Genomic DNA, 55695 nt, shown 5'->3' with positions numbered 1-55695 from the left:
TTCTCGAGCAGCGCGTCGCGCAGCATCGCCTCGTCGGCGGTCTGGCGGACGATCGCCGGGATCGCCTCCAGCTCCGCCAGCTGCGACGCGCGTAGCCGCCGCTCGCCCATGACGAGTTCGTACTCGTCGGTCCCGAGCTCCCGGACCACGATGGGCTGCATGAGCCCGAACGCGCGGATCGAGTGCTCCAGCTCGGTGAGCGCCTCTTCGTCGAAGACCTGCCGCGGCTGCTTCGGGTTCGGCTTGATCTGGCTGAGCGGCACCTCGCGGTAGACCGCGCCGGACACCGCGCCGGTGTGCGAACCGGCCGCGCCGTTGGCCGCGAACCAGCCCTTGTCGTCCGGCCCGGTGGGCCCGGCCGCGGGCGCGGGAGCCGCGGCCGAACCGTTCTCGGCCGGGGCCGCAGAGCCCGGTGGCGGACCGGTGGGGATCAGGGCGGCGAGCCCGCGCCCGAGCCCCCCTCTGCGCTCGCTCATGCCGTACCGGTCCTTTCCTTCATCTCCGCACCACGCTGGGCGATCTCCTTCGCCGCGTCCACGTAGCTCATCGCACCTCGGGAACCCGGGTCGTACGCGAGGACCGTCTGCCCGTAGCCGGGCGCCTCGGACACCTTCACACTGCGCGGGATCACCGTCTTGAGAACAGTGTCCCCGAAGTGGTTCCGTACCTCGTTCGTCACCTGGTCGGCCAGCTTCGTCCGGCCGTCGTACATGGTGAGCAGGATCGTGGAGACGCTGAGTTCGCGGTTGAGGTGCTTCTGCACGAGCTCGATGTTGCTCAGCAGCTGCCCCAGACCTTCGAGCGCGTAGTACTCGCACTGGATCGGGATCAGCACCTCCTGCGCGGCGACCATCGCGTTGACGGTCAGCAGGCCGAGCGACGGCGGGCAGTCGATGAAGACGTAGTCGACGCCGATCTCGTCGAGGACCTCGGCCGAGAGCGCCTCCTTGAGCCGCATCTCGCGGGACGCCATGGACACGAGTTCGATCTCGGCGCCGGCGAGATCGATCGTCGCGGGCACGCAGTAGAGGTTCGGCGACTGCTCGCTCTGCGCGGCCGCCTCGGCGAGCGTGACCTCACCGATCAGCACCTCGTAGATCGACGGCGTGCCTGAGCGGTGTTCGATGTCGAGCGCGGTGCTCGCGTTGCCCTGCGGGTCGAGGTCGATCACGAGCGTCTTGAGCCCGTGGACGGCCAGGGCGGCGGCGAGGTTCACCGTGCTCGTGGTCTTGCCGACGCCGCCTTTCTGATTGGCGACCGTCAGTACTCGCCGATGAGCCGGGCGAGGGAGCGCGCCTTTTTTGGGGTGCAGCACGCTGGCGGCCCGTACGGCCTCTTCAGCGATCGGCGTCCAGCCGATTTCGTTGCCAGTGCCCGCAGGGTCGGACGGTGGGGGAGTCACCGGTCTCGAGCCTCCTCTGTATTAGACGTTGGAGTCGGTCTGCGATGTTTCACGTGGAACTGGTCTAGCTTCGCCTGCTCCGCGGCCGGGACGGTTTCGATGGCAGACGATGGATCACAACGACCGTGCTGGGGACCTCGAGCACCTTCGTTCCGCACTCGAAGATCTCCGGCTCGCCGCCACCCGCCTTCCGGACGGCGACACGATCACGTTCGATTTCCTCTGCCGCGCTCGCTCCTTTGAGAGCGACCAGGGCGCCTTCGGAACGTACGAGCGGGAGGCACCAGCTAGCGAGCCGGGCCAAGGGGGCGACCGCCCGGGCGGTGACGACATCCGCGTCACCGAGCTCCTCGCGCACCTGCCGCTCCTCCGCGCGCCCGCGGACAACGGTGATGGAGAGTTTCAGCTTCTCGGCAACCTCGGCCAGCCAGTCGACTCGGCGGGCCATCGGTTCGAGCAGAACGATATCGAGGTCCGGTCGGCTGATCGCGAGCGGTACACCCGGAAGCCCCGCGCCTGAGCCGACGTCGACCACGCGGGCACCCTGGGGGATCTGCTCGCCGATCACGGCGGAGTTCAGGACGTGCCGTTCCCAGAGCCGGTTGACCTCACGGGGTCCGATGAGTCCACGCTCGACTCCGTGGACCTCCAGGAGTTCGACATAGCCGGCGGCCAGCTCGACGCGGTCTCCGAACACCTCCGACGCCGCGGTCCGTACCGATGCGGCGACCCCGTCCAAGCCCACTCTTGCTCCTCAACCCTCGACGCAGTTTCACGTGAAACGCGCTCAACCGATTGTCCATGACGCCGACCACAAAACGGGGAGACAGACCGCAAGTGTGGACAACTCCACTCGTCTCATGGACGGCGCGCGCGTTTCACGTGAAACGCCACGCTTGTAATTCACCCCGGACATAAAGAAGCGGCCCGCCGGAGGACCAGCGGGCCGCTTCTGTGAAGAGAACTGTCAGGCGGGGAAGATGACGACCCGACGCTTCGGGTCCTCTCCTTCACTCTCGCTCTGGACCCCGTCCACAGCGGCGACCGCGTCGTGCACGACCTTCCGCTCGAAGGGGCTCATCGGTTGCAGCCGGACGCGCTCGCCGGACGACACCACCGTCTCGGCGGTGGAGCGGCCGAGTTCACGAAGCTCCTCGCGACGGTCCGCACGCCAGCCCGCGACGTCCAGCATCAGCCGGCTACGCGAACCGGTCTCCTGCTGCACCGCCAGCCGGGTCAGCTCCTGCAGCGCCTCGAGCACGGTGCCACGCGGGCCGACGAGCTTCTCCAGGTCCTCGCCACCATCGATGCTGATGATCGCGCGGCCCGCTTCGACATCGAGGTCGATGTCGCCGTCGTAGTCCAGAAGGTCGAGCAACCGCTCGAGGTAGTCGCCCGCGATGTCGCCCTCCTTCACGAGGACGTCGTCGTCGACACCACCCTTACGGCCGGCCTCTGCGGGCGCGTCTTCGACATCGTCGGCCGCAACCTCGGCCGCGCTGTTCTCGTCGGCGTCGATCGTGTCGATCGTCTCCGCCATTGTTGGTCTCCTCTCCAGCCCGGATCGGCGTCAGCGACGCTTCCGGCCTGATTTCTTAGTCGAGTCAGAGATGAGACCGGGCACGTCGGCGCCGTTCTCCTTCGAGCCGTTCGTGGACGGCTCGGCTGCTGCGTTCGTGGTGTCCTTCTTCTCCGCGGCGGCAGACGCGTCGGCCTGAGCGAAACCGTGGGGCGAGCCGGCCTTCTTCACGCCACCGCCCGACTGCTTGTTCCGCTTCTGCTGGACCGGCTTCTGGCCGGGGCGCGGTCCGGCCGGCTTCTGGCCCGGCTTCGGGCCGAGGCTGGCGCGCTTCTCCTTCTCGGCTTCCTTGCGGGCCTCTTCTTCCTTGTCGATCTTCGTGTAGACGAGGCGCTGCTGCATCAGGGTCCAGCCGTTGTTGGCCAGCCAGTAGAAGAGAAGGCCGAGCGGGAACAGCGCACCGAAGACGAGGACACCGATCGGGAAGACGTACATCGTCAGCTTGTTCATCATCGCGGTCTGCGGAGTGGCCGACTCGGGGTTCTGACGCTGGACCGAGTGGCGCGCGGTGAGGTGCGTGGCGATACTCGCGACGATCATCAGCGGGATCGCGACCGGGGCGACGCCCCAGTGGAACCCGGCGGCCGTGTTGCCGCCGCTGACCATGTCGACGCCGGTGTAGATGGCCTCACCGAGGTTCGTCCCGAACAGCTTCGCGCTGACGTACGACTTGACGCCGGCTTCGTCGAAGAAGTAGTTCTCGGTCTTGGGGCCGCCGTACGGGTTGATGGTGAACATCCGCAGGACGTGGTTCAGGCCGATGAAGACCGGGATCTGGAGCAGCATCGGCAGGCAGCTGCCCAGCGGGTTGACGCCGTGCTCCTTCTGGAGCTTCTGCATCTCCATCGCCTGGCGCTGCCGGTCGTTCGAGTACTTCTTTTGGACTTTCTTCATTTCCGGCGCGAAGTCCTGCATCTTCTTCATCGACCGGACCTGGTTCACGAACGGCTTGAACATGATGCCGCGGACGGTGAACGTCAGGAAGATGATCGCGAGGATCCAGGAGACCGCGTTCGCCTCACCGAACACAAGCCCGAAGACCTTGTGCCAACACCACAAGATGAAGGACACGGGGTAGTAGATGAAGTCGAGCACTGAGCTACTCCTCGATCGGTGTTTCAGGTCGGCGGCGGCGCCACGAGAACGTCTCGGGTACCGGATCGCGGCCGGGCGGGGTCCATGGGCCGCAGCGCAGCAGCCGCCGGACCGCGAGATAAGTACCGCGGCCGGCGCCATGCCGTGTCAGTGCCTCTACGGCGTACGCGCTACAGCTCGGGTAGAACCGGCACGCCGGAGGGAAGAAGGGTGAGATCGCCTTGCGGTACAGCTTGATGGGCAGCAGCAGGACCCATGCCACCGGACCCGGCCGGGCTTCTTCGGTGGTCTCGTTCTCGGTGGCTCGCATGCCGTTACACCGCTGATCCGTTGTCGGGGGGTCGCGCCTGGCGGGACTTCCCGGTGACGGCGGCCTGCTCGGAGAGCCCGAGACGCCGTAAGGACGCGTCGAGGTCCGAGCCGAGTTCCGCGCTGGACGCGTCCGCGGCCGGTGGTAGTGCCCGTATCACCAACGAGCATCCCGGCGGCAGTGTTCCTAGCCTGGCGGAAATGAGATGCCGCAACCGGCGGGAGACGCGGTGGCGGACCACCGAGTTCCCGACGGCCTTGCTCACCACAAAACCCGCCCGCGCCGCGTCGGCGGCATCGGGCGGGTCCGTGGTCAACGCATGGACGACGAGGCGGCGCCTGCCTGCCTTGGCCCCACGCCGCATCACGGCACGGAAATCCTCACTGCGCCGCAAACGCGCGGCGGCCGGCAGCACGACGTCCCTCGACGGCGGCCGGATCAGGCGGACAGTGCGCCGCGGCCCTTGCGACGGCGAGCCGCCAGGATGGCCCGGCCGGCGCGGGTCCGCATCCGCAGCCTGAACCCGTGGACCCGGGCGCGTCGGCGGTTGTTCGGCTGGAAGGTGCGCTTACCCTTGCTCACGACTTACTTCTCCTGTTTCATCGGCCGCCGGGAACGGTTCGACCCGTTTCTGGCGTGTCGTGCTGACGCACGGCAGTCTCTGGTGTCTCCTACCAACGTGTGGCCTCGTCACGTCGAGCGACGACAACGTGGGCACGCAAAACGCCCCCGGTGTATACGGGAGACCTTACGAGGGTACGCACTCACCGGCGGGGTCCGGCAGGCACCCCCTCGACCACGCACCGCGACGGTGAGTGGACAGTGATCACCGACGACACGACGGCATCGAATGGCAACACGCCGTACACCGTGAAATGCTTGCGCACAAGGATGCCTTGTGGCAGCGAGCGGGGCTTGTTAGCGTGCCTCTCCCGGACTTTCGCCGAGGTGGAACGGCGCGAGCTGCCGGGCATCTTGGGGATGTGGAGGCATCCCGTCGGCCTACGTTGAGCCCGCAGGTGACGTCGCCGTGGGCCGCCGTACATTAGTGCACAGCTGTGGACAACTATGTGGATATTTGCTGTGCGCATGCGTTGATCGGGCCATGATGACGCTCGACCCGGTGTCGCGGATCGCGGTGTTTCCGGGTGTTCGCACGCACCGATGAGGGGAGGGGAGTCAGGCAGGTGTCCGATCACCAGCACAACCTTGGCGTCATCTGGGAACAGGTCGTGCGCGAACTGTCCGATGGCACCCTCTCTCCGCAGCAGCGCGCCTGGATGCGGGTGACGCGCCCGATCGGACTGCTCGACGGCACCGCCTTGCTCGCCGCCCCCAGCGACTTCGCCAAAGAAGCAATCGAACGCGCCCTTCGCGGCGCGATCACCGAAGCTCTTTCGCGACGGCTCGGCCGCGCGGTCTCCCTCGCGGTGAAGGTCGACAGCACCGAGACGCACACCGCGATGTCTCCCGCCCCCGCGGCGACCGCCCCCCGCTATGCGGCGTCGTCACCCAGCCGGGTGGAAAACGGCAGGATGGAAAACGGCACTGGCCCGGCGACCGACACTCCTCCGATGCCGGACGGCGACGGAATGCTTTCCCCGACGCGGCCGCGTCCCGAGCCGCCGAAGCCGATGCCTCCGCGGTCGCCCGTGGACAACAGCCTCAACGACGGCGATGACAGCGACGAAGAAGTGGACGAAGAAGGCGAGGCGCTCGCCGCGGTGACCGAGATCTGGCCGACGTTCTCCGGCCAGCCGATCGCGGGCCAGCCCTATACCGCGCCGGCGCAGCCGCAGACGTCGAAGACGAAGCTGAACGAGAAGTACACCTTCGACACCTTCGTCATCGGTGCCTCGAACCGGTTCGCGCACGCCGCCGCCGTCGCGGTCGCCGAAGCGCCGGCCCGCGCGTACAACCCGTTGTTCATCTGGGGAGAGTCCGGACTCGGGAAGACCCACCTGCTGCACGCCGTCGGGCACTACGCCCAGCGGCTGTTCCCCGGCATGCGCGTGCGGTACGTGTCGACCGAAGAGTTCACCAACGACTTCATCAACTCGCTGCGAGACGACCGCAAGGTCGCGTTCCAGCGCCGCTACCGCGACATAGACATCCTGCTCGTCGACGACATCCAGTTCCTGGAGGGTAAGGAAGGTACGCAGGAAGAGTTCTTCCATACCTTCAACACCCTCCACAACGCGAACAAGCAGATCGTCGTCTCCTCGGACCGCCCGCCGAAGCGCCTCGAAACGCTGGAAGACCGGCTGCGCACGCGGTTCGAGTGGGGTCTCATCACCGACATCCAGCCGCCCGAACTCGAAACCCGGATCGCGATCCTTCGCAAGAAGGCCGCGCAGGACAGGCTCGCGGTACCCAATGAGGTGCTGGAGTTCATCGCTTCGCGCGTCGAGGCGAACATCCGGGAACTCGAAGGCGCGCTCATCCGCGTCACCGCCTTCGCGTCGCTGAACCAGCAACCGGTCGACGTCGGCCTCGCCGAGATCGTGCTCCGCGACCTCATCCCGGATTCGCACGCACCCGAGATCACCGCGCCGACCATCATGGGCGTCATCGCGGAGTTCTTCGACGTCACTCTCGACGAGCTTTGCGGCCCGGGTAAGACGAAGGCGCTCGCGACAGCGCGGCAGATCGCCATGTACCTCTGCCGCGAGCTGACGGACATGTCGCTCCCGAAGATCGGGCAGACCTTCGGCGGCCGCGACCACACGACCGTCATGCACGCGGACAAGAAGATCCGCAAGGAGATGGCCGAACGCCGGCGCATCTACGACCAGGTCCAGGAACTGACGTCGCGGATCAAACAGCGAGCACGGCAGTAATTCCTTAGCACACAAGGACTTCAGGGCTCTCACCGTCCAGGTGGGAGCCCTTCTTCATGCCCGGCTCACCGTCCACATCGGCCTGGACGACGTGTAGAGCCGCGAGGGCTGGGTACCTCAGCGACATGACGTACGCACGCGAAGGACGCGAAGCGCGCGTACGCAGGCGAAGAGATTTCCCTTGTGTACAAAGGAAATCCACATGCTGTGGGTAGTTTGCCCACAGCTCCAACAGGTCCGGGACCTGCGGCGATCGAGATTTCATCCACAACCCGCTCACAGGCAGTCCACAGCATTTCCACACCATGATCCACACGCTGTCCCCAGGTTGCCCACATTCTGTGCACAAGGGTGAGTCAGGGAGCTCCGATCACTCGGTAGGGCGATTCAGGTCACGGACCCGGCCCACAGACCCTGGGTACAAATCGCCTCACATCTGGGGATAACCATGGGGACAACTGTGGATGACTGTGGATGGATCGGGGCCCGCTCGAAACCATCCACCGACCGCCCGAGCTGTCCACCGTTCGTACACAGGCACCGTCCACAGCCCTGCGCCATGCCGGACCTGCGCCGACGAGGCTTGTCCACACAATCCACAACCCCTATTACTGCTACTGCTTTTAAAGCTCTTTAAGAGAAAAACAAAACAAAAACAGGCGGAGGGCGAATCTGGGGACAACCTGCGAGCTGTGTCGTCTTGTCGACAAAAGCAAGGGGAGGCCGAGGTGACGCGGACCCCGGGGACGGCCTAACGTGGGTCCCTGCACCTGGTCCACGCTTCGACGTGCGGTTCGCGTCTTCGCTGGGACCGGATACCTGCGAGGCACCCGGCCATCGCGCTCTCCGGCCGCGGTGACCCGTTGAGCTTTCGAGCCGTCAGGGGCTCGGCTGTCGAAAGGAAGCGCGCATGAAGATCCGCGTCGAGCGTGACGGGCTGGCCGATGCCGTCGCGTGGGTGGCTCGAAGCCTCCCGTCGCGGCCTCCGGTCCCGGTTCTGGGCGGCGTCCTCCTCGACGCCGGTTCCGACGGGACGAGCGACGCCCTCACTGTCTCCGGATTCGACTACGAGGTCTCGGCCACGGTCGGCGTCCCGGCCACGATCGCCGACGGCGGGCGTCTCCTGGTCTCCGGCCGTCTCCTCGCCGACATCACCAAGTCGTTGCCCGCACAGCCGGTCGAGATCTCGGTCGACGGTGCCCGCGCGACCATCACCTGCGGCTCCGCGCGCTTTTCCCTACCGACCATGCCGGTCGAGGACTACCCGCAGCTCCCGTCTCAGCCCGCCTTCGCCGGTGAACTCACCGGCGACGCCTTCGGCCAGGCCGTCACCCAGGTCGTCGTCGCGGCGGGCAAGGACGACACCCTCCCGATGCTGACCGGCATGCGGCTGGAGATCTCCGGCTCCTCGCTGACCCTGGTCGCCACCGACCGGTTCCGGCTCGCGATGCGCGAGTTCACCTGGGAGCCGGCCGAGGGCCTGTCCGACGCCGCCGTGCTCGTCCCGGCGCGCACGCTCGCCGAAGCCGCGAAGACGCTCGGTGCCAGCGGCGCCAAGATCCGCCTCGCGCTCGCCAGCGGTGAGGGCCTCCTCGGCCTTTCCGGTTCCGGCCGCTACACCACGACCCGCCTGCTCGACGCGGAGTTCCCGCCGTACCGCCAGCTGCTGCCCGCGCAGCACACGTCGCGTGCGGTCATCGAGGTCTCCGCGCTCGCCGAGTCGATCAAGCGTGTTTCGCTGGTCGCCGAGCGTGGTACGCAGGTGCGGCTCGAGTTCAGCGACGGTTCGCTGCGGCTGTCCGCCGGCGGAGACGACGAGGGCTCGGCCGAAGAGGAGCTTCAGGTCGACTACGAGGGTGAGCCGGTGACCATCGCGTTCAACCCGGGTTACCTCGTGGACGGTCTCGGCGCGCTCAACGCCAACCGCGCGGAGCTGACGTTCACCACGCCGAACCGGCCGGCGCTGATCAAGCCCGCCGACGAAGAGGGCAACGTCGTCCCCGGCTACCTGTACCTCCTGATGCCGGTTCGCCTCCCGGGCTGACCGGCCGTCAATTTCTCTTCGTACCAAAGGGGATCTTCATGGCTCAGCTGGGACTCATCGGCCTCGGCAAGATGGGGTTCAACATGCGTGAGCGGCTGCGTGCGGCCGGTCACGAGGTGGTCGGCTACGACCGCAACCCCGAGGTCACCGACTCGACGTCGCTCGAGGACATGGTGTCCAAACTGGACGGTCCGCGGATCGTCTGGATCATGGTGCCCGCCGGCGAACCGACCCGGCAGACCGTCGCGGAGCTCGGAAACCTGCTGTCCGCGGGCGATCTCGTCATCGACGGCGGCAACTCGAAGTACACCGACGACAAGATCAACGGTGACCTGCTCGCGACGAAGACGATCGGCTACCTCGACTGCGGGGTGTCCGGTGGCGTGTGGGGCAAGGACAACGGCTACGGCCTGATGGTCGGCGGCGCCGCTTCGGACGTCGAGAAGGCCATGCCGATCTTCGACGCGCTTCGCCCCGAAGGCCCGCGCGAAGAAGGCTTCTCGCACGCTGGAGCCGTCGGCTCCGGGCACTACGCGAAGATGATTCACAACGGCATCGAGTACGGCATGATGCAGGCCTTCGCCGAAGGCTTCGAGCTGCTCGAAGCCGCGAAGGTCGTCGAGAACGTGCCCGCGGTGATCAAGGGCTGGCAGCGGGGGACCGTCGTCCGCTCGTGGCTGCTCGACCTGCTCGTGCGCGCGCTCGACGAAGACCCGGAGCTGGACGACCTCGAGGGCTACGTCGAGGATTCCGGCGAAGGCCGGTGGACCCTCGAAGAGGCGATCAACAACGCGGTCCCGGCGCCGGTCATCTCGGCCGCGCTGTTCGCGCGCTTCGCTTCCCGCCAGGAGGACTCGGCCGCCATGCGAGCCGTCGCCGCGCTGCGCAACCAGTTCGGTGGTCACTCCGTGAAGAAGGTCGGCGGCTAGGCAAGGCCTGCCTTCGAGCAGCACGGTGTACTTAAGACATCTCCAGGTCACCGACTTCCGGTCCTGGCCTCAAGCCGATCTCGCGCTCGAACCCGGCCCGACCGTCCTCGTCGGACAGAACGGCCGCGGCAAGACGAACCTCCTGGAGGCGATCGGCTACATCGCGACCCTCGGCTCACACCGCGTCGCGACCGACCTGCCGTTGGTGCGGCACGGGTGCGAACGCGCGCTGATCCGGGTCGCGGTGGTCAACGACGACCGGGAACTGACGGTCGAGTTCGAGATCACCCCGGGTCGCGCGAACCGCGCGCGGGTCAACCGCGGCGCGGTCGGCAAGCCGCGGGACGTGCTCGGGATCCTGCGCACGGTGCTGTTCTCCCCGGAGGACCTGGCGCTCGTGCGCGGGGATCCCGGAGAGCGTCGCCGGTTCATGGACGAGCTCCTCGTGTTGCGCGCGCCCCGGTACGCCGGGGTCCGTTCCGACTACGAGAAGGTGCTGAAGCAGCGGAACGCCCTGCTCAAGACGGCGGGCAAACGACGTACGGGGCGCGAAGACCCGTACGCGCTCTCGACGCTCGACGTCTGGGACGACCACCTCGCGGTGGCCGGGGCGGCGTTGCTGGCCGCTCGGCTCAACCTCATCGCCGACCTCGCGCCGTACACGGCCGCCGCGTACATGGGGGTCGCGCCCGACTCGCGCCCGGCGAAGATCGAGTACAAGTCGAGCCTGGGCGAAGCGATGCCGGAGGGCTACGGCGTTCCGGACGGGCCGCGCGCCGACGAGGCCGTGCTCAAGGAAGTGCTGGTAGCGGCCCTGGGCCGGTCTCGGAACCTGGAGCTGGAGCGTGGGGTGAGCATGGTCGGCCCGCACCGCGACGAGCTCGATCTCATCCTCGGCGAAGCGCCGGCCAAGGGCTACGCGAGCCATGGGGAGTCCTGGTCGTTCGCCCTCGCACTGCGTCTGGGAAGCTACGAGCTCCTGCGTGGCGAGGCCGGCGAACCGGTGCTCCTGCTGGATGATGTGTTCGCCGAGCTGGACCGGCGTCGCCGGGCCCGGCTGGCGGAGGTGGCGGCCGGTGCCGAGCAGGTGCTGGTGACCGCCGCCGTGGATGAGGACGTACCCGCCGAACTGGCCGGGCAAAGGTTTCTCGTGGCCGATGGTGAGATCAGTCGTGGGTGATGGGGCAGCTTTCAGGCAACCAGCAGACACCCGGGGTGATCGGCGCCACAGCAGTTGCCCACCGATCTGGGGACAAACCTGTGGACAGTGTGGATAACACCGGGAACGCGTTATCGCCCCGCGTGACCAAAGGGCCCGAAAAGCGGCTTGACACCCCCCGTGTGAGCGGTAACCCGAGTGAGGGAGGGTTGTTCGACACGCAGAGTGAACAGCCTCCGGCACCGAACGGCGCAACCGATACCGAAGGCAAGGGAGCGACTACTGGTCGTGATCTTGCGCACGCCGCGTTGGAATCCGCGAAGGCCAAAGCGAAGGCCCGCGGAGTTGAACCGGGCATGCGTCGCGGCCGTATCACCGGAGGAGGAGCCGGTGCGAACACCCAAAGCCCGCGACGTCGTCGCTGGTCAGGACCGGGTGCCGACACTCGCGACCCGCAGCCGCTCGGCAGGCTCGCCTCACGGATCGCGGTCGATCGCGGCTGGAACACGCGGCTCGCCAACGGTCAGGTCTTCGGGCACTGGGCACGACTTGTGGGTGAAGAGGTCGCCGAGCACGCGCAGCCGGTGGCGCTGAAGGACGGCGAACTGACCGTCCGCGCCAGCTCGACGGCGTGGGCGACGCAGCTCCGGCTGCTCCAGGGACAGTTGCTGGCGAAGATCGCGGCCGGCGTCGGGCACGGCGTGGTGAAGCGGATGCGGATCCAGGGACCGACGGCGCCGAGCTGGAAGAAGGGGCCGAGGGTCGTCCCAGGACGTGGTCCGCGTGACACGTACGGATGACCCGAGTTGCGCTTCGCTGCGGCTATGCCGCCAGCGCCCCGAGAAGACGCCCAGGGTGCTTCGCGAACGTCAAGACTCTTCTTCGAACGAATTAGCGCGTCTGTGAGCAAATCAGGGGTGTCCTTGCCGCATGTCAGCGGACGCGGCCAAGTACACTGGCGACGAGCGAGCTTCCGCTCGGGGTAGACGAGGAGAATCAACGCCTGTGACCGAGAACAAGAGCGAGTACAACGCGTCATCGATCACGGTGCTCGAAGGCCTCGAAGCAGTCCGCAAGCGTCCCGGTATGTACATCGGTTCCACCGGAGAACGCGGCCTCCACCACCTCGTTCAAGAGGTGGTCGACAACTCCGTCGACGAGGCGATGGCAGGCCACGCCACCAAGGTCGAGGTTACCTTGCTGGCCGACGGCGGGGTGCGGGTCGTCGACGACGGCCGAGGCATCCCGGTCGACATGCACCCCAAGGAGAAGAAGCCGACCCTCGAGGTCGTGCTCACCGTGCTCCACGCGGGTGGCAAGTTCGACAGCGACTCCTACGCGGTGTCCGGTGGCCTGCACGGCGTCGGCGTCTCCGTGGTGAACGCGCTCTCGAAGACGCTGCTCGCCGAGGTCAAGTACGGCGGCCGCAGCTGGCGCCAGGAGTACACGGACCAGCTTCCCGGTGAACTGCAGGACCTCGGCCCGGCCTCGGAGACCGGAACCACGATCACCTTCTGGGCCGACGACGACATCTTCGAGACCACGACGTACAACTTCGAGACGATCTCCCGGCGTCTTCAGGAGATGGCCTTCCTCAACAAGGGCCTGACCCTTTCGCTGCGCGACGAGCGCGTCGCCGACGAAGAGACCGAGGTGGACGCCTCCGGCCAAGCGGCGCGGGTCAAGGAAAAGACCTACTGCTACCCGGGCGGGCTCGAGGACTTCGTCAAGCACATCAACGGCAGCAAGGACCCGATCCACTCCAGCGTGATCTCCTTCGAGGCCAAGGGCCCCGGCCTCGAGGTCGAGGTCGCCATGCAGTGGAACAACGGCTTCACGCCGTCGGTGTACACCTTCGCCAACACGATCAACACGCACGAGGGCGGCACGCACGAAGAGGGCTTCCGCGCCGCGCTCACCCGCGTCGTCAACGCGTACGCGCGCGAGAAGAAGCTCCTCAAGGAGAAGGACGCCAACCTGACCGGTGACGACGTGCGCGAGGGTCTCGCCGCGATCGTCTCGATCAAGCTGGCCGAGCCGCAGTTCGAGGGCCAGACCAAGACCAAGCTGGGCAACAGCGAGGCGAAGACGTTCGTTCAGCAGACGTCGAACGAGTGGCTGGCCGACTGGTTCGAGCGCAACCCCACCGAGTCGAAGACGATCATCAACAAGTCGATCTCGTCGTCGCAGGCGCGGATGGCCGCCCGCAAGGCGCGCGACCTGGTCCGCCGCAAGGGCGCGCTGGAGATCGGCGGGCTGCCCGGCAAGCTCAAGGACTGCCGGTCGACCAACCCTTCGGAATGCGAGCTCTACATCGTCGAGGGTGACTCGGCGGGCGGTTCGGCCAAGGAAGGCCGCGACTCGATGTACCAGGCGATCCTGCCGATCCGAGGCAAGATCATCAACGTCGAGAAGGCCCGTATCGACCGCGTCCTCAAGAACACCGAGGTCCAGTCGCTGATCACCGCGCTCGGCACCGGTATCCACGAAGAGTTCGACCTCGAGAAGCTGCGCTATCACAAGGTCGTGCTGATGGCCGACGCCGACGTCGACGGCCAGCACATCACCACGCTGCTGCTCACCTTCCTGTTCCGCTTCATGACCCCGCTGATCGAGCACGGACACGTGTTCCTCTCCCGGCCGCCGCTGTACAAGATCAAGTGGCCGCGGGCCGAGCCGGAGTACGCCTACTCCGACCGGGAACGCGACGCCGTCATCCAGGCCGGTGTCGAGAGGGGCAAGCGCCTTCCCAAGGACGACGCGATCCAGCGCTACAAGGGTCTCGGCGAGATGAACGCCGAAGAGCTGTGGGAGACCACGATGGACCCGGCGAACCGGCTGCTCGGCCAGGTCACCCTGGACGACGCCGCGCAGGCCGACGACCTGTTCTCCGTCCTGATGGGCGAGGACGTCGAGGCGCGCCGCTCCTTCATCACGCGTAACGCCAAGGATGTTCGCTTCCTCGACGTGTAGTCACGTCCCATTTCTCTGTCCCACCAGGACTGCTCTCACGAGAAGGACCTCATGACGGAAACCTTGCCGCCGGCTCCGGACCACGACCGGATCGAACCGGTCGACATCCAGCAGGAGATGCAGCGCTCCTACATCGACTACGCGATGAGCGTCATCGTGTCGCGGGCGCTGCCGGACGTGCGAGACGGCCTCAAGCCGGTGCACCGCCGCGTGCTGTACTCGATGTTCGACTCCGGCTTCCGCCCCGAACGCGGGTACAACAAGTGCTCCCGCGTCGTCGGCGACGTGATGGGCAACTACCACCCGCACGGTGACTCCGCGATCTACGACGCGCTGGTGCGGCTCGCCCAGCCGTGGGCGTTGCGGTACCCGCTGATCGACGGTCAGGGCAACTTCGGCTCGCCGGGCAACGACCCCGCGGCCGCCATGCGGTACACGGAATCCCGGCTCGCGCATCTCGCGATGCACATGCTGCAGGACATCGAAGAAGACACCGTCGACTTCTCCGACAACTACGACGGCCGCACCCAGGAGCCCGACGTCCTGCCGTCGCGGTTCCCGAACCTGCTGGTCAACGGCGGTTCCGGGATCGCGGTCGGGATGGCGACGAACATCCCGCCGCACAACCTGCGCGAGGTGGCCGACGGCGTCAAATGGGCGCTGGAGAACTTCGAGGCGACCGACGACGAACTGCTCGCCGCGCTGCTGGTCCGGATCAAGGGCCCGGACTTCCCGACGAAGGCGATGATCCTCGGCAACTCCGGGATCGAAGACGCGTACCGCACCGGCCGCGGCTCCGTGCGCATGCGCGCGGTCGTCGAGGTCGAAGAGGACGCCAAGGGCCGCACGATCCTGGTCGTGTCCGAGCTGCCGTACCAGGTCAACCCGGACAACCTGGTCGAGAACATCGCGAACCTCGTCCGCGACGGCAAGCTCACCGGTATCGCCGACATCGCCGACGAGTCCAACAGCCGCAGCGGTATGCGGATCGTCGTCACGATCAAGCGCGACGCGGTCGCGAAGGTCGTGCTGAACAACCTGTACAAGCACACCCAGCTGCAGCAGAACTTCGGTGTCAACATGCTGGCCCTGGTCGACGGCGTGCCCCGCACGCTGCGCCTGGACCAGATGATCCGGCACTACGTGAAGCACCAGATCGAGGTCATCGTCCGCCGGACCCGCTACCGGCTGCGGAAGGCCGAAGAGCGCGCCCACATCCTGCGCGGTCTGGTCAAGGCGCTGGACATGCTCGACGAGGTCATCGCCCTGATCCGGCGCTCGCCCTCGGCCGAAGAGGCCCGTCCCGCGCTGATGAGCCTGCTCGACGTCGACGAGATCCAGGCGACCGCGATCCTCGACATGCAGCTTCGGCGCCTCGCGGCGTTGGAGCGGCAGCGGATCATCGACACGCTGGCCGAGATCGAACTCGAGATCGCCGACCTCAAGGACATCCTCGAGAAGCCGGTGCGGCAGCGCACGATCATCGCCGAGGAACTGCAGGAGATCGTCGACAAGTACGGCGACGACCGGCGCACCAAGATCATCCCGTTCGACGGCGAGGTTTCGGTCGAAGACCTCATCGCCGTCGAAGACGTCGTCGTCACGATCACCCGCACGGGTTACGCCAAGCGAACGAAAACCGATCTGTACCGATCGCAGAAACGCGGCGGCAAGGGCGTCCAGGGCGCGACCCTGAAGCAGGACGACATCGTCCAGCACTTCTTCGTCTGCTCGACGCACGACTGGATCCTGTTCTTCACGAACAAGGGCCGCGTCTACCGCGCCAAGGCCTACGACCTGCCCGAGGCCAACCGCAACGCGCGCGGCCAGCACGTCGCGAACCTCCTCGCCTTCCAGCCGGACGAGAAGATCGCCCAGATCATCGAGATCCCGAACTACGAGATCTCGCCGTACCTGGTGCTCGCGACCCGGCGTGGCCTGGTGAAGAAGACCAAGCTCACCGACTTCGACTCCAACCGCGCCGGCGGCCTCATCGCCGTCAACCTCCGCGAAGGAGACGAACTGGTCGGGGCCGTGCTCGCCGCCGCCGAAGACGACCTGCTGCTGGTGTCCGCGGAAGGCCAGTCCATCCGCTTCCACGCCACCGACGAAGCCCTCCGCCCGATGGGACGCGCCACCTCCGGCGTCCTCGGCATGCGGTTCAACGACGGCGACGAACTGCTCGGCCTCAACGTCGTCCAGCCGGACAAGTTCCTCCTGGTCGCCACCGGCGGCGGCTACGCCAAGCGCACCCCCACCGACGACTATCCGGTCCAGGGCCGCGGCGGCAAGGGTGTGCTCACCATTCAGTACGACCGGAAACGTGGCAGGCTGGTGGGAGCGGTCATCGTCGACGCCGAAGACGAGCTTTACGCGATCACCTCCACCGGTGGGGTGATCCGGACTTCGGCCGGACAGGTGCGCAAGGCCGGCAGGCAGACGAAGGGAGTGCGACTGATGAATCTCGACGAAGGAACAACTCTTCTCGCGGTCGCACGCAACGCGGACGAGCCCTCAGACGTCGCCACTGCAGGTGCTGAAGGAGAAGAAGACACACCGGCGTCGGAGCAGTGAGCGACGTCCCACGTACTGGGTAAGGACTGACACCTCGTGACACCATCCGAGAAGCCCGAAGCAGGCGGCGCGCAGGCGGGTTCGTCGAGCCCACCCTGGCAACGCGACAGCGCCGGGGACGCCGACGGCGCCAGCGAGCAGACCGTCTCGGTGTCTTCGGTCGCCACCGAAGACGCGGCCTACTCGGACACAAAGCAGGATGCGACGGCCGCGACCGACTATCACGGCGTCAGCGGCACCGCCGCGAAGAGGCTGTTCGGCGATGGCGGAGAGGGCGACAAGCCCGCCTCCGCCATCCCGTCCGCCTCCCGCACCCGCGCCGCACCGACCGCGCTCCGCCGCCCCGGCCGCGGACCCCGTCGCGCCAGCCTGCAGATCAAACGCTTCGACCCCTGGTCGGTGCTGAAACTGTCCCTCGTCCTCGGCGTCGCACTCTTCTTCGTGTGGCTCGTCGCCGTCGGCGTCCTCTACACCGTCCTCGACGGCATGGGCGTCTGGGACAAACTCAACGGCACCTATTCATCGCTCGTCGGCGGCGAAGGCGCCGACGCACCGGCCGACCCGTTGATCAGCGCAGGCCGGGTCTTCGGGATCGCCGCCATCCTCGGCGCGATCAACATCGTGCTCATCTCGGCCCTCGCCACCGTCAGCGCGTTCATCTACAACGTGTCCGCTGACCTGGCCGGAGGCCTCGAAGTAACCCTTTCCGAACGAGAGTGAACCCGGTTGCAGGACGCCGCCAGGCGTCCTGTAATCTTTTCCTCGTTCGGGCCCATAGCTCAGGCGGTTAGAGCGCTTCGCTGATAACGAAGAGGTCCCAGGTTCAAGTCCTGGTGGGCCCACCCGATTGCCCGATCTGTGTTCGCGGAAAGCGCGAACCTGGATCGGGTGTTTTCGTTTTGGGGGTCGAACCCCCAAGCCCCCGCCAGGGAGGGCTCCGCCCCCTGGCCCCCCGGCGTTGGGTTGCGTGGACGTTGATGCGTCGTCGTTGGATGCGTCGTCGTTGGGTGCGTTGTTGTTGGGCGCGTAGGTGTTGTTGGGTGGTTCCACGTGGAACGTGGGCGCTCGTCCTTCGTTGCGGAGGGTGCAGTAGCATCGGTGGGTAAGCGGAGCAACTCGGCGGAGAAGAGGGGGCTTCTGATGAAGAAGCTGTTGGCACTCGCGGTCATCGCGGGCGGCGTGCTTTTCGTGATCAAGCGCAACAAGGCAGCCAAGGCTGAGGCCGACCTCTGGCGTGAGGCCACGGCCCCCACCGAGCGTCCGCTCGGATCCGTTTCCACGAACGGCAGCGCGCCGGCCAAGGCCGCGGACGCGTCCCGCAACAACTGAGCTTTCCGCAGGCGGTTATCCTGATCGCCTGCGACTCGGGGCTGTAGCTCAATTGGTAGAGCACCGCCTTTGCAAGGCGGGGGTCAGGGGTTCGATTCCCCTCAGCTCCACTCGATTCCCAAAGACGGTTCAGCTAAGAAAGCCCTGTTCGGCGATAACGCGAACAGGGCTTTCTTCGTAGTCTGCGGCCACCTTCTCTTCTACGTGACCCGCGTCACGAAGACGATGTACGCGAACACCGCTCCCAACCAAGTCAACGCTGCTTACATGGAAGTGGAATTCCGGACAGCGAGGTGGAATCATGGTCGATTTCGAAACCGACCTCGACGATCTCAGGGCGTCGAGCAAGGAACTGGCGAAGGCCGCGGACCTGGTCAGCGCCACCCAAAGCGGCGTGAGAGGGCAGGACGTGCCCGCTCCCGACCCGGTCACGGGCGGCCTCATGCCCGGCATTTTCGCGCCGGACACCGCGTTCGGGAAATCCTTGGGCATGCGTGGCGTTTCCGCGGCCTACGAGGAACACCGCGCGGCCGTCGAGAAGATGCTCGCGAAACTGCACGGCAGTACGCAGGACGCGAGCCGAGCGTTGGCGAGCGTCGCCGAACTGTACGAATCCGCCGACGAGGACAACAAACAGCGGATGAACCGCGCGGCGTACGGGGAACAGGGGTAGCGGCGAAGATGGACGGGTACTTCAACGCGCTGGACGCGGAAACCGCCGACGAAGGTGGGAACGGCGAACTCCTCGAGGGAATCACCGACGACCTCACCAGAGGGGCCGAAAAGGCGTTCGCGGCGATCGACCTCATGTTCCAGCCGATGTTCGGCATCGACGTGGACCTCAGCGGCGGGCGAAAGGAGCAGGTCCGCGACTTCTTCCTCGAATTTTCCGAGGCGGAGCTCAACGGATCCGAGAACAGCCTGCAACCCATGATCGAGGCCTACGAAAGTCTCTGGAACGCTTTCCAGGACACGAAGGCACCGCTCGACCGGTCTCTGGTCCTGCTGCTCAAGTGGCGCGGTGAAGGGGCCGAAGCCGCGAAGAGTTACATCCAGGGCCTGGTGAGCACCTATGCCAGGGTGGGCACCAAACTCACCGTGCTGGAAGCCGACATCGTTGCCGCGCGGGACGCCATCGCGACCGCACGGGGCGACCTGAGCGAACTTTCCGCGTCCTTCCTGACCGCCGCGGAAAAGTACCGGGACGACAAGGAACGGCAGGACGAATCCGCCTTGATGAAGGCGGTCGCGGCGACTTTCGCCGCCGCTGTCACGGCCTTGCTCATCGCGGCCGTGCCACCGGCCGGTGGTCTCACCGCGGCGGCGTTCTTCACCACCGCGAACGGAGTCCAGGTCGCCGGCGCCGCGGCCGGTGCCGGGCTCGCCACCGCCGCCACCGTGCAGGCCGACATCGTCGGGGACAGCCCCGAAAGCATCTACAACAGCTATCACGATGGCGTCGTCAGCATCAGGGAAGGGATGTTCCGCGCGACGGAGGCACTGATTTCGAAGATCAACGTCGAAATCAACAACCTGCCGATCATCCCCGAGCCGCCGGACGTCAGCCCGGGTGAAACCTTCGATCCGGGCAACTTCGAAACGGAGCAGACGGACAAGGGGACGGAAAAGCGGGTCCGGGACAAGAACGTCGACATCTCGAACGACGGCAAGATCGAGGAACCGCCGATGGAGCTGGCGCCACTCCCACTGGACTAAAGGAGTAAGCGTGGCTGACAAACCGGCGCCCAAGAAGCCGGCCCACGACCGGCAAGCGATGCTCGAGGCGCTGGCCACCCTGTCGGTGGACGCGTCCTCACCGGACGGCGCCGTCTCCGTTTCGGTCAACACCGACGGCGTGATGACCCGGCTCAGGATGGGTGAAGCCGCGTCGCGGATGTCGCCCGCCGAGATCGCGGACGCCGTCATGCGGACCTATCAGGAAGCGCAGCACGGATCCGCGAAGCGCAGCGCGGAGCTGATGGCGCCGATCGGCAACGCCGGCTACCTCACGGACAGGCTTCGCTGGCGGCTCGGGTTCACTCCTTCGTTCCAGCAGACCGGGGAAACCGTTTCGCCGGCTTCCCCGGTCTCGCGCCGGCCGCCGGTGGGCTCCGGGAACGCGGTGCTCAAGGACCGTTCGGGAGAACCGGCCGGGCCCGCCCAGGACGAGCGGTCCGGACCGGCGGAATCCGACGACGAGTACTACGACCAAGGCCTGCGGTACAGACCTTCCTGGTAGCGGGCCGCCTTCACCGAAAGTTACGCAGCCCTGAGTTTCGAGGCCAGCCAGGTGAAGGTCCATCGGTAGAAACTCTGCGCGGCGAGGCTGGTGTTGATCGAGTGGCCGCTGCCGCGCACGATCTTGTCGGCTCCGCAGTCACCGTTTCCGCAGACCAGCGTGTCGTGCTCGCCGAGTACGTACGCCGTCGGGACCTTCGGCGCCGATCGTTTCGCGGCATCGGGGCCCACGGAGCGGAGTTCGGCTGACGCCAAGGTGTCCTTCAGGGCTTCTTCGACGGGCATGATCGCCGGGTCGTACGTGCCCGGGTAGTGGAAGGCCTGCGCGCGAGCGCCCGGACGTGTCGTGAGGTAGCCGCGGGCCCACGGTTTCCCGGCGAACTTCGGGTCCAGCTCGGCGGGGTAGAACGGCGACGCCGCCTTGCCCTGCCCGCCGGGCCGGTCGCGGGGGATACCGCTGACGATCACGGCGTCGACGCCGCCTCGCTCGGCGGCCCGTTCCGCGACGAGCCCGCCCATGGAGTGTCCATTGAGGACGATCGTGCGGAACCGCGGCCGCAGCTGCCGGACGACCTGGTGGACGGCCTCTCCGCCGGCGGCGAAGTCGAGCTTTTCCGGATCCGGGCGGCTGCTGCGGCCGTAGCCGAGCCTGTCGAGGTTCAGGGTCGCGTAGCCCGCCCGCGTCGCACTGTCCACATAGGAGTATCGGCGTGCCTGGAACGGCCAGTCCCAGTACGCGCGGTCGTAGGTGCCGCCGTGCAGCAGTACCTGCAGCGGGGTGCGGGCGGTGAGCCTGCCGCGGACGCAGAGTTCGCCCGCGATCGCCTGCCGTTCACCGTTCACCTGGACCGAAAACCGCTGCTCGGCGCAGCGAGCCGGCCTCTCCGTGGCGATCGCCGTCGTCGTGCCCAGCAGGGAAAGGACCACGGCCAGCAAGGCCGCTTTCATAGTGATTTTCATGGGGAAAGCGTCGATCGCGGGCCGGGGTCGCGTCGTCGTGCCGCTGTGGAGATCGACGGCTACGTCAGGCGCGCACCATCCCGCTCTGATAGGCGAACACCACCAGTTGCGCGCGATCGCGGGCGTACACCTTGGCCATCGCGCGGCTGACGTGCGTTCGGACCGTCGCCGCGCTGATCACGAACTCGCGCGCGATCTCCTCGTTCGACATTCCCCGCGCGACCCGCTGGACGACCTCGTGCTCCCGTTCGGTGAACGCCGAATCGCCGGCCCGGGGCATCGGATGCGACGGGCGCGCGGTGAATTCCGCGATCAGCCGCCGCGTGACACTCGGCGAGAGGAGCGCGTCCCCGGCGGCGACCACCCGCACGGCTTCGAGGAGATCCGCGGGCCTGGTGTGTTTGAGCAGGAACCCGCTGGCGCCCGCGCGCAAGGCGTCGAAGACGTATTCGTCCAGGTCGAAGGTGGTCAGTATCAGGACGCGGACGCCGGACAGCCGTTCGTCGGCCACGATCCGGCGGGTCGCCTCGATCCCGTCGAGACCCGGCATGCGGATGTCCATCAGCACCACGTCCGGCACGGTCTCCGCGACCACGGCGACCGCCGCGTCGCCGTCGTCGGCCTCACCCACCACGGTGATTCCCGCTTCCATCCGCAGCAGCGCCGCGAACCCGGACCGGACGAGCACCTGGTCGTCGGCGAGCACCACCCTGATCACGGCCATCGCGCGCTCACCCGGAACCTTCCGTCCTCGCGGCGCGCGGTCAGCGTTCCGCCGGTCGCCTGGGCACGTTCACCCATCCCCATGATCCCGGCACCGGGGAGGTCCGGTCCAGGAGCGTTGACCTCGTTGACCACATCAAGCCGCAGGCCGTCTTCGCTCGCCTTCACCGTCACACCGGCGCTGGAAGCCCCGTGTTTCGCGGCGTTCGTGAGCGACTCCTGGACGATCCGGTACACCGCGCCGCCGACCGGCTGCCCGATACCGGGAGCGTCGAGTTCCAGCGTGACGTCCAGGCCCGCCTGGTTCGTCGAAGCGACCAGGTCGGGAAGATCCGCCAGCCCCGGTGCCGGCCGGAGCGGGGCGGAATCCCGCAGCAGCCGCACCATCGCGTTCAGCTCGTCCAAAATCGTGCCGCTCACCGTGCGGACGACCTCGAGCGCTTCCTTCGCGACCTCGGGATGTTCGTCGATCACGTGCCGGGCCATGCCCGACTGGACGTTGATGACGGCCATCGCATGGCCGACGCTGTCGTGCAGGTCCCGTGCGATCCGCAGCCGCTCGCCGAGGACGCGATCGCGGTCGGCCTGCTCCGCGGCCACTGCCCGCTCACGACGTCCTCGAACCGCGTCGGCCGCGAAGACAGCTACGCCCGCCCACCCGACGAAGACGAGATCGATGACGCCTGCCCCGCCGGTCACGAGGTTCGCGCCCACGACCATCGTCGCCATGCCGCCCGCGACGGCGTACGCGAGCCTTCGCGGGCGAAGGATCCCGAGAGCGGACAACGGCACAAGCCCGGCGAACAGCACCGGACCGTCGGGATAGCCGAACCCCAGGTAGAGCAGGAGCGCAAACGCTTCCGCCCCCGCCACCGTCGTCGGCCATCGCCGGACACCGGCGAGCGCGAGACCGGCGAGCGCGACGACGGCGAACCCGAACGCGTCGACCGGACGTTCCCCTTGATCAGGCTCGAGATTTGCCGTGCCGACGAGGAGCAACGCGCTCACCGCGAGGCAAGCGACGACGGCTCCGACTCTGATCAGCCACTTCACCGGCCCAGTCTGCCGAAGCGAGCCCATGGGCACGTCCACGTTTTGCGGATCCCGCGTACGTCAGATGTGCAGTAGCCGTTCGTCGAGCTTCGCCAGGTAGTCGCGGCCGAACTCGCCGTTCTCCAGGTCGCGCCACAGTACCGGCGGCAGATCCTGCGCCACCTCGGGTGAGCGCGACGCGGCGGCGAGCGCGATGGTCGCGGCGGTGTCGACGTCGCCGGTGAACGCGACGCAGGTGTGCAGCATCCGGGCGAGACCGCCGCCCTCGGCCAGCACCGTCAACGCCGCCCGCACGCTCATCCAGCCCTGCGGCCCGATCTTGCCCGGCCACGGCTGTGCCCAGCCGCCGTGCCCGACGTCTTCCGGCAGCACCGTGTCGATCCACCGGGCGACCTCGGCGAGCGGGCCGATCCGATGGTGGCAGTAGTGCACGGCGAGCGCCGCCGCCTGCGCCGCGGCGATCCCGGCTGGGGTGTCGTGCGTGACCTTGGCCTGCAGCTTCGCGTGGTAGAGGACGTCGTCGACGGTCGGCAGGACACCGATCGGCCCGGCGCGCATGGCCGCCCCGCTCTTGTCGCTCTGCGGCTGAAGCCGTCGCAGTAGTTCCTCGCCGTCGCGGACCTCGCTGAGCAGCTGATGGAACCGCGGCGCGTAGCCGTCGTGCGGATCGCGGTGATAGGCGCGGACGAACTGTTCGGCGATCAGCGGCGGCGTCCACCGGCGGCCGGAGATCAGCAGTTCGGCGATCGCGATCGTCATCTGGGTGTCGTCGGTGTAGCGGCCGGCGGGGACGCCGAGGGAGCCCGGATGCGGCACGTACCCCGACAGCGTGTTGTGTTCGGCGACGTAGCTCGGGTACGCGTGCTCGAAGGAGCCTCCGTACGCGTCACCGATGGCCAGTTCGACCAGCATCGGACTCCTTCAGGCGCTTAGACGGGCCGTCTCCGAAGGGAGTTTGCCGTAGGTCTCGCGGTAGAGACCGGAAAACCGGCCGAGATGCGTGAAGCCCCACCGCAGCGCGACGTCGGTGACGGTGCCTTCGGCGCGGCCCTGCGCGATCGCGACCAGGTCCTGGTGCACGTGATCGAGCCGGACGCGGCGGAGATACTCCAGCGGCGTCAGTCCCAGTTCGGTGCGGAACGCCAGTTGCAGCGCGCGCACGCTGATCCGCGCGGCCACCGCCAGGTCGCCGATCGACACCGCCTCGGCCGCGTGTTCCTGGCAGTAGGTCATCGCGCGCCGGAGCGCGGTCGACGCCGGCCGGGGCCGGTCCTGGGCGAGTTCGCCGGACAGCGAATGCGGCTGTGTGTCCAGCAGCCCGTGCAGCAGCAGCTTCTCGAAATGCGTGGCGGCCAGCGGCGATCGGTCGAACAGTCCGGAGGCCGCCGTTTCGCTGAACGTGTGGAGCAGCCTGATCCACTGGTCCATGCCCGACGTCTCGACGATCGCCGGGTCGAACTGCAGGGTCGACCTCGAAGCCTCGCCGAGCCGCTCGCTCATCGCGTCCGCCACCAGTTGCCTCCCGACGCGGAGCAGCAGGATGTCGGCGTGCTCGAAGCAGGCCCGGAACCGCGCGTCCGGACCGGTCAGGACATGCCTCGCCGGCACGGGATCGCGGCCGATCGCCATCCGGTTCCGGCCGGCGATGGTCACGACGACCGTGTACGCGTCGGGGGTCTCCTCGCCGTCGAGGACCACGTCCGAGTCCAGTGTCATCTCGTAGACCGAGAGCCCGTTCGGGTCGATTCCGGGAATGCGGAGGCCGCTGAGCTGGGAGATGTCGAAGAATCCGGTGGGCGCCGGGGTGTGCAGCTTGACCGTGTCCGGCGCGAGGAACGCCTGGAACGTGTTCTCGAGTTCGTCGAAATCGTCGCCGGTCGCCACCGTCGACGCGATCGTGGAGCCTTCTGAGAACCGCTTGCGCACCTGTCGATTATCCAGAATTCGGCCATTCAGGGCACCGAATAACAAAGTCGATCATGCTATCGGTCTCTGACGCCGGGCTGCGGAATGATGCCGGATGCCCATACCGTGGAGGCATGGCGACCGACAAGCTGCGCGCGTGGTGGGCATCTCGGCAAGGTCTGGACGGATCGCTGCGGGAGGCATCGGCAGCGGACGTCCTCGAGCGGACCGGCTGGATGCGCTCCGTCGGCGGATCGGCGCCGTACCTCGGGTTGTTCGCCAGAGCGCGCCTCGATCGCGAAACGGTCGACGCGGACGTCGCCCGGCTCGCCGTCCACGAACTGCCCGCGGCCCGCGGCTGCACCTACGTCCTGCCCGCGGCGGATTTCGAACTCGGCCTGACCGTCGGCGCCGGGGCACCGGCGGGTGAACTCGCGGCCGCGGAGAAATATCTCGGCGTCACGCAGGCCGAGATCGAGCAGTTGTGCGTCATCGTCGCCGATTTGCTCGAAGCGTCGGCCGAACCGCTCAGCCCGGCCGCGATCAAGGACGCCGCCGGTCCCGCCGTGCGCAATCTCGGTGAGGCAGGCCGAAAACGGGGCACCACCACGACTTTGCCGCTCGCGCTCGGCCTGCTCCAGGTCCGCGGCGACATCCGCCGTGTCCCGGTCAACGGACGGCTCGACCAGCAGCGCTACGGCTATGTCCGCTGGACGCCGTCCCCGCGCGGCGAACTGTCCGATATGGACACCGCGCAGACCGAACTGGCCCGGCGGTATTTCTCGTGGGCGGCACCGGCGTCGCTCAAGCATTTCCGCTGGTTCTCCGGGTTCACCGCGGCGGCGGCCAAGAAAGCGGTGGCACCACTGGAACTCGTGCCGCTCGACGGCTCGGATCTGCTGATGCCCAAGGACCTCGCGGACGAATTCGCCGCGTTCACCCCGCCGTCCGAACCGTCGTACGCGCTGCTCGCCGGGATCGACGGCATCCATCTGCTGCATCGCGAGATGACCCGGCTGCTCGACGACGCCGATGCCGGGCGTCCGGTGCCGGGCGGCCGGGCGGGCGAAACGCTGGGCGGGCAACCGGATCCGCCGAGCCACCTCATCGTCGATCGCGGCCGGTTCGCCGGACTGTGGGAGTTCGACACCGAAACGAACAAGATCGTCTACCGGGTCTTCGGCGAAACCGATGCCGCGCTTCGGAAAGAGGTCGCGGAGACCGAGGAGTTCGTCCGCGACCGGCTGGGCGACGCCCGGAGCTTCAGCCTGGATTCGCCGAAGAGCCGGGCGTCGCGGCTGGCCGATCTCAGGGCTTGAGCACACCGGCCTGGCAGGACAGCTTCGCGCGGTTCGGACCGGTGGGCCTGACTTCACCGCCGGTGTTCGGGAAGTTGTCCCGCCTGCCGCCGTCGGAATGCGCGAGGCAGAGCCGGCCATCGGGCAGCACGACCGGGCTGGTCGGGAACTCCAGCGGCCCGCCGTTCCGCAGTTTCGTCACCGGGTCGGCCGGGTTGCGGAGGAATTCGCGAACCCGCTCGCCGCGGGTGACCACGACTACGGCGTTCCGTTCGTTGACCGCCGTCCAGACGTTGCCCGCGCGGTCGAGGGCGATCCCGTCGGCCCCTTCGAGGTAGGGGTGCTGGACGAGGATGTTGTCCAGGCACAACGTGTTCAGCGCGAACGCGCTGTCGCAGCCGGCTCGGCCGGCCGGTTTGCCGTCGCGATCGAACGGCACCCGCCACAGCGCGCCACGAGCGGTGTCGGCGATCAGCAGCGAGCCGTCGGGAGTGAACGCGAGACCGTTCGCGACCAGATGCTGCGACCCTTCGAGGTTCGCCGCGGACCGGCCGTTCGGGCTGATGTTCACCGTCGCGGGCGGCGCGGAGCGGACGTCGCGGCCGAGCCCGCCGACGCCGTCGACCGCGTTGACGTCGCTGACCAGCGGCTGCACCCGGAACTGTTCGACCGGGACACCGTCGGTGCCCGCGCGCCAGACGCGGCCCTGGCCGGTGGTGCCGTCGGAGATCCAAAGCCCGCCGCGCCGGTCGAACGCCAGGCCGTTGGCGCCCGGGACCCCGCGCACGGAGACCGTGGCGGCAGGCGGGTTCGCCGCGTCCGGGACGAAGGAGACGACGGTGTCGGCGTTGGCGACGAACAGTCTGCCGGTGCGGTCGAACGCGAGGCCCGCGGGATTGCAGGGCGCCGGGATCGTGCCGACGACCTCGCCGGCCCCGCCCGCCGCGGGAACGCGGTAGACCGGGCAGGGCGTGCCACCTCGGGCGGGCGTATAGAGATTTCCCTTGTTGTCGCTGGTCAGGCCTTCGAGGCCGAGTTGAGCGGTGAAGACCGTCTTGAACTGCGCTGATGAGTTCTCGGCGGAAGAGAGTGCCTCGAACGAGGCGGAGCGATCGAGCGGGGTTCGGGCCTGTTCGCCGGCGGACGCGGCGCTGAGCAGGCCGACCGAAAAGGCGGCGGTGGTGAGCAGGACGAGGGTTCGGCGCATCGGGTGCCTCCGATTTGTCGGGCTTCCCTCGTACTGCTCACCACCGCGCAGCGTCAAGCTCCTGCTTCGTTTATCAGGATGTCGACAGCTTTGTCATTGCGAGCCGTCTGCTCCGGGATCACCGAAGCGGGCGGGTAGAAGCCGTCGATCCCGCCGTCCTTCGGGAACATCTCGAAGGTGTAGCTGAGGATCTTGTGCTTGCCCCACGCCCAGTCGTTGACGTCGCCGTCGGTGACGTACAGATCGCTGGACTGCTCCGGCGTGTAGCCGTTGGTGGCGGCCATCTTCTTGCCGACGTCGGCGAAGCGCTTCGCTTCCTCTTCGGTCAGGCCCTCGTCGGTGTCGTCCTTCGTGTAGCCGTACGGCCAGAGCACCAGTTCCGAGAAGGTGTGGAAGTCGATGTGCGTCTTGATCTGCTGCGCACCGCCGACCACGCGGGAGTTCATGAACTCCGCGACGGCCTTGGTCTCGGGCTCGGAGAACGCCGACGGACCGTGGTAGTCCTCGGCGGACGGGCTGTTGCTCGACCCGCCGCAGCAGTTCCACTTGTAGTCCCAGTTGCGGTTCGGGTCGGTGCCGATCGCGCTGCTGCCCGGCACGGGCTTCCGCGTCTTGCGCCAGCCCTGGTAGTCCCCGCCGGAGATGTCGTACTCGGAACCGTCCGGGTTGACGTTCGGGATCACGTAGATCTCGTTCTCGTCCACCAGCTTCTTGACCGCCGGGTCACTGGCGTAGCCGCTGGTGAACCGCTGCACGATCCGCAGGCACATCTCGGTGGTGAGGTGTTCGCGCGCGTGCTGGTTGCAGGTGAACAGGACCTCGGGCTCGTTCTCGTCCGAGCCCGCGTTGTCGCTGATCTTCAGCAGGTTCAGCTCGCGGCCCTCATAGGACTTGCCGACGCTGGAAAGGGTCGCGATGTCACCGTGGTCCTTCGCGGCTTTCTGCAGCTCAGCGCTCGTTTCGGCGTAGGTGTGGTACGCCTCGTCGCCCGGCGGGAAGTCACCGGCGACGGCCGCGGTACCGACCCGGTCGCTGCGTTCCTTGAGCATGCGGTCGAAGTCGCCGAGCGGTTTGAGGGCGAACCCGTTCGTACGCAGGCTCGCGGCCTGCTCGGGCGTGGCGACGACGGTCAGCGCGCCACCGCGCGAGCCCGCGACGTCGACACCGGTGCGGGCGACCGCCGTGCGTTTGGCGGCGTCGTTCGCGCCCTCCACCGAATACAGCCCTCTCGCCGGGTCGCCGGTCTGGGCGTTCGCGACAGGCGTCGTGACGGCCAGCAGGGCGAGCCCTGTGGCGGCCAAGGCGCCCCAAATGCGACGGCGTGTGGACATTTCGCCTCCGAAACGATGGGGGACAAGGTGCCGTTCACCGTCGCCGAAGTGAATCGTCCACGACAACCCGACGATCGTCGTTCCCAGTTACCGTTTACGGCCAGAGCAGTTCTTTGCGCCAGGTCTCGCCGTCGCGCCGGTAGCGCAGACGACGGTGCCGCCGATCGTGGCTGGCCTGCCAGAACTCCACTTCGGACGGCGTCACCAGATAGCGCGTCCAGGTTTCCGGTGCCACGCCGGGATTCCGCTCGACCCACTGGCGCGCTTCCTCGGCCGCACCGTCGAGATCGGCCGGATCTTCGAGCACCTGGGACTGCCTGCCGATGAACGCCTCCACCTGGGACGCCGGCGGGCGCGCGGTGAAATCGGCGGCGGAGACCTCGGGTTCGGCCGGCGAGACCGGGCCGCGCAACCGGATCTGACGGCCGCGTCCGGGCCAGAAGAAGGTCAGCGCGGCGTGCGGATTCTTCGCCAGCTGAACGCCTTTCGGGCTTTCGGAACTCGTCGCCACCGCCCAGGTGTCACCCTCGACGTCCTTGAGGATCACGACCCGCGCGTCCGGCACCCCATCGGCGTCCACTGTGGACAGAGTGACGGCGTGCGGCGCCAAGACGTGTTCGCCCGCCTCGTTGAGCCATTCCAGGAACAGCTCGCGGGGAGTCTCCGGTGCGGTCGCGGGGTCGAACTCCGGCAGTTCCTCCGGGAACGACGGCCAGCCGCGGAGCGTGCGGTTCATCGGTCAGTACCCAGGGGGACGTTGACCGTGCTGCGGATAGCCCGGCGCGGGCGGCGGATAGTGCGGCGGATGCTGGCCCGGCGGCGGACCCTGCGCGGGCGGCGGGCCGACCGGCGGATACTGCTGCGGCGGCTGCTGCGGCTGCCAGCCCGGAGGCGGCTGCTGAGCGGGCGGCGGACCCGGCGGCAGGGGCGGCGGCTGGCCTTGCGCCTGTTGCCACTGCACTTGCTGATAGACCTCGGCGGGCTGCGGGAAACAGAACGTCAGCTTCGCGTTGACGGAGCCCTGCACCGCCGCGCCCCAGATCTTCCCGCCGACGAACGCGTACATCTGCGCCGCGGAGACGTCCACGGCCACCATGCGCGTCTCGCCGCCGAACTGGTTGCCGGACTTCGCCGACGCGGCCTGCGCGGCGTCCGGATACACGCGGTCACCGATCAGGCCCGCGATGACCACCGAAGCGGCCGTCCAGCCGACAGTGCCCATCACGTTCGCGCGCGCGTGCTGCGTCGCCAGGCCGGTGAAGTCGTACAACGCGGCCGCGGTGATCTCCGGGATCGCCGCGGCGACCACGCAGTAGTTCATCGTCGACATCATCACGGATTCGGTGAACAGACCCACCACGGCCTGACTCGGGCCGATCTGGACCGTGTTCAGCCGGCCACCGCTGCGCTGGATGCGTTCTGCCACCGCACCCAGGTACTGCTCCTTGCTGAGCACTGATGCCTCCTGAAGACCGTCACGCACCGCCATCGTCGCATGAACAGGGCGGATGGTCGCGGCGGCGCGGTGATCCGATCTGCTTCACTGGACACCACCATGCGACGTCTTCTGATCTTGCCGCTCGTCGTGCCGTTCCTGGCGGCCTGCGGGCCGACGGAGCAGCCGCCGCCCGCGGCGAGCCCGCCCGCGCCGTCGAGTACTCCGGCGCCTCAGGTCCCGCCCGCGCCCGAACCCACCGGCAAAGGCCCCTGCCCGTATCTCGGCACCGAGTTCATCTCGGATGCCAACGGGCAGAAGGTCTCCAAGGTCAAGACGTCGGCCGACCAGCCGCATCCGGCCTGCTTCTTCTACGCGCTCAGCGGGAAACTGCAGCTCACGGTGCGCGTGTACATCGGAGAACCCGCCGTCGCCAAGGCTTTGGTGGATCAAGCGGCACCCATCGACACGTCCAATCCGGCCGACGAACCGACCGGCTGGAAGGGCGGCTACCAGCCGTCAGGAGACGGCGCCGTTTACGCCGTCTCGAAGGGCGGGAACGCGGTTGTCGTGACCACCAACCAGAAGCAGAGCATCAAAGCACGTACGGTGGCGAAGGAGGCTATCGGTGAGCTGCAGCTCTAGGTAGTGGTATCCACACGTCAGAGTGAAGTTGATCTTGTACTACCCTGTGCCGCACGCGCGACGGTTCGCGGGACCCAGCGCAACGCCAGATCCGGCGGAGGCCGCCTTGCGGTGTGGCTCGGCGGCACACAAGATCGTTTTCTCCCCATAGGACAAAGGACAAGTTTCGTGGCTGACACCCTCAAGGAAATCTTGCTCGACTCCGGCCGTCGCCCGGCCGTCGTGAGCGACTTCGAAGGTCTCGTCGACGCCGAGGTCTCGGACAAGGGCGGCGTTTCGGGTGCCGTCGTGAAGACCGGCTTCGCGGCCGTCAAGAAGATCAAGCCGGGCATCATCCCCTCCGCCGTCGACGCCCTGCTCGACGACTTCACCGGTGCCCTCGAGCCGTTCTACGGTGACTACAAGGCCAAGGGTGGCAACGACTTCGGCGCCTACCTGGTCACCCGCGGCGACGAGGCCTCGGACGCGCTCCTGTCGGTCACCGACGCGCGCGCCGACAAGAGCAGCCGCGACAGCATCAAGAAGGTCTACGGCAAGCTGCGCCCCAACGGCAAGAAGAACGTCGAGGAGGCCCTTCCCCGCCTCGGCCAGCTGATCGACAAGCACGCTGCTGTTTAATCGCGCGCTGACGTAAACGCGCCGAAGGGGCGCCCGTTCGCTGTCAACGTCACGTTGGGAGTGGAGGGCGCCCCTTCATCGCGTTTACGGGGGCCTTCGGCCCAAGAGAGGGCGCGCGACTGGTGAAGTCTCGCCGTCGCGCTGGCGCGCTTCCGGCGAGACAGTCCGCCGGTCCCTTTGCCGGGCACGTTGGGTGTCGGCAAGGACGTGAAGGAAATGCGCGTGAGGGCCACCCTCAGGGACTCAGAGTCCCTGAGGGTGGCCCTCACGCGCATTGGCCCGGTGTGGACGTGAGAGGGCCGCCCAGGGACCGTGGTGGTCCTGGGCGGCCCTATCGCGACAAGCAGAAGAGAGTGAGGCGTCAGTTCTTCTTGTCGGCGGAGCTGGTGCTCGAAGCCTGGTGCCCGTTCTTCGGGGCGCCGGGCTTCGGTGCCCCGGGCTTCGCCGGACCCGAATCCCCAGCCGAACCGGAAGCCGACGGCCCGAAAGCGGCAGGCTTCGCGGGAGCGGGCTTCGGAGCGGCGGCGGCCGGAGCAGCGGGCTTGGCGGGCGGAGCAGGCGGAGCCTTCGGCGGAGCAGGTGCGACCGGCGGCTCCTGCTTGGAGCGCAGCGCGTAGGCGGCACCGGCGCCGACCACCGCGATGCCGATGACCCACGGCCAGCGACGACGCTTGCGCGTCCCCTTGGCAGCGGACTTCGCCTCGACGAGCGCGGCGCGGAAGTCCTTCTTCGCGGCCTTGAAGTCCTTCTTTCCGCGACGCTTGGACTCGCCGGCGGACTTGGCGGCCAGGATGGCCGCCTTGCGGGCCTTGCGGCCCGGCTTGCGCAGCTCGGACAGCCTGGCCAGGGCTTCCTTGCGAGCCGACTTGGAGCTGCGCTTGAGCTCCTTGCGGGTCAGTTCCGTCTTCTTCGCGAGCTTCTTGCGCGCGCGACGGCTGGTCTTAGCGAACTCACCGGCGCTTTCGGCGAGCTTCTGCTCGGCGGCTTCGACGGCGTGGGCGGCGTCCTTACCCGCCTCCACTGCACGTTTACGCAGGCCGAGCGTGCCGGACTTGGCCGACTCGCTCACCGGATCTGCGGCCCGGGTCATGGCCTTCACCTCATCAATCGTTTTGATTCTGCTTCGTTGCTTGTAACCTATCGTGCCCCTTTTTCCTAGATCGTGCCGCAGATGGCACGATGAAGCTCGTGACTGAAAGCAAGGGATCCCTCATTGGTGGCAAGTTGCAGGCCACTCTGCACACCAACCAGGGCGACATCCACCTGAACCTGTTCCCCGACCACGCGCCGAAAACTGTCGCGAACTTCGTCGGGCTCGCCGAGGGCGGCAAGGAGTACACCCAGCCCAACGCGCAGGGCACGAACTCGGGCCCGTTCTACGACGGGTCGATCTTCCACCGCGTCATCGACGGCTTCATGCTGCAGGGCGGCGACCCGACCGGCACCGGCCGCGGTGGCCCCGGCTACAAGTTCGGCGACGAGTTCCACCCGGAGCTCCAGTTCTCCAAGCCGTACCTGCTGGCCATGGCCAACGCAGGACCCGGCACCAACGGATCGCAGTTCTTCATCACCGTCGCGCCGACGACGCACCTGAACTTCAAGCACACGATCTTCGGTGAGGTCGCGGACCAGGCCTCCCGCGACGTCGTCGACGCCATCGGCCGCACGGCGACGGGACCGGCCGACAAGCCGCTCGCGGACGTCGTCATCGAGAAGGTCAGCATCAACCGCGAAGGCTGACATAGCCGACCGCGCAGCCTGTTACGGGGGATTTCGGTAGGTTGGTGGCATCGTGAGCCAACCACCGAATCCCCAGTACCAGCAGGCCGCGCTGCCCGGCTGCTGGTGGCACCCGAACCGGCCGACCGGCCTGAGCTGCACGCGGTGCGAGCGTCCGGCCTGCCCGGATTGTCTCCGCGAGGCGTCCGTGGGCTTCCAATGCACCGACTGCGTGCAGTCGGGCCGCACCCAGGACCGCGTCCAGCAGAAGCAGTACCGCGACGCCGGCTACGGCGCGCGCACCATCGCCGGCGCCCAGCCGCCTCGGACGGCTGTCGTGACGCCGATCCTCCTGGCGCTCAACGTCGTCATCTTCTTCATCACGGTCGCCCAGGCCGGCAGCGTGTCCGACAACAACTTCTCGAGCGTGTTCCAGTACGGCGAGCTGTGGAACCCGGCCACGCTGGCGGGCAACGAGTGGTGGCGGGTCATCACCTCGGGGTTCCTGCAGTTCGGGCTGCTGCACATCGCCAGCAACGCGTTCTCCCTGTGGTTCGTCGGGCGTCCGCTGGAGACCCTTCTGGGCCGGGTCCCGTTCATCACGCTCTACTTCGTCTCCATGCTCGGCGGCTCGGCCGCGAACCTGGTCTTCACCGGCCTCGACGCCGTCCCTGTGGTCGGCGCGTCCGGCGCCATCTTCGGGCTCATCGGCTGCTACACGGTCGTCGTCGTCAAGCTCAGGCTCAATCCGACCTGGCTGCTCGTCATCCTGGCGCTGAACGTCTACATCACGTTCCAGGTGCCGGGAATCTCGATCCTCGGGCACGCCGGCGGGTTCGTCGCGGGCCTTCTGGCCACCGTGGCGCTGCTGTACGCACCGGACAAGAACCGGCTCAAGTGGCAGCTCGGCGGCATCGCCATCGTGGTCGTGGCGATGATCGGGCTCGTCGTCTGGAAGGACGCGCAGACGATTTCCGCGACCTGTGAACTCGCCACCAGCCGCGGCATGCCTTCCTACGTCTGCTACCCGGAGTAGCTCCGGTTCCCCCAAGTGGGCTATGCCGTTACCCGGTGGAGAAGTAACGTGACCGGGTATCTCTCCGTTGACCATCAACATCGTCAACGTGGGGATTGAGATGAAGATTCGCAGGACAGTCGTCTGTACCGCCGTCGCGGCCGCCTTGGCTTCGGCGCTGACACCCTCGGTCGCACAGGCCGCCGAGACCTGCCAGACCTACACCAAGCGCTACTTCCTCGGCTCCGGCAGCACGATCACGCTCCGTGTCGCCTACGTCGATGCGGCGTTGAAAATCTGCTTCGGAGAAGCAGGAGTCAGTTCGTCGGCGGCGACGCAGACCGTCGGCACGACAGGGCCGGGCACGGCTTCCGGCTGGGACATCACCGCGGGCCCGGCCGTCGTGGAGGACCAGCGGCCGCGCCACGTCAAGGCCAAGTTCAGCGGGTCGCTGCGCAACTGCGTCGTGAAGATCAACCCGATCTGCTCGCCGGCCTCGCCGTACGAGATCTTCGGGGAGTACGCGCCGCCCGCTGTCGGACCGGCCGTTCCGGGGTGGTCACACGGCCCGAACGGCGACGTCGCGTACTACGACAACGCCTGACCCTTCAAGGCCACGAGGACGTCCAGGACGTCCCTGGGGTCCTCTCCGAGGTCGATCCGGCCGAACACCAGCAGGTGGTCGCCGGATTCGATCTCGAGGGTCGTGCTGTCCCGGCCGAGCCGGCGCGTGGTGCGCAGCCGGAGCCGGGCTTCGGTCCAGGAGAACCGGTGGGAGCCACCGACGGTCCTGACGAGGAGCCCCTCGGGCCCGGCGGCCAGCCTGGGCCGGAGCAGCGTCGAGTGCGCGGCGAGCGCGCCCGACGCGACCATGGCCAGCACCGTCAGCACAGTGCCGCCCAGGTCGCCCTCGATGGCCAGCCACACCGTTCCTGCCAGGAGCAACAGGGTGATCGCCCAGGCCACTACCACAACGTTCTGGCGTGCGGCCCAGGAGGTGGGGTAGTTATCCACAGGGGTTATCCACAATGGGGATGAGTCACACCGGTGTAATTCGGCGTCAAGCCGCCATCCGGAGTAATGCTCACCGCCAGCGCATCGTCATGAGCAGCCCGGCGATCATCAGCACGAAGCCGATGGCGAAGTTCGTGTTGCCCAGATCCGCCATGAAGGGGATCTTGTCGCCTGCGATGTAGTTGACGACCAACCACATCAGGCCGACGACCATGAGGCCGAACATCACGATCTTGTAGAACAGATTCGACGGTCCCGCGGCCTTGACCTTCACCGGCGTGCGGCGGTCGGTAAGCGGGGTGTACGCCGTCTTCTTGCGGACCTTGGACTTCGGCATCGTGTTCCTCGCGTACTGTTCGGCTTTCCTGGTGGCGATGACCCGCGTTCTCGGGTGCGCAACCAGCGCCACGTGCACACGTTAACGTAAACGAGCGCCGCTGGGCACCGTCCGGGACCGGTCGATTTCCCGCACTGTGACAATGGTGTCACACACGGTTCGGCAGTGGCATGGTTCGAGACTGAGGAGCTTGCGTGGCTGAGCGGGAAGAGCCGGGCGGGGATCGCCGGCGGTACTCCGAAAGACCGCCCGGGGAGAGGCGTCCGGCCCCCCGGCGTAGGCCGGAGGAGGGAACTTCGCCGCGTCGCAGCCCGGAAGAGGCGCCGATACCGCGTCGCAGGCCGCCTGTGGACAGGTCACCGGACAGTCCGCCGCCGCGACGCCGGATGGACGCGCCGCCGCCGCGCCGTCGTCCCGCTCCGCCTCCTGGATCGGCCGAAGAGACGGTCATCTTCGAGCCGGTCGGTGGCGGCACCGCGACCGAGGAACGCCCGCCGCGGGAACTCGGCAAGGGCGGCGTCGCCGTCCGGACCGTCGGGGAGCTCCTCATCACCGCCGGGCTGGTAGTGCTGCTGTTCATGGTCTACGAGGTCTACGTGACCGACCTGTTCTCCGCGGGCAAGCAGTCCGACGCGAGTTCCGAGCTGGACGGCGACTGGTCGAAGGACCGGCAGGTGCAGCCGGAACTGGTCGACGGGAAGGCGTTCGCCCGGATCCACATCCCGGCCTTCGGCGCCGACTTCAACTTCACCATCCAGGAAGGCACCACCGAGGCCGCGCTCGAAGTCGGCCCCGGGCACTACAAGGGCACCGCGCTGCCGGGCGAGCCGGGCAACTTCGCGATCGCCGGGCACCGCGTCGGTAAGGGCGCGCCGTTCAACGACCTCGACAACTTGAGCTCGTGCGACCAGATCATCATCGAGAACCAGACCGACTTCTACGTCTACAAGGTGCTTCCGTACAAGGACGAGGTCGAGGGCTGGGAAGCCGGCAAGGGCGCCGACCCGAAGTGCGCCCGGGTGGGCACGCTGCGGAACCCGAACGCCGTCGACGGCGGTGCCTACGGTGAGACCAACGGCCGCCGCGTCGTGTTCCCGACCAAGGGCGACACGGTGAACCCGGTGCCGTACAAGGACCCGGAGATCCTGCCGAAGGCGGAGCAGGCCTCGCTGCTGACGCTGACCACCTGCCACCCGCAGTTCTCCGCGCGGGAGCGGCTCATCATCCACGCGGTGCTGACCCAGCAGGTGCCGAAGAACCAGGTGGGCACCTACACCGAACTGCTGCCCAAGCTCTCGGAGGCGCGCTGATGTACGGCTGGATCTGGCGGAACCTCCCGGGGCCGTTCGCGGTGAAGCTGACGGCGGCGATCGTCCTCGCTCTCGGGATCGTGGCCCTGCTGATGTTCGTCATCTTCCCGTGGCTCGAACCGCGCCTGTGGTTCAACGAAGTGAGCGTCCAGTAGGCGTGCGTTTCGGCGTCTTCCTGGTCTCCGGGCGGTTTCCCGGGCAGGAGGACGCCGACGTCCTTCGCAGGTCGGTCGACGCCGCAGTCGCCGCCGAACAGGCCGGATTCGACGACGTCTGGTTCGCGGAGCACCACTTCATGCCGTACGGGGTCTGCCCGTCGGCGATCACCCTCGCGGCGCACGTGCTCGGCCGCACCGAACGGATAGCGGTCGGTACTGCGGTGAGCGTGCTGTCGATCGCGCATCCGGTGGCGCTCGCCGAACAGTGGTCGTTGCTGGACGCGGTCTCCGGCGGACGGCTGCGGATCGGCGTCGGCCGCGGCGGCCCGTGGCAGGACCTCGAAGTGTTCGGCACCGGTCTGCCCCGCTACGAAACCGGTTTCGAAGAGAGTCTCGACCTGCTGCTCGCGGCGATGACGTCGAAGACCGTTTCGGCCGACGGCGAGCACTTCGCGTTCCGTGAGGTGCCGATGGTGCCGAAGCCGCAGCGAGCCCCGCGCATGGTCGTGGCCTGCGGTGACGCGGAATCGCGCGCCGTCCGGCTCGCCGCCGATCGTGGGCTGCCGATGCTGCTCGGCCTGCACGCCGACGACGACGTCAAGATCAAGACCCTGGCCGCCTACGGGGATTCCGCGGCCGGGCACGTCTCGACGGTGATGTGCCAGGTAGGGGAGGACGCCGTCGAAACTGTGCGGTCCGCGCTACCCGGTTCCTTGAAAGAGGGTTTCGCCGGGCACGTGTACCTGAACGGCAAGCGGGGCATCGAAAAAGATCCGGTCTCCTACACCGACAGGCTGTGCGAGATGCACCCGATCGGCGGAGTGGAGTACTGCGTCGACAAGCTGGGAACGAGCATCCGGCGCACCGGGGTCTCCCACGTGATCATGATGGTGGAAGCATCCGGTACGCCGGAGGGAACGCTCGAGAACCTCGCGCGGATCGGCGCCGAAGTACTCCCTGCGCTAAGGCGCTAGCAGTCGCGCAGTTCCGGGCTCTGGTTCAGCAGCTGGCCGCGTGGCGAGACGAACGCCCGGTAGCGGTCACTGTCCACATGGGACTTCTTGAACACGGCGATCCGGTGGCAGTTCTGGAACGCCAGCTTCACGCCGAAGTGCCGCTCCAGTCCGCCGCGGATCGCGTCCGAGGCGAGCGCCCGCAGCAGCTGACCGCGCTCGGCCTCGCTGGGCGGTGGCGTCTCGTTGTCGGCGAACCCGTCCGCCGCGCCGTCGGCCTCCGCGATGACGCCGGTGATCACGGTCCAGGCATAGGGCAGGGATTCCCGGACACAGGCGACGAATTCAGCGTCGGAGACCTCCCCGCGCTCGGCCTTCTCAAGCAGCGCGGGCGATACATCCAGAGACATCGAACCTCCGAGAGAGACAGAGTGAACGTGGGCCGTCTCTCTGACTACCCACCCGCGGCCCGCACCACAAGAGAAAACGATCATCATCACCACTTTGGCGGTAAGTGCCGTCACTCCCAGCGAAAGAGCTTCGCCGCCACGACACAACTGCCCACCGCGAAGGCCGCCAGCACGGCGAGTTGCAGCGGCTGGGCGCCGGTGCCGGTCCAGGCGTCTTCGAGGGCTTTGACGCCCGGCGGGAAGTACGCGCCGATGTTCTGGATGACCTCGGGAAGCAGCGGACGCGGCAGCCAGACGCCGCCGAGGAACATGACCGGGATGTAGGCGATCATCGCGATCCCTCCCGCGGCGCGGCTGGTCTTGGCGACCGACGCGGCGATCAGGCCGAGGCCGAAGATCGCGGCGGTACCGAGCACGAACGTCAACAGGAAGCCGAGTGGGTCACGCGGGCTCGGGACGTCGAAGACCACGTCGGCCGTCACGAGGAGGATGCCGACCCCGCCGATCGTCACGGCGACGTTGATGATGAGCTGCGCCACCAGCAGTTGGGCCGGGTGTACCGGGGTGGTGGAGAAGCGGCGGAGGATGCCCTGTTCCCGGTAGGACGCGATGATCCCGGGGATCGACTGCAGGCCCATCATGGCCATGGTGAGCACGATCATCGACGGTACCCAGGCGTCGAGGAAGCGCATGCCCGTCGCTGTTCCGCTCTCCGCGCGAATGCCGGGGATCACCCCGAGCACGGCCGTGATGGCGGTCGGCAGCACGAGCCCGGAGATGACGAAGCCCGGCGTGCGGAGGGCGAGTTTCGTTTCGGTGATGGTGATCTTGGTGAGCGTGTTCATTTCTCGTCTCCCGTTTCAGTCGCGGCCGGTCAGGGTCACGAAGGCATCGTCCAAAGTGGATTTCCCGGCGCGGTCGCGAAGTTCGCCCGGGCTGCCGGTGGCGACCACGCGCCCGGCGTCGAAGATCGCGAGCCTGTCGCAGAGGCGCTCGGCTTCGTCCATGAAGTGCGTGACGAGCAGGACGGTGACGCCGGAGTCGCGCACCGTCTCGACGAGCTTCCAGGTGTCGCGGCGGGCGTGCGGGTCCAGACCGGTGGTCAGCTCGTCGAGAACGGCGACCTCGGGACGGCCGACCAGCGCGAGCGCGATCGAGACGCGCTGCTTCTGACCGCCGGAAAGCTTGCCGAAGTACTTGTTCCGCTGTTCGGTGAGACCCAGCTTCGCGAGCAGGTCACCGGTGTCGGCGGGATTCGCGTAGAAGGAGGCGTAGAGATCGAGCGCTTCGCAGACCTTGATCTTGTCCGGCAGGCGGCTCTCCTGGAGCTGCGAGCCGAGACGCTGCCGGAGCGCGGCGCGGTCCTTGTGCGGGTCGAGGCCGAGGACGGACATGGTGCCGGAGTCCGGGGTTCGTAGTCCCTGCAGGCATTCGACGGTGGTGGTCTTGCCGGCGCCGTTGGTGCCGAGGATCCCGAAGATCTCGCCCTGTTCCACGTGGAACGAAACGTCGTCGACCGCGACGTGCTCTCCGTACGTCTTGCGGAGGTTGGTGACTTCGATGAGTGGCATGCGAAAAACGTTATGGCGCAAGGGGTGCCGGCCAGAATGACGCTGAACCCACAGGTCAGGTGGAGTTTTGATGCCCCGGGGGTGGGGCTGGGCCCACCCTGATCGGGGGCCTGCGGTTACTGCGGTCCGCCCGGCCGGCGGGGGAGACTTCTCGCATGATCCGCAAGTACCTCACCTCAGTGCGCCGCGGCTTCGTGCTCGCGGGGCTGGCGCTGGTGAGCTGGCTGGACCTGCTGCTCGTCCTGGCGGGTTTCTGCCTGCTCTGCGTCGGCCTGATCTTCGCCTACACGCTGGCGCTCGAGGGAGTTCGGCCTCGCGCAGCGCTGACTCGGCGCCTCGCCGGACGCTGGTGCGGAGTCGAGATCGCGTCACCGTACCGGCCCGCTCCGCCCGCCCCCGAACGGGAGCGCGACGGCTGGTACCGCGACGGGAACAGCCTGTTCAAGCGGTCGTGGTTCCTTCGGCTGACCAAACGATTCGAATGGATCTCCGACGATCCGGCGACCGGCCGCGATCTCGGCTGGCAACTGTGGAACCCCCTGGCCGGACTGGTGCTCGTGCCCGCTGTACTCCTGGCAGGACCGCGCGCGCTGCGGGTTTACGGACGCTGGACCAGCTGGTGGCTCGGTCTTCGTGAGGGGACGCCGCGTGGCGAGGGTTGGTTCAAGCGGCACCTCAAGGCGCTGGGTTTCCAGATGGGACTGTTCGGGCTTTCGGCCGCGCAGCTCGGGATGGCGATCCCGACGCTGCTCACGCTGATCGGCCCGGCGCCGCTGTTCCCCACCCTCGTGGTGGCCGGGCGGAGCGTGACCGACACCTTGCGGCGAGAGGCGAAGAACTGGACCGGCGTCCGGATCGATCGCCCGTATCTGCCGGAGCCGTCGTTCCCCGTCCCGCGGGCGGACGGGATGTACCAGCACGGACGGCAGCTCTACGACACGCCGTGGTGGCCGGCGCGGCTGAGCCGCTGGCGCTGGGCGATCCGCGACCTGGCGACCTGGCGCGATCTGGCCGCCGCGGTGGTCAACTCCGTCGTCCTGCTGCTGATGCTGCTGCCGACGGCCGTGCTGGTGTTCTTCGGGTTCCAAGGGCTCCTGGCGCTGTGGGTGTGGCGGCCGATCGCCCAATGGACGGACACCGCCTGGTCGACCACGCACTGGTTCTCGATGATCGGGCTGCCCGAGGCGACCACGAATCTCGAAGCGCTCGCGCTGACACCGGTCGCCGTGGCGGCCTTCGTCGCCGGCTTGATCCCGACGCTGTGGCTGGCTCGCCTGGGTGCGCGCTTCGCGAAGCTGCTGCTGGGGCCGACGGAGGCTTCGCGGCTCGGGCAACGTGTCGCGCGGTTGAAGCAGACACGTACGGACGCTTCGGTCGCGCAGGCCGCCGAAATGCGGCGGATCGAACGGGACCTGCATGACGGGGTCCAGTCGCGGCTGGTCGCGATGGGGATGAAGCTGGGCGCCGTCGAAGCGCTGATCGACACCGATCCGGCCGCGGCGAAACGGCTGGCCGCGGAAGTGCGGCAGACGTCGTCCGAGACGCTGACCGAGCTACGGCTGCTGGTCCGCGGCATTCACCCGCCGGTGTTGTCCGAGCGCGGGCTGGCCGACGCCGTCCGGGCGATGGCGCTGGACAGTCCGATGAGAGCCACCGTCAGCGGTGAGCTGCCTCGGCTCGAACAGCCCGCGGAGGCTTGCGCGTACTTCACGGTCAGCGAGTTGCTGGGCAACGCGGCGAAGCACGGTGAAGCGCGGCGAGTGTCGATCGAGTTCGGTTACGACGACGGGGTGCTGCGGATCGAGGTGACCGACGACGGGAAGGGCGGCGCGAACGCGGCCCGGGGGACCGGGATTCGCGGGATCGAGCGCAGGCTGGGGGCGTTCGACGGTACTTTTGCTCTGACCAGCCCGCTCGGCGGGCCGACGAAGGCGACCGTGGAGATCCCGTGCCAGCTCGACCCCGATGTGTCGTCGCCGAAGACCAGTACCTCCTCCGAGACGGCCTGACGCATCTCTTGACCGCGCACGGTTTCGACGTCGTCGAGGCTGTCGGGACCGGGCCGGAACTGGAGCGCGCGCTGCGCGAACACCGGCCGGACGTCTCGGTCGTCGACGTCCGGATGCCGCCGACGAACACCGACGAGGGGATCCAAGTCGCCCTGGCGGCGCGGCGGGACATCCCCGGACTGCCGATTCTCGTGCTCTCGCAACACGTCGAGCAGCTTTACGCCCGCGAGCTGCTGGCCGACGGCGCCGGCGCGATCGGCTATCTGTTGAAGGACAGGGTCTTCAACGCGGACCAGTTCATCGACGCGGTGCGGCGCGTGGCGGGCGGCGGTACCGCGATGGACCCCGAGGTGATCGCGAAACTGGTAGCGGGCAACGCTTCCGATCCGCTCGCGGCGCTGACCCCGCGCGAACGCGAGGTACTCGAGCTGATGGCCGAGGGCTGCTCCAACGCCGCCGTCGCCGGGCGGCTGCACTTCAGCGAAGGGGCGGTGGGGAAGCACACCGCGAACATCTTCGCGAAACTCGGCATCGTCGCTTCGGACGACACGAACCGCCGAGTACTCGCCGTCCTGGCCTACCTGGGCTCCTGACCGCCGCTTCTGCGGGTCTGAAGTGTCATGAAAGGGTCTAACGGGACAAATTTCGTCCTGTTAGACCCTTTCATGACACTCCCGCGGCCCCGTTCGTGCCGGAAACGCCGTGAAGGCCACCTTGAGGGACTCAGAGTCCCTCAAGGTGGCCTTCACGGAATGCCGATAGTTGTCCACAACTGCTCCCCGCTGTGGATAACCCCCTCTGACCAGCCCTTTTGTCCGCCGCGGCCGATAGACTGGCCTCGGGGCCGCCCCCTGGGATGGGTGGGGGCTGCGTAGGTGAGTTAAGAGCGCGAGATCTGGGTCATTTCGTCGCGTTCGACGACCTTGACGCGGTCCCGGCCGTGCGGGACGCCGAGCGACTTCTCGTGGGCGTCGAGTTTGCCCCAGCCTTCCCAGGTGGTGAAGGGAACGCCGCGCTCGCTGAGGAAGTCGAGGATCGCGTCGGGGTCGTCCACGGCGGGGGTCGCCAGGGTGTCGGCGTCGGCCAGCAGGCTCGCGATCGTCTCCGCCGCGTCGCCCTTGGTGTGGCCGATGAGGCCGACCGGGCCACGTTTGATCCAGCCGGTCACGTAGACGCCCGGCACCTGGTCCTCGTCGATGTCCAGCACCCGGCCCGCCTGGTTCGGCACGGTCCCGGTGGTGTGGTCGAACGGGATTTCCGGCAGGTGCGACGACAGGTAGCCGACAGCCCGGTAGACGGCCTGGACGTCCCAGTCGTGGAACTCGCCGGTGCCGCGCACGTTGCCGTCACCGGTCAGTTCGGTGCGCTCGGTCCGCAGTCCCGTCACCTTGCCGTCGGAGCCGACGACCTCCGCCGGCGAGTGCAGGAAGTGCAGGTGCAGCCGCTTCGGCCGGTCACCCTGGTCGCGGATCGCCCACTCCTGCAGCGTCTTCACGACCATGTCGATCTGCTTCGACGCCCGCAGCGCGGTGATGCTGCCCTCGTCGAACTCGATGTCCTCCGGGTTCACGATGACCTCGACGTTCGGCGAATGGTCCAGCTCCCGAAGCTCGAGAGGCGTGAACTTCGCCTGCGCCGGACCACGGCGCCCGAACACGTGCACATCGGTGACCGGGCTGGCCTTCAGGCCCTGGTAGACGTTGTCCGGGATGTCGGTGCTGAGCAACTCGTCCGCGGTCTTCGCGAGGACCCGCGCCACGTCGAGCGCCACGTTCCCGACACCGAGTACGGCGACCGAGGTCGCGTTCAGCGGCCAGGTGCGCGGCACGTCCGGGTGCCCGTCGTACCAGGACACGAAGTCAGCGGCGCCGTAGCAGCCGTCGAGGTCGATCCCGGGGATGTCCAGCTGCCGGTCGGCCATGGCGCCGGTCGAGAAGATGACCGCGTCGTAGAACTGGCGCAGGTCCTCGAGTTTGAGGTCGGTCCCGTAGTCGACGTTGCCCAACAGCCGGATGTTCGGCTTGTCGAGCACCTTGTGGAGTGCGGTGACGATGCCCTTGATCCGCGGGTGATCGGGCGCGACGCCGTAGCGGATCAGCCCGAACGGCGCCGGCATGCGCTCGAACAGGTCGATCGTCACGTCAGCGTCGGACTTGTCGAGGATGTCGGCGGCGTAGATGCCGGCCGGACCGGCACCCACGATGGCTACACGAAGAGAACGGCTCACCCCTACCACGGTAAGTTAGGTTGCCCTAACAATCATTGTGATCTGGCGTACGGTCCACCTGGTGGGAGCCGCTAAGCTGGCGGCATGCGCGTGCTCGTCGTCGACAACTACGACAGTTTTGTCTACAACCTGGTCCAGTACCTGGCCCAGCTCGGCGCCGAGTGCACCGTCTGGCGTAACGACGTGGTGGAGCTGGAGAAGCTCGGCGAGTTCGACGCCGTCCTCGTCTCGCCCGGCCCGGGAACCCCGGAACGCGCTGGTCAGAGCATGGACGTCGTCCGCAAATGCGCCGAAGCCCGGATCCCGATGCTCGGCGTTTGCCTCGGCCACCAGGCCCTGGGCGTCGTCTTCGGCGCCACCGTCGATCGCGCCCCCGAACTGCTGCACGGCAAAACCAGTCAAGTCCACCATTCGGGCGCCGGTGTCCTCGTCGGACTACCCGGCGAATTCACCGCCACGCGGTATCACTCGCTGACCGTTTTGCCCGAAACCATCGACGACGCCGTGTTCGAAGTCACAGGCACCACGGAGTCGGGGATCGTGATGGGCATGCGGCACCGCGAGCTTCCGCTGGAGGGTGTCCAGTTCCATCCCGAGTCCGTGCTCACCCAGGGCGGGCACCGAATGCTCGCGAACTGGATGGCTTCGGCCGGGCACCCGGTCGCCGACGCCACCGTCGAAGAACTCGAACAGGCGACCCGCGCACTGCAGAAGGCCGCTGCTGCGTGACCTCGCTGATCCGGCTCGAAGGAGTCGGTAAGCGCTACGGCCGCGGTACCGCCGTGCTGGCCGGCGTCGATCTGGACGTCCCGGCCGGCCGCGTGATCGGCATCCTCGGCTCGAACGGCTCGGGGAAGTCGACGCTGCTCAGGATCCTCGCGGCGCTCTCCCGGGAAACCTCGGGAACCGTCGTCGGCAGCCCGCGCGTCGGCTACCTCCCGGACCGGTTCCCGGCCGGACAGCGGATGAGCGCCAGGGCGTACCTGCGGCATATGGCCCGCATCGACGGGCTTGTCGACTTGTCGGCCATCGAGCCGTTGCTGGACCGGCTGGCCCTGGTCGGCGGACCGGACGCGCCCCTGAGGACGCTGTCCAAGGGCAACGCCCAGAAGGTCGGCCTCGCCCAGGCCGTGCTGGCCGAGCCGGACCTGCTGATCCTCGACGAACCTTGGTCCGGCCTCGACGTCGAAGCGCACACCGTGCTCGGCGAAATCGTGGCCGAGACCAAGGAACGCGGCGCCAGCGTGGTCTTCACCGACCATCGCGCGGCCGCCGTCCACGCCCACGCCGACGACGTCTTCCGGATGGACGCAGGGAACCTGACTCGCGTCGCGGCGAAGGCCGAGACGGCGACGCGGATCGTCCTGCACGGCCCGGCCGGCGACTGGTCGGCGGAACCCGGCGTCAGCCAGGCCGTGGCCGAGGGCGAACGGATCGTCCTGACCGTCGAAGCCGGGCACGCGGACGCTGTCCTGCTGCGAGCGCTCAACCAGGGCTTTTCGGTCCGGGAGGTGGCGCCGTGCTCGCGATGACCCGCTACTACCTCGCACTTCTCGGTCATTCCCAGCGCTATCTCCCGGCGATCCTGGTCTACCTCGCGGTCAACACCGTGCTCTACACCGATCCGAAGTCGCCGCTGCTGCCGCAATACGGGATCAGCGCGGGTTCGCTGCTGGTGGTCTCGTGCTGGCTGACCATCGCGATGCTCGACATCGAAGACCCGGTGCAGCGGCTGGTCACCTTCAGCCACGCGCGCCGCTGGCGGTCGATCCTCGGCGGTGCCACGCTGGCCGTTTTCGGCTGCGCCGTCGCGCTGATCATCGTGACGCTCGCGTGGTCGATGCTCCGCTCCGGCAGTTTCCAGGCCGGCACTCTCGCGCTCGGCGCCGCCGCACACGCGCTCTGCGCGCTGTTCGGGATCGCGATCGGCCTGCCGTGTTCACGCCTGCTGGTCGCGCGGGTCGGCTGGTCGGTGCTGGCGGCGATCTTCGCCCTCGCCGCCGTGCTCCTGGTGAAATGGCTGCCGCTGGCCAATCCGCTGCTGCGCGCGCTGACCTCGCAGCGACCACTGGGCGGACCGCTCGCGCTGGCCGTGGTGACCGCGGTCCTCGGCCTGCTCATCAGCGCGACGGTCGTGGGACGGCTGCTCCGCCGCAACGCCTGATGGCTCGCCTTATCGTGCTCAACGGCCCACCTGCCTGTGGGAAATCCACGCTGGCCAGGAGATACGCCGACGACCACCCGCTGACCCTCGATCTCGACATCGACCGGGTCCGCGGCCTCCTCGGTGCCTGGCGGGACGATGCCGCGACAGCGGGCAGGCGTGCTCCGGCGGTTCGCCGACCGCACCCGGGCCGCGGCCGAGCCGGCGCACGTCGAGGCGGACGAAATGCTGCGGCGTTCCGGCGGGCCGGGGCACCTCGCGGCGATGTACGACCGGATCGTGGCTGTCGTCGCCGCGCGGCCGAGGGCGAAGGTCGTCCACACCAGCGCAGGCCGGATCGACGAGGCCTACCAAGGACTTCTCGACAGCTTGGAATGAGAAAGGCCCCGCACGGAAACCGTGCGGGGCCCTTTCATGCCGGCTGGATCAGCCGCCCGGCCTCGGGAACAACGGTGAACTCGTCGTCGGCGACGTTTGATCGCTCTCGAAGACGAACATCGTGATCGGCGCGTTCTTCGCCAGCTTCGAGCCTGCCTGCGGGTTGGTCTTGCTGACCTTGCCCTCGTCATCCCGGTCGCCGGTCTTGTCGGCCTGGGTGTTGAGCGGGCCCGACCAACCGAGTTCGCGCAGCTTGGCCTTCGCCTCATCCTCGGTCATGCCCTTGAGGTCCGGCATGTCGAAGGTGTCCTGGCTGCCGTCCGACACGGTCAGCTTGACCACACTGCCGACGGCGAGCTTGCCGCCGTTCGGGGTCTGGTCGATCACCGTGCCCTTGGGCTCGTCGGAACTCGAGGTGGTGACCGACGGGGTGAACCCAGCTCCCCTCAGGCCGGCTTCCGCCTCCGCCTGAGTCTTGCCCTTGTAGTTCGTGACCGTCTTCAGTTCCTTGGACTTGCCGATCGTGATGTCGACCTTGGAACCCTGGTCGACATCGGCCTGAGCACCCGGGTTCTGCGACAGGACCTTGCCCGCCAGGTTCGTGTCCTCGGTCTCTTCCTCGGTGATCGCACCGATCTTCAGACCCGCTGTGGTCAGTGCCGTATCAGCCTCGGTCTGGGTCTTGCCCTTGAGATCCGGCGCCTTGACCTTGCCCGGCTTCTGGCCGATGGTCAGCGTGATCTTCTCGGAGGTCGGCGTCAGCTTGCCTTCCGCCGGGTTGATCGTGAGGACCTTGCCGATGTCGTTCTCGTCGCAGGTGGGCGAGCCGTTGGTCGACGGAAGACCGCAGACGATCGTCTTGACGTCCTGGTTGTTGAATCCCGCGCTGCGCAGGGCGTCCCTCGCCGTGGCCTCGTTCTGGCCGACGACCTTCGGGATCTCCTTGCTCTCCGCCGCGGTGTCCTTGAAGGCGCCGGACAGCCACATGATCAGCAGCACCACGGCGGCCAGCGAGGCCACGAGACCGGCGATCAGCCACGCGCGACGCTTCTTCTTCGCGCCCGGATCCTCGGCGTCGTCCTCGTAGTTGTCGTAGCGCTGCGGGGCCCGGCGGTCCGAGTCCATCACCTGGGTGCGCTCGTCCTCCGACATCACCATCGGCGCGGCGGGCCGCTGGCCGGACAGCGTGCGGACCAGGTCCGAACGCATCTCCGCCGACGACTGGTAGCGGTTCGCCGGGCCCTTGGCGAGCGCCTTGAGCACGACGGCGTCGAGCTCGGGCGCCACGGCCGGGTTCACCGACGACGGCGGGTTCGGGTCTTCCCGCACGTGCTGGTACGCCACCGCGACCGGGGAGTCGCCGGTGAAGGGCGGCTCGCCGGTGATGAGTTCGTACAGCACACAGCCGGCGGCGTAGACATCCGAACGCGCGTCGACGGATTCACCGCGGGCCTGTTCCGGCGAGAGGTACTGCGCAGTGCCGATCACCGCGGCGGTCTGCGTCATCGCGGACTGGCCGTCGTGCATGGCGCGCGCGATGCCGAAGTCCATCACCTTGACGGCGCCGTTCTTCGTGATCATCACGTTCGCCGGTTTGACGTCGCGGTGCACGATGCCGTGCCGGTGGGAGAAGTCCAGTGCCGCGCAGACGTCGGCCATGACCTCCATCGCGCGCTTCTGTGACATCGGGCCTTCGGTCTTCACGATGTCGCGCAGAGTCCGTCCTTCGACGAACTCCATGACGATGTAGGGGAGAGTGCCGAACTCGGTGTTCGTCTCGCCGGTGTCGTAGACGGCGACGATCGCCGGGTGGTTCAGGGCCGCCGCGTTCTGTGCTTCGCGACGGAAACGTTCTTGGAACTGGGGATCCCGTGCCAGGTCGGCGCGCAGGATCTTGATCGCCACCTCCCGGCCCAGGCGCACGTCGTGTCCGTGGTGGACCTCGGACATGCCTCCGTAGCCGAGCGTGTCGCCCAGCTCGTAGCGGTTGCTGAGCAGTCTTGGTGTGCTCATCTCTGCGTGCCGTTCCATTCCGTCCAAGGTGTGCTCATCATGCCTGGATTGGCCTGCCCGGCCGATTCCTCGGCGCCGCCCTCCGTCGGCACCGCGGGGTACGCGGATGTCGGCGAGGGGCCCGCAGGCTTGTTACCCGGAACCGGTGCCTCTTCACTCGTTCCCACGCCGCCCGGCTGCTGTCCGTTGCCCGAACCGACCAGTCTCGCGATGAGGAAGACTCCTGCCACCAGTACTGCGATCAGGATCACCGCGAGAAGTACCCACCAACCCCATTGTGACCGTCTGCGGGCGGGTAGTCGCCGGACGGCCATCGGTGGCGGGCCGGTGACCGGATGCATCGCCGGGTGCGATGCCGGGCCGATCGCCGCCATCGGGTTCGACGGCGACAGTGGTGCGCCCGGGGGCATCGACTGCGGCATCACCGGCTGCTGGCCTGCCGCATACGCGACGTTGACCAGCCCCGACGGTGTCGGCAGCGGAAGCCCCGCGCGGACGGCCGCCACCGCGGCCGCGAACTCGCCGCCGCTGTTGTACCGCTGTCTCGGATCCTTGATCAGCGTCGCCTCGATGACCGCGCGGGTACCCGGCGGAACGTCCGGCGGGAGCGGCGGCGGCAGGTCGCGGATGTGCATCATCGCGACCGTCACCGCGTTCTCCGACAGGAACGGCCGGTGCCCGGTGAGGCATTCGTACCCGCACACGGCCAGCGAATAGACGTCGCTCGCCGGTTCGGCGTTATGCCCGAGCGCCTGCTCGGGGGCGATGTAGTGGGCGGTGCCCATGACCATGCCGGACCGGGTCACCGGGGCGGCGTCGGCGGCCTTGGCGACACCGAAGTCGGTGATCTTCACCTGCCCGGCCGGGGTGACCATGATGTTGCCCGGTTTGACGTCGCGGTGCACCAGGCCGGTCTCGTGCGCGGCCTGCAGCGCCTTCCCGGCCTGTTCGAGGATGTCCAGCGTGCGCTCGGCGGTCAGCCGTCCCTCGCGGGTGATGATCGCGGCCAGCGGATCGCCCTCGACCAGTTCCATCACCAGGTACGCGATGGACAGCTCGTCGGCGACCGTCTCGCCGTAGTCGTGCACCGCGGCGATGCCGGGGTGGTTCAGCGACGCCGTCATCCGCGCCTCGGTCCGGAAGCGGTGCAGGAATTCGGCGTCGCCGGACAGCTCCGCCTTGAGGATCTTGACCGCGACGGTCCGGTCCAGCCGCGTGTCACTGGCCTGCCAGACCTCGCCCATCCCGCCGACGGCGATCCGGTTCGTCAGCTTGTACCGGTCGGCCAGCAGCTGACCCGAGGACAGCATCCGCTATCCACCCCCGAGCATCGCGTTGACGGCGGCGCGGCCGATCTCCGCCGCCACGGTGCCACCGGTCGCTTCGAGCCCGCGGTTACCACCGGACTCGACGATCACCGAGACGGCGATCTTCGGGTCCATGGCCGGCGCGAAGCCGGTGTACCAGGCGTGCGGAGGGGTGTTCTTCGGGTCGTTGCCGTGCTCGGCGGTGCCGGTCTTGGAGGCGATCTGGATGTCGGGACGCTTGCCGGCACCCTTCGTGTTCTCCTCCGACGCGAGCATCATGTCGCGCAGGATCGCGGCGTTCGCGCTGGACAGCGCCGCGTCGCCGGTCAGTTCGGTCGGCGTGTAGTCCTCGATGGTCGAGAGGTTCGGCGCCAGCAGCGACTGCACGAGCTGCGGCTTCATCGCCATCCCGTTGTTCGCGACGGTCGCGGAGAGCAGGCAGTCCTGCAGCGGCGTCAGCCGCACGTCGCGCTGCCCGATCCCGCTCTGGAACAGCGAAGGCTTCGAGTCCAGCGGGCCGAGACCGGAGCCGGCGACCCGCATCGGCACGGTCAGGTCCTCGCCGATGCCGAAGTTCGTCGCCGTCGCTTCGAGCTTGTCCTTGCCGAGTTCACCGGCGAGCTCCGCGAAGGGGACGTTGCACGAGTACCGCAGAGCGTCCCTGAACGTGTTGCCCTTGCAGGTCGCGCCGCCGTAGTTCTCCAGCGTCGTCTGCGTACCCGGGAGCTTCACGTTGGGCGCGGTGTTGATCGGCATGTCCGCCGTCTTGCCGTTCTCCAGCGCTGCCGCGGCCGTGACCAGCTTGAACGTCGAACCGGGCGGGTAGGTCTCCGAAATCGCGCGGTTCAGCATCGGCTTCTTCGGATCGTCCTTCCACTGCGACCAGGCGGCGATCTGCTCCTTGCCGACGTGCGAAGCGAGCTTGTTCGGGTCGTACGACGGCGTCGACACCATCGCGAGGATCCGCCCGGTCTTGGGCTCCATCGCGACGACCGAGCCGGTGTAGCCCTTCTGCGTCATCAGGTCGTACGCGGCCTTCTGCACGGCCGGGTTGATCGTCAGCCGCACGTTCCCGCCGCGCGGGTCGCGGCCGGTGACCATGTCCGACAGGCGGCGCACGAACAGCCGCGGGTCGGAGCCGTTGAGGACTTCGTCCTCGGACCGTTCCAGGCCGCCCGAGCCGTAGTTGATCGAGTAGTAGCCGGTGACCGGCGCGTACATCGGGCCGTCGACGTAGTTCCGGATGAACTTGTACTTGTCGTTCGAGGGGTCGACCTTCGCGAGCGCGGAACCGTCGGGCGTGACGATCAGCCCGCGCTGGCGGGAGTACTCCTCGTAGAGCACGCGCAGGTTGCGCGAGTCCGTGCGGTAGTCGTCGGCCTTGACCACCTGGATGTAGGTGGCGTTGGCCAGCAGGAGCACCACCATGACGAGCATGGCGACGCCGACCTTGCGGAGCGGGGTGTTCACGTGGCACTCCCCTCACCGTTCGCGGACGGCCGCTGGACCATCACCGTGTGCGCTTCCGCGAGCGGCGCTTGCGGCTGTTGCGGCTTCGGCCGCGCGGCGGGTTTGCGGGCGGCGTCGGAGATTCGGAGCAGGAGGGCCACCAGGATGTAGTTCGCGAGAAGTGAAGAACCACCGCGGGAGAGGAACGGGGCGGTGATCCCGGTGTTCGGGATCAGGTTCGTGACGCCGCCGACGACGACGAAGATCTGCATGATGAGGGCGAACGACAGGCCGCCGCCCAGAAGTTTGCCGAAGGTGTCGCGGACCGCGAGGGCGCTGCGCATACCGCGCATCGCCAGGATCAGGTACAGCATCAGCATCGCGGCGAGGCCGATGAAGCCGAGTTCCTCGCCGATCGCGGTGGTGATGAAGTCCGTCTTGGCCTCGGGGACCATGTCCGGTCGTCCGGCGCCGAGGCCGGTCCCGCCGACGCCGCCGGTCCCGAGCCCGAACAGGCCCTGCGCGACCTGGTAGCCGCCGCCGTCGTCGTTGTAGGTGGCGAGCGGGTCGATCCAGTTCCTGACGCGCTGCTGGACGTGGGTGAACAGGTTGTAGGCGATGATCGCGCCGGCGGCGAAGAAGCCGACGCCGAGGACCACCCAGATGATCCGCTCGGTCGCGACGTACAACATCACCAGCGTGACGCCGAAGAACAGCAGCGACGTCCCGAGGTCCTTCTCGAACACCAGCACACCGAGGCAGGCCGCCGCCGCGATCAGGATCGGGCCGAGGTCACGGGCGCGCGGCAGTTCGATGCCGACGACCTTCTTGCCCGCGACCATGAACAGGTCCCGCTTCGTCACCAGGAACGAAGCGAAGAAGATCATCAGCAGGATCTTCGCGAACTCGCCGGGCTGGATCGAGAAGAACGGCAGCTTGATCCAGACCTTCGCGCCGTTGACCTCGGAAAGGGACGACGGCAGCACCGCGGGCAGCGCGAGCGCCACGATGCCGACCAGACCGCAGGTGTAGCCGTAGCGGGTCAGCGTGCGGTGGTCGCTGATCACGACCAGCACCACCACGAACAGGACCAGCGAGACCGCGGTGAACAGCACCTGCTTGGTGACGTCCGGGGTGTACTCCTCGCCCCGCTGGATCGCCCGCTCCGCCAGGGCCAGGTCGATCCGGTGGATCATCACCAGGCCGAGGCCGTTGAGCAGCGCGACGCACGGCAGGATCACCGGATCGGCGTACGGGGCCCAGCGGCGGACCGCCAGGTGAGCCGCGGTCAGCACCGCGAGGTAGGACAGTCCCAGCCAGATGATCGAGCTGGTGAGCTCCTGCTCCTGGTTCGCCTCGACCAGCACGAGCGCGATGGTGACGATGAACGTCGCGAACGCCAGCAGGACGAGTTCGGTCCCACGCCGGGTGGGCAGCTCGCGTGGAGGATTCGTCGCGAACTGGGCCGAAGCCGGATCGGCGAGCGGCGTGCTCATCAGTTACCGCCCCCTGGTGCTGCCGTGGCCGGCGTCGAGCAGTCCCTCCCCGCTGGCTGGTTCGCCGAGCTCGGCGAGGCGGGGGTAGAAGGGGGTACCGCCGACGAAGACACCGGCGGCGTGGAAGTCGAACTGGTGTCCGGTTTGCAGTCGGCCAGCTGCTTCTGCGGCCGAAGGAAGTCGTCGATGTACTTGCGGGCGTCGTCGAGGTTGTCCTTCTTGACGCCGTTCTTCACCGCGAAACGCGCGTCCTCCTGAAGGCCGGGCACCAGCAGCTTTTCGGTGCACAGACCGCCCGGCGGGCACGAACCCTGCTCGTAGGCGTGCAGGTCGATGCCGAGGATGCTGCCCGGGACGCCGCGGTAGATCACGACCTCCTCGCCAGGACCCTCACCGACGTAGTACTGGCTCAGGACGAAGTAGCGCGTGGCGATCGCCGCCGCGCCGAGCACGATCAGGACGACCACTGCTCCCGCCAGCCAGCGAAATCGCCTCCGGCGCTTGACCTTCGGGTCCTCCTGTGGGGGCTGGACCTCGGGCCGCGGCTGCGGCGCGGGCTGGGTCAGCGCTCGGGCGCGGGCGGCGGGGGAGTCGCCCTGGTGGAATTCGTCACTGCCGTCCCCGGCGGCGCCGCCCACGATGGGCGCGTCCTCACCGAAGTCGACGTCGACGACGTCGGCGATGATCACCGTGACGTTGTCCGTGCCGCCGCCCTTGAGCGCCAGTTCGATCATCCGGTCCGCGCAGGCCTGCGGGTCCGGGATCTGGATGGCCTCGGCCAGCGTCTCGTCGCTGACCATGCCGGACAGGCCGTCCGAGCAGATCAGGTAGCGATCGTGGGCACGGGCCTCGCGCACTGTCAGGCTCGGCTCGACCTCGTGGCCGGTGAGCGCCTTCAGCAGCAGCGACCGCTGCGGGTGCACCGCGGCCTCTTCCGGCGTGATCCGGCCCTGTTCGAGAAGTTCGTTGACGAAGCTGTCGTCGCGCGTGATCTGCGAGAACTGCCCGCCACGCATCAGATACGCCCGCGAGTCGCCGACGTGCACGACACCCATCCGCGAACCGGCGAACAGCACGGCGGTCAGGGTCGTGCCCATCCCGTCGAGGTCCGGGTCCTGCTGGACGAGCTCGGCGATGGCGGCGTTGCCGTTCTGGACGGCCTCGCGCAGCTGAGCGAGGAGGTCGTCGCTCGGGTCGTCGTCGTCGAGGGGCGCGAGGGAGGCGATGACGACCTTGCTGGCCACCTCACCCGCGGCGTGGCCGCCCATGCCGTCGGCGAGGGCGAGCAGGCGGGGACCGGCGTACACGGAGTCCTGGTTGCTGGAACGCACCAGGCCCCGGTCGCTGCGAGCCGCGTAGCGGAGGACGAGAGTCATGGGCGAAGCTCGATCACCGTTTTGCCGATCCGGATGGGGACTCCGAGCGGGACCCGGAGGGGTGCCGTGACCTTAGCCCGGTCGAGGTACGTGCCGTTCGTCGAGCCCAGATCTTCCACGTACCAATCCTCCCCGCGCAGGGCGATGCGAGCGTGACGGGTCGACGCGTAGTCGTCGTCAAGCACCAAGGTCGAGTCGTCGGCACGGCCGATCAGGATCGGCCTGCCGTCCAAGGCGATCCTGGTACCGGCCAGCGCGCCATGGGTCACGAGCAGCTGCTGCGGCGATTTCCCGCCGCGCGGCTTCTTGTTTTCCTTTTTCTTGCGACCGAACGTCGGGACGGCCACTCGCAGCCCTGAGGCCGCGTAGAGGTCCGAGCGGACGACACGCAACGCAGCGAACACGAAGAGCCAGAGCAGCACGAGAAAGCCCACTCTGGTGAGTTGAACGACCAGCTCTGGCACTTGTTGTGTCCGCTCCCGCTTCTGTTCGCTGCGGAGAGCCTCGGTCGTCCGGGATGGTCGGTTCCGAACAGCCTTGCCCTCCGCATACGACCTCCGGTGCCGATCCACCGCAGGCCCCGCACCGCAATTCTGCGGTACCCCCTCCAGCCGCCGCCGGTCAGCCCTGCGTACGGAACACGAGAGACGAGTGGCCCACGCGGATCACGTCGCCGTCGGCGAGCTGCCAGGTCTGGACCGGAGTGCCGTTGACGGTCGTGCCGTTCGTCGAACCGATGTCCGCGAGCGTCGCGCTCTGGCCGTCCCAGGTGATCTCCAGATGACGACGGGAGACCCCGGTGTCCGGAAGCCGGAAGTCGGCGTCCTGGCCCCGGCCCACGACGTTCCCACCCTGCTTGAGCGAGTACGAGCGGTTCGAGCCGTCGTCGAGCTGGAGGCTCGCGGCGAGTGCGCGGCCGGCTGCCGGCTGGCCGCCGTAGCCGCCACCCTGCTGCTGCGCGTACGGGTCCGCTGCCGGCTGGCCGTACGCCTGCTGCTGAGCGCCGCCGGCGTACTGGTCGTAGCCGGGCTGTTGCTGCTGGCCGCCGTATTGGTCGTAGCCGGGCTGCGGGGCGGCGCCGCCATAGCCCTGGTCGTACCCGGGCTGTTGCTGCTGGCCGCCGTACTGGTCGTAGCCAGGCT

Annotated in this window: 58 protein-coding genes and 2 tRNA genes (1 of these 60 only partly in view); 29 read left to right on the top strand and 31 right to left on the bottom strand. The window is 67.8% G+C overall.

Features of this window, described 5'->3' with window-relative positions:
- From ACLJRL_RS38230 to rpmH, 8 genes are all read right to left on the bottom strand, one after another.
- Positions 1 to 476, bottom strand: the beginning of a protein-coding gene (locus tag ACLJRL_RS38230; protein WP_410661276.1) for a ParB/RepB/Spo0J family partition protein. 544 nt of this gene lie to the left of the window's left edge; only the first 476 of its 1020 coding nucleotides appear in the window; the start codon lies at positions 474 to 476; its stop codon lies off the left edge, out of view.
- Positions 473 to 1402: a ParA family protein gene (locus ACLJRL_RS38225; RefSeq protein WP_410661275.1), complete on the bottom strand. Its 930-nt coding sequence runs from the start codon at positions 1400 to 1402 to the stop codon at positions 473 to 475. Before ACLJRL_RS38225 ends, ACLJRL_RS38230 begins: the two co-directional genes overlap by 4 nt.
- Positions 1403 to 1466: 64 nt before the next feature.
- A complete protein-coding gene (rsmG, locus tag ACLJRL_RS38220; protein ID WP_410661274.1) occupies positions 1467 to 2147 on the bottom strand; it encodes a 16S rRNA (guanine(527)-N(7))-methyltransferase RsmG in 681 nt (226 codons plus the stop codon).
- A 222-nt stretch (positions 2148 to 2369) separates the two neighbouring features.
- Positions 2370 to 2942, bottom strand: coding sequence for a protein jag (locus tag ACLJRL_RS38215; RefSeq protein ID WP_410661273.1), 573 nt, complete (start codon positions 2940 to 2942; stop codon positions 2370 to 2372).
- Positions 2943 to 2972: 30 nt separating this feature from the next.
- Positions 2973 to 4076, bottom strand: a complete 1104-nt coding sequence (gene yidC / locus ACLJRL_RS38210; RefSeq protein ID WP_410661272.1) for a membrane protein insertase YidC — start codon at positions 4074 to 4076, stop codon at positions 2973 to 2975.
- Positions 4077 to 4080: 4 nt separating this feature from the next.
- Complete coding sequence (gene yidD, locus ACLJRL_RS38205) at positions 4081 to 4386, bottom strand: membrane protein insertion efficiency factor YidD (RefSeq protein WP_410661271.1); 306 nt, start codon at positions 4384 to 4386, stop codon at positions 4081 to 4083.
- A 4-nt stretch (positions 4387 to 4390) separates the two neighbouring features.
- On the bottom strand, positions 4391 to 4801 hold the full coding sequence (gene rnpA / locus ACLJRL_RS38200; protein WP_410661270.1) for a ribonuclease P protein component: 411 nt from the start codon (positions 4799 to 4801) through the stop codon (positions 4391 to 4393).
- 23 nt (positions 4802 to 4824) lie between these two features.
- Positions 4825 to 4968 carry a 50S ribosomal protein L34 gene (gene rpmH, locus ACLJRL_RS38195; protein ID WP_005154511.1) on the bottom strand — a complete coding sequence of 48 codons (144 nt, stop codon included), beginning with the start codon at positions 4966 to 4968 and terminating at the stop codon, positions 4825 to 4827.
- A gap of 605 nt (positions 4969 to 5573) precedes the next feature.
- Between rpmH and dnaA the strand changes: the two genes are divergently transcribed.
- From dnaA to ACLJRL_RS38125, 14 genes are all read left to right on the top strand, one after another.
- On the top strand, positions 5574 to 7226 hold the full coding sequence (dnaA, locus tag ACLJRL_RS38190) for a chromosomal replication initiator protein DnaA (RefSeq protein ID WP_410661269.1): 1653 nt from the start codon (positions 5574 to 5576) through the stop codon (positions 7224 to 7226).
- 910 nt (positions 7227 to 8136) lie between these two features.
- Positions 8137 to 9270: a DNA polymerase III subunit beta gene (gene dnaN, locus ACLJRL_RS38185; protein WP_410661268.1), complete on the top strand. Its 1134-nt coding sequence runs from the start codon at positions 8137 to 8139 to the stop codon at positions 9268 to 9270.
- A gap of 38 nt (positions 9271 to 9308) precedes the next feature.
- Positions 9309 to 10199: a phosphogluconate dehydrogenase (NAD(+)-dependent, decarboxylating) gene (gnd, locus tag ACLJRL_RS38180; RefSeq protein ID WP_410661267.1), complete on the top strand. Its 891-nt coding sequence runs from the start codon at positions 9309 to 9311 to the stop codon at positions 10197 to 10199.
- Positions 10200 to 10224: 25 nt separating this feature from the next.
- Positions 10225 to 11379: a DNA replication/repair protein RecF gene (gene recF / locus ACLJRL_RS38175; protein WP_410661266.1), complete on the top strand. Its 1155-nt coding sequence runs from the start codon at positions 10225 to 10227 to the stop codon at positions 11377 to 11379.
- A 287-nt stretch (positions 11380 to 11666) separates the two neighbouring features.
- Positions 11667 to 12158 (top strand): DciA family protein, encoded by a 492-nt coding sequence (locus ACLJRL_RS38170; RefSeq protein WP_410661265.1) that lies wholly within the window; start codon positions 11667 to 11669, stop codon positions 12156 to 12158.
- A 205-nt stretch (positions 12159 to 12363) separates the two neighbouring features.
- Complete coding sequence (gene gyrB / locus ACLJRL_RS38165) at positions 12364 to 14331, top strand: DNA topoisomerase (ATP-hydrolyzing) subunit B (RefSeq protein WP_410661264.1); 1968 nt, start codon at positions 12364 to 12366, stop codon at positions 14329 to 14331.
- Between the two features lie 51 nt (positions 14332 to 14382).
- A complete protein-coding gene (gene gyrA / locus ACLJRL_RS38160) occupies positions 14383 to 16905 on the top strand; it encodes a DNA gyrase subunit A (protein ID WP_410661263.1) in 2523 nt (840 codons plus the stop codon).
- 36 nt (positions 16906 to 16941) lie between these two features.
- Positions 16942 to 17625, top strand: a complete 684-nt coding sequence (locus tag ACLJRL_RS38155; RefSeq protein ID WP_410661262.1) for a DUF3566 domain-containing protein — start codon at positions 16942 to 16944, stop codon at positions 17623 to 17625.
- Positions 17626 to 17673: 48 nt separating this feature from the next.
- A tRNA-Ile gene (locus tag ACLJRL_RS38150) sits at positions 17674 to 17747 on the top strand.
- A gap of 298 nt (positions 17748 to 18045) precedes the next feature.
- On the top strand, positions 18046 to 18234 hold the full coding sequence (locus ACLJRL_RS38145; protein ID WP_061981622.1) for a DLW-39 family protein: 189 nt from the start codon (positions 18046 to 18048) through the stop codon (positions 18232 to 18234).
- Between the two features lie 37 nt (positions 18235 to 18271).
- Positions 18272 to 18344: transfer RNA gene (locus ACLJRL_RS38140), tRNA-Ala, on the top strand.
- Between the two features lie 191 nt (positions 18345 to 18535).
- Positions 18536 to 18907 (top strand): hypothetical protein, encoded by a 372-nt coding sequence (locus tag ACLJRL_RS38135; RefSeq protein WP_410661261.1) that lies wholly within the window; start codon positions 18536 to 18538, stop codon positions 18905 to 18907.
- 8 nt (positions 18908 to 18915) lie between these two features.
- Positions 18916 to 19950 carry a hypothetical protein gene (locus tag ACLJRL_RS38130; protein WP_410661260.1) on the top strand — a complete coding sequence of 345 codons (1035 nt, stop codon included), beginning with the start codon at positions 18916 to 18918 and terminating at the stop codon, positions 19948 to 19950.
- A gap of 10 nt (positions 19951 to 19960) precedes the next feature.
- Entirely contained in the window at positions 19961 to 20473 is a 513-nt protein-coding gene (locus ACLJRL_RS38125) for a YbaB/EbfC family nucleoid-associated protein (RefSeq protein WP_410661259.1), read from the top strand.
- A gap of 20 nt (positions 20474 to 20493) precedes the next feature.
- On the opposite strand, the gene ACLJRL_RS38120 is transcribed toward ACLJRL_RS38125, so the two are convergent.
- The 5 genes from ACLJRL_RS38120 to ACLJRL_RS38100 form a co-directional block, all read right to left on the bottom strand.
- Positions 20494 to 21432: an alpha/beta hydrolase gene (locus tag ACLJRL_RS38120; protein ID WP_410661258.1), complete on the bottom strand. Its 939-nt coding sequence runs from the start codon at positions 21430 to 21432 to the stop codon at positions 20494 to 20496.
- A gap of 64 nt (positions 21433 to 21496) precedes the next feature.
- The gene (locus ACLJRL_RS38115; RefSeq protein WP_410661257.1) at positions 21497 to 22156 is read right to left on the bottom strand and encodes a response regulator; all 660 of its coding nucleotides are present in this window, start codon (positions 22154 to 22156) and stop codon (positions 21497 to 21499) included.
- Positions 22147 to 23208, bottom strand: coding sequence for a histidine kinase (locus tag ACLJRL_RS38110; protein ID WP_410661256.1), 1062 nt, complete (start codon positions 23206 to 23208; stop codon positions 22147 to 22149). Before ACLJRL_RS38110 ends, ACLJRL_RS38115 begins: the two co-directional genes overlap by 10 nt.
- Before the next feature lie 60 nt (positions 23209 to 23268).
- Positions 23269 to 24120 (bottom strand): ADP-ribosylglycohydrolase family protein, encoded by an 852-nt coding sequence (locus ACLJRL_RS38105; protein ID WP_410661255.1) that lies wholly within the window; start codon positions 24118 to 24120, stop codon positions 23269 to 23271.
- Positions 24121 to 24129: 9 nt separating this feature from the next.
- Entirely contained in the window at positions 24130 to 25134 is a 1005-nt protein-coding gene (locus ACLJRL_RS38100; protein WP_410661254.1) for an AraC family transcriptional regulator, read from the bottom strand.
- Positions 25135 to 25247: 113 nt separating this feature from the next.
- On the opposite strand from ACLJRL_RS38100, the gene ACLJRL_RS38095 reads away from it, so the two are divergent.
- Positions 25248 to 26432 (top strand): DNA glycosylase AlkZ-like family protein, encoded by a 1185-nt coding sequence (locus ACLJRL_RS38095; RefSeq protein ID WP_410661253.1) that lies wholly within the window; start codon positions 25248 to 25250, stop codon positions 26430 to 26432.
- On the opposite strand, the gene ACLJRL_RS38090 is transcribed toward ACLJRL_RS38095, so the two are convergent.
- From ACLJRL_RS38090 to ACLJRL_RS38075, 4 genes are all read right to left on the bottom strand, one after another.
- Entirely contained in the window at positions 26422 to 27618 is a 1197-nt protein-coding gene (locus ACLJRL_RS38090) for an SMP-30/gluconolactonase/LRE family protein (RefSeq protein WP_410661252.1), read from the bottom strand. The genes ACLJRL_RS38095 and ACLJRL_RS38090 overlap by 11 nt on opposite strands.
- Before the next feature lie 53 nt (positions 27619 to 27671).
- Positions 27672 to 28949, bottom strand: a complete 1278-nt coding sequence (locus ACLJRL_RS38085; RefSeq protein ID WP_410661251.1) for a M14 family metallopeptidase — start codon at positions 28947 to 28949, stop codon at positions 27672 to 27674.
- Positions 28950 to 29043: 94 nt separating this feature from the next.
- A complete protein-coding gene (locus tag ACLJRL_RS38080) occupies positions 29044 to 29685 on the bottom strand; it encodes a pyridoxal 5'-phosphate synthase (RefSeq protein WP_410661250.1) in 642 nt (213 codons plus the stop codon).
- Positions 29686 to 29688: 3 nt separating this feature from the next.
- Positions 29689 to 30405 carry a hypothetical protein gene (locus tag ACLJRL_RS38075; protein WP_410661249.1) on the bottom strand — a complete coding sequence of 239 codons (717 nt, stop codon included), beginning with the start codon at positions 30403 to 30405 and terminating at the stop codon, positions 29689 to 29691.
- 99 nt (positions 30406 to 30504) lie between these two features.
- Here ACLJRL_RS38075 and ACLJRL_RS38070 point away from each other — a divergent pair, with 99 nt between their 5' ends.
- Entirely contained in the window at positions 30505 to 31029 is a 525-nt protein-coding gene (locus ACLJRL_RS38070) for a DUF2020 domain-containing protein (protein WP_410661248.1), read from the top strand.
- 168 nt (positions 31030 to 31197) lie between these two features.
- Positions 31198 to 31647, top strand: a complete 450-nt coding sequence (locus ACLJRL_RS38065; protein ID WP_410661247.1) for a DUF6918 family protein — start codon at positions 31198 to 31200, stop codon at positions 31645 to 31647.
- Positions 31648 to 32008: 361 nt separating this feature from the next.
- Here ACLJRL_RS38065 and ACLJRL_RS38060 read toward each other — a convergent pair whose 3' ends face one another.
- Complete coding sequence (locus tag ACLJRL_RS38060; protein WP_410661246.1) at positions 32009 to 32737, bottom strand: hypothetical protein; 729 nt, start codon at positions 32735 to 32737, stop codon at positions 32009 to 32011.
- Positions 32738 to 32826: 89 nt separating this feature from the next.
- Between ACLJRL_RS38060 and ACLJRL_RS38055 the strand changes: the two genes are divergently transcribed.
- The 3 genes from ACLJRL_RS38055 (at position 32827) to ACLJRL_RS38045 (ending at position 34985) form a co-directional block, all read left to right on the top strand.
- Positions 32827 to 33387: a peptidylprolyl isomerase gene (locus ACLJRL_RS38055; RefSeq protein ID WP_410661245.1), complete on the top strand. Its 561-nt coding sequence runs from the start codon at positions 32827 to 32829 to the stop codon at positions 33385 to 33387.
- Positions 33388 to 33439: 52 nt separating this feature from the next.
- On the top strand, positions 33440 to 34402 hold the full coding sequence (locus ACLJRL_RS38050; protein WP_410661244.1) for a rhomboid family intramembrane serine protease: 963 nt from the start codon (positions 33440 to 33442) through the stop codon (positions 34400 to 34402).
- Between the two features lie 100 nt (positions 34403 to 34502).
- A complete protein-coding gene (locus ACLJRL_RS38045; RefSeq protein ID WP_410661243.1) occupies positions 34503 to 34985 on the top strand; it encodes a hypothetical protein in 483 nt (160 codons plus the stop codon).
- On the opposite strand, the gene ACLJRL_RS38040 is transcribed toward ACLJRL_RS38045, so the two are convergent.
- Both ACLJRL_RS38040 and crgA read right to left on the bottom strand, forming a co-directional pair.
- A complete protein-coding gene (locus ACLJRL_RS38040; protein ID WP_410661242.1) occupies positions 34970 to 35347 on the bottom strand; it encodes a PH domain-containing protein in 378 nt (125 codons plus the stop codon). The two genes, ACLJRL_RS38045 and ACLJRL_RS38040, sit on opposite strands and share 16 nt — an antisense overlap.
- A 118-nt stretch (positions 35348 to 35465) precedes the next feature.
- Positions 35466 to 35732: a cell division protein CrgA gene (crgA, locus tag ACLJRL_RS38035; protein WP_410661331.1), complete on the bottom strand. Its 267-nt coding sequence runs from the start codon at positions 35730 to 35732 to the stop codon at positions 35466 to 35468.
- Positions 35733 to 36118: 386 nt separating this feature from the next.
- Between crgA and ACLJRL_RS38030 the strand changes: the two genes are divergently transcribed.
- The 3 genes from ACLJRL_RS38030 to ACLJRL_RS38020 are packed head-to-tail and all read left to right on the top strand — an operon-like array spanning position 36119 to position 38174.
- Complete coding sequence (locus ACLJRL_RS38030; RefSeq protein WP_410661330.1) at positions 36119 to 37042, top strand: class E sortase; 924 nt, start codon at positions 36119 to 36121, stop codon at positions 37040 to 37042.
- Positions 37042 to 37197, top strand: a complete 156-nt coding sequence (locus ACLJRL_RS38025) for a hypothetical protein (protein ID WP_410661241.1) — start codon at positions 37042 to 37044, stop codon at positions 37195 to 37197. The genes ACLJRL_RS38030 and ACLJRL_RS38025 overlap by 1 nt, the downstream gene beginning before the upstream one ends.
- Positions 37198 to 37199: 2 nt before the next feature.
- On the top strand, positions 37200 to 38174 hold the full coding sequence (locus ACLJRL_RS38020) for an LLM class flavin-dependent oxidoreductase (protein WP_410661240.1): 975 nt from the start codon (positions 37200 to 37202) through the stop codon (positions 38172 to 38174).
- Here ACLJRL_RS38020 and ACLJRL_RS38015 read toward each other — a convergent pair.
- From ACLJRL_RS38015 to ACLJRL_RS38005, 3 genes are all read right to left on the bottom strand, one after another.
- Positions 38171 to 38563: an SCO5389 family protein gene (locus ACLJRL_RS38015; protein ID WP_364021696.1), complete on the bottom strand. Its 393-nt coding sequence runs from the start codon at positions 38561 to 38563 to the stop codon at positions 38171 to 38173. The two genes, ACLJRL_RS38020 and ACLJRL_RS38015, sit on opposite strands and share 4 nt — an antisense overlap.
- A 110-nt stretch (positions 38564 to 38673) precedes the next feature.
- Positions 38674 to 39408, bottom strand: a complete 735-nt coding sequence (locus tag ACLJRL_RS38010; RefSeq protein ID WP_410661239.1) for an ABC transporter permease — start codon at positions 39406 to 39408, stop codon at positions 38674 to 38676.
- A gap of 15 nt (positions 39409 to 39423) precedes the next feature.
- Positions 39424 to 40134 (bottom strand): ABC transporter ATP-binding protein, encoded by a 711-nt coding sequence (locus ACLJRL_RS38005; RefSeq protein ID WP_410661238.1) that lies wholly within the window; start codon positions 40132 to 40134, stop codon positions 39424 to 39426.
- A 155-nt stretch (positions 40135 to 40289) separates the two neighbouring features.
- Here ACLJRL_RS38005 and ACLJRL_RS38000 point away from each other — a divergent pair, with 155 nt between their 5' ends.
- Together ACLJRL_RS38000 and ACLJRL_RS37995 are read left to right on the top strand one after the other, a co-directional pair.
- Entirely contained in the window at positions 40290 to 42143 is a 1854-nt protein-coding gene (locus ACLJRL_RS38000; protein ID WP_410661237.1) for a histidine kinase, read from the top strand.
- Positions 42083 to 42736: a response regulator gene (locus ACLJRL_RS37995; RefSeq protein ID WP_410661236.1), complete on the top strand. Its 654-nt coding sequence runs from the start codon at positions 42083 to 42085 to the stop codon at positions 42734 to 42736. Before ACLJRL_RS38000 ends, ACLJRL_RS37995 begins: the two co-directional genes overlap by 61 nt.
- Before the next feature lie 287 nt (positions 42737 to 43023).
- Here the strand turns inward: ACLJRL_RS37995 and ACLJRL_RS37990 are convergent, their stop codons facing one another.
- Complete coding sequence (locus tag ACLJRL_RS37990) at positions 43024 to 44343, bottom strand: FAD-dependent oxidoreductase (RefSeq protein ID WP_410661329.1); 1320 nt, start codon at positions 44341 to 44343, stop codon at positions 43024 to 43026.
- Positions 44344 to 44454: 111 nt separating this feature from the next.
- Between ACLJRL_RS37990 and ACLJRL_RS37985 the strand changes: the two genes are divergently transcribed.
- The 4 genes from ACLJRL_RS37985 to ACLJRL_RS37970 all read left to right on the top strand — a co-directional run bounded on the left by ACLJRL_RS37985 (position 44455) and on the right by ACLJRL_RS37970 (position 46912).
- Positions 44455 to 45099, top strand: coding sequence for an aminodeoxychorismate/anthranilate synthase component II (locus ACLJRL_RS37985; protein WP_410661235.1), 645 nt, complete (start codon positions 44455 to 44457; stop codon positions 45097 to 45099).
- The gene (locus ACLJRL_RS37980; RefSeq protein WP_410661234.1) at positions 45096 to 45902 is read left to right on the top strand and encodes an ATP-binding cassette domain-containing protein; all 807 of its coding nucleotides are present in this window, start codon (positions 45096 to 45098) and stop codon (positions 45900 to 45902) included. Before ACLJRL_RS37985 ends, ACLJRL_RS37980 begins: the two co-directional genes overlap by 4 nt.
- Positions 45890 to 46534, top strand: a complete 645-nt coding sequence (locus ACLJRL_RS37975) for a hypothetical protein (RefSeq protein ID WP_410661233.1) — start codon at positions 45890 to 45892, stop codon at positions 46532 to 46534. Before ACLJRL_RS37980 ends, ACLJRL_RS37975 begins: the two co-directional genes overlap by 13 nt.
- Positions 46535 to 46672: 138 nt before the next feature.
- Positions 46673 to 46912: a hypothetical protein gene (locus ACLJRL_RS37970; RefSeq protein ID WP_410661232.1), complete on the top strand. Its 240-nt coding sequence runs from the start codon at positions 46673 to 46675 to the stop codon at positions 46910 to 46912.
- Between the two features lie 48 nt (positions 46913 to 46960).
- On the opposite strand, the gene pknB is transcribed toward ACLJRL_RS37970, so the two are convergent.
- From pknB to ACLJRL_RS37935, 7 genes are all read right to left on the bottom strand, one after another.
- Positions 46961 to 48925, bottom strand: coding sequence for a Stk1 family PASTA domain-containing Ser/Thr kinase (gene pknB, locus ACLJRL_RS37965; protein WP_410661328.1), 1965 nt, complete (start codon positions 48923 to 48925; stop codon positions 46961 to 46963).
- Complete coding sequence (locus tag ACLJRL_RS37960; RefSeq protein ID WP_410661231.1) at positions 48922 to 50235, bottom strand: protein kinase domain-containing protein; 1314 nt, start codon at positions 50233 to 50235, stop codon at positions 48922 to 48924. The genes pknB and ACLJRL_RS37960 overlap by 4 nt, the downstream gene beginning before the upstream one ends.
- Positions 50236 to 50238: 3 nt before the next feature.
- Positions 50239 to 51702, bottom strand: coding sequence for a peptidoglycan D,D-transpeptidase FtsI family protein (locus ACLJRL_RS37955; protein WP_410661230.1), 1464 nt, complete (start codon positions 51700 to 51702; stop codon positions 50239 to 50241).
- Entirely contained in the window at positions 51699 to 53177 is a 1479-nt protein-coding gene (locus tag ACLJRL_RS37950) for an FtsW/RodA/SpoVE family cell cycle protein (RefSeq protein ID WP_410661229.1), read from the bottom strand. Before ACLJRL_RS37950 ends, ACLJRL_RS37955 begins: the two co-directional genes overlap by 4 nt.
- Complete coding sequence (locus ACLJRL_RS37945; RefSeq protein ID WP_410661228.1) at positions 53177 to 54553, bottom strand: protein phosphatase 2C domain-containing protein; 1377 nt, start codon at positions 54551 to 54553, stop codon at positions 53177 to 53179. The genes ACLJRL_RS37950 and ACLJRL_RS37945 overlap by 1 nt, the downstream gene beginning before the upstream one ends.
- Positions 54550 to 55017 carry an FHA domain-containing protein FhaB gene (locus ACLJRL_RS37940; protein WP_007030429.1) on the bottom strand — a complete coding sequence of 156 codons (468 nt, stop codon included), beginning with the start codon at positions 55015 to 55017 and terminating at the stop codon, positions 54550 to 54552. The genes ACLJRL_RS37945 and ACLJRL_RS37940 overlap by 4 nt, the downstream gene beginning before the upstream one ends.
- A 157-nt stretch (positions 55018 to 55174) precedes the next feature.
- Positions 55175 to 55695, bottom strand: a 521-nt coding sequence (locus ACLJRL_RS37935) for an FHA domain-containing protein (RefSeq protein ID WP_410661227.1), incomplete at its 5' end; no start/stop codon positions are given.

It is taken from the genome of Amycolatopsis sp. lyj-112 (assembly GCF_046549055.1).
Classification (GTDB): Bacteria; Actinomycetota; Actinomycetes; order Mycobacteriales; family Pseudonocardiaceae; genus Amycolatopsis.
The sequence above is the reverse complement of the archived record's forward strand: the minus strand, read 5'-3'. Positions and strand labels throughout refer to the sequence as shown.

What these genes read in the sequence shown, in the direction of transcription:
- crgA (WP_410661331.1), bottom strand. Translation starts at nt 35,732, where the DNA reads ATGCCGAAGTCCAAGGTCCGCAAGAAGACGGCGTACACCCCGCTTACC.
- ACLJRL_RS37970 (WP_410661232.1), top strand. Translation starts at nt 46,673, where the DNA reads ATGCCGCGACAGCGGGCAGGCGTGCTCCGGCGGTTCGCCGACCGCACC.
- pknB (WP_410661328.1), bottom strand. Translation starts at nt 48,925, where the DNA reads ATGAGCACACCAAGACTGCTCAGCAACCGCTACGAGCTGGGCGACACG.
- ACLJRL_RS38090 (WP_410661252.1), bottom strand. Translation starts at nt 27,618, where the DNA reads ATGCGCCGAACCCTCGTCCTGCTCACCACCGCCGCCTTTTCGGTCGGC.
- ACLJRL_RS38080 (WP_410661250.1), bottom strand. Translation starts at nt 29,685, where the DNA reads ATGAACCGCACGCTCCGCGGCTGGCCGTCGTTCCCGGAGGAACTGCCG.
- ACLJRL_RS38055 (WP_410661245.1), top strand. Translation starts at nt 32,827, where the DNA reads ATGAAGCTCGTGACTGAAAGCAAGGGATCCCTCATTGGTGGCAAGTTG.
- ACLJRL_RS38015 (WP_364021696.1), bottom strand. Translation starts at nt 38,563, where the DNA reads ATGTCTCTGGATGTATCGCCCGCGCTGCTTGAGAAGGCCGAGCGCGGG.
- ACLJRL_RS38135 (WP_410661261.1), top strand. Translation starts at nt 18,536, where the DNA reads ATGGTCGATTTCGAAACCGACCTCGACGATCTCAGGGCGTCGAGCAAG.
- ACLJRL_RS38060 (WP_410661246.1), bottom strand. Translation starts at nt 32,737, where the DNA reads ATGACCCGGGCCGCAGATCCGGTGAGCGAGTCGGCCAAGTCCGGCACG.
- ACLJRL_RS38070 (WP_410661248.1), top strand. Translation starts at nt 30,505, where the DNA reads ATGCGACGTCTTCTGATCTTGCCGCTCGTCGTGCCGTTCCTGGCGGCC.
- ACLJRL_RS38115 (WP_410661257.1), bottom strand. Translation starts at nt 22,156, where the DNA reads ATGGCCGTGATCAGGGTGGTGCTCGCCGACGACCAGGTGCTCGTCCGG.
- ACLJRL_RS38120 (WP_410661258.1), bottom strand. Translation starts at nt 21,432, where the DNA reads ATGAAAATCACTATGAAAGCGGCCTTGCTGGCCGTGGTCCTTTCCCTG.
- dnaN (WP_410661268.1), top strand. Translation starts at nt 8,137, where the DNA reads ATGAAGATCCGCGTCGAGCGTGACGGGCTGGCCGATGCCGTCGCGTGG.
- ACLJRL_RS38030 (WP_410661330.1), top strand. Translation starts at nt 36,119, where the DNA reads ATGGACGCGCCGCCGCCGCGCCGTCGTCCCGCTCCGCCTCCTGGATCG.
- ACLJRL_RS38005 (WP_410661238.1), bottom strand. Translation starts at nt 40,134, where the DNA reads ATGCCACTCATCGAAGTCACCAACCTCCGCAAGACGTACGGAGAGCAC.
- ACLJRL_RS38215 (WP_410661273.1), bottom strand. Translation starts at nt 2,942, where the DNA reads ATGGCGGAGACGATCGACACGATCGACGCCGACGAGAACAGCGCGGCC.
- ACLJRL_RS38025 (WP_410661241.1), top strand. Translation starts at nt 37,042, where the DNA reads ATGTACGGCTGGATCTGGCGGAACCTCCCGGGGCCGTTCGCGGTGAAG.
- ACLJRL_RS38145 (WP_061981622.1), top strand. Translation starts at nt 18,046, where the DNA reads ATGAAGAAGCTGTTGGCACTCGCGGTCATCGCGGGCGGCGTGCTTTTC.
- ACLJRL_RS38010 (WP_410661239.1), bottom strand. Translation starts at nt 39,408, where the DNA reads ATGAACACGCTCACCAAGATCACCATCACCGAAACGAAACTCGCCCTC.
- ACLJRL_RS38130 (WP_410661260.1), top strand. Translation starts at nt 18,916, where the DNA reads ATGGACGGGTACTTCAACGCGCTGGACGCGGAAACCGCCGACGAAGGT.
- ACLJRL_RS38105 (WP_410661255.1), bottom strand. Translation starts at nt 24,120, where the DNA reads ATGCTGGTCGAACTGGCCATCGGTGACGCGTACGGAGGCTCCTTCGAG.
- ACLJRL_RS37950 (WP_410661229.1), bottom strand. Translation starts at nt 53,177, where the DNA reads ATGAGCACGCCGCTCGCCGATCCGGCTTCGGCCCAGTTCGCGACGAAT.
- ACLJRL_RS38000 (WP_410661237.1), top strand. Translation starts at nt 40,290, where the DNA reads ATGATCCGCAAGTACCTCACCTCAGTGCGCCGCGGCTTCGTGCTCGCG.
- ACLJRL_RS38095 (WP_410661253.1), top strand. Translation starts at nt 25,248, where the DNA reads ATGGCGACCGACAAGCTGCGCGCGTGGTGGGCATCTCGGCAAGGTCTG.
- gyrA (WP_410661263.1), top strand. Translation starts at nt 14,383, where the DNA reads ATGACGGAAACCTTGCCGCCGGCTCCGGACCACGACCGGATCGAACCG.
- ACLJRL_RS37985 (WP_410661235.1), top strand. Translation starts at nt 44,455, where the DNA reads ATGCGCGTGCTCGTCGTCGACAACTACGACAGTTTTGTCTACAACCTG.
- ACLJRL_RS38045 (WP_410661243.1), top strand. Translation starts at nt 34,503, where the DNA reads ATGAAGATTCGCAGGACAGTCGTCTGTACCGCCGTCGCGGCCGCCTTG.
- gnd (WP_410661267.1), top strand. Translation starts at nt 9,309, where the DNA reads ATGGCTCAGCTGGGACTCATCGGCCTCGGCAAGATGGGGTTCAACATG.
- yidD (WP_410661271.1), bottom strand. Translation starts at nt 4,386, where the DNA reads ATGCGAGCCACCGAGAACGAGACCACCGAAGAAGCCCGGCCGGGTCCG.
- ACLJRL_RS38085 (WP_410661251.1), bottom strand. Translation starts at nt 28,949, where the DNA reads ATGTCCACACGCCGTCGCATTTGGGGCGCCTTGGCCGCCACAGGGCTC.
- ACLJRL_RS37945 (WP_410661228.1), bottom strand. Translation starts at nt 54,553, where the DNA reads ATGACTCTCGTCCTCCGCTACGCGGCTCGCAGCGACCGGGGCCTGGTG.
- ACLJRL_RS37960 (WP_410661231.1), bottom strand. Translation starts at nt 50,235, where the DNA reads ATGCTGTCCTCGGGTCAGCTGCTGGCCGACCGGTACAAGCTGACGAAC.